The organism is Bacillus sp. EKM206B (genome assembly GCF_011066015.1).
Classification (GTDB): domain Bacteria; phylum Bacillota; class Bacilli; order Bacillales; family Bacillaceae; genus Bacillus; species Bacillus velezensis.
Genome location: NZ_JAAMNL010000002.1, coordinates 345,726 through 403,396, shown reverse-complemented (window position 1 = coordinate 403,396; position 57,671 = coordinate 345,726). Strand labels below are relative to the sequence as shown.

Here is a 57,671-nt window from a genome sequence, read left to right as displayed (position 1 = left end):
ACGCACATGCGGCGGAATGGAGGCTTTGATCCTCTGTATACTGTGAAACATATCTTCAGCTGAGCTGCCCCTATCCTCACATATACCGCACCCTTCTGTAAACACGGTGTCACCGGTAAAAAGATGATCAGATAGCAAATAGCACATTCCCCCGGCCGTATGTCCCGGGGTCAGTATACTTCTGATGATAAACCCTCCGGCCGCAAAGGTTTGGCCGTCTTCAAGCGCTATTAAGTTTCTGCACCGGAATTGATAGAAATCGATTTCCGCCGACGACATGTATATATCAGAATGATAGATTTGCTGAAGCGGCTCCGCCAAATTTACATGGTCATAATGCGAATGTGTTAATAAAATAGCGGATAAATCAACATCCAATTCATGCAGTTTATCGGTTATTTTATCGATTTCCCAGGACGGATCCACCGCTATCGCAGATTTTTTTGAGCGGTCTGCGATAATATAACAATAGTTGGACCACATCTGGTGATAAGTTTTGATTTGATGCACTTCATATGTATGATCCATTGTCACCATTCCCATTTAAAAGATCCGGGCAGACTGCTGCCGCCGCCCAGCCGACTGTAACCACTTTACCAGATGACACCACGTTTTTCCATGGATTTTCCGGTAAAGTTAAAAAAACTTTCTGCTCCCGCCAAAAGCACCAGTCTGGACCTTTTTTACAGATTGCTATGCTGATATATAAGGAAATCAGAATATTAATTTAGATGAATTCTTTAGGGAATTTTATTCAGAAAATGAAGGATGAATATGGGTTTCGGATAAAAAGAAAACAAATTGAGCTTTTGTTTTGAAAAGCAATGCCGAAGGGGATAATCAGTTTTTAGAAATGACCCGCAATCAAGATTATTATTTCAATCCTTTTCTTCAAGATAAACTAAACCATACGGGCTCTCGAAATATATCAGAATACCTTAGTTCTTACACCGAATTCAACGTTATGTTGACATTAACATAATTGAACTTAGAAAAGTACGGCGTAATTTACACTCTTTTCAAATCAGCCCTAGCTGCAACAATTCACGAAAGCGTCGCGCAGCTTTTTACTGTGCAAAAACAAAACTAACATAAAATCATTAAGTGTAAAAAGTAAATATTAATCATTAGACAAATAGACTATGTTATATGGGTCGGAGTTTACTGCTCAAGGTAAATTGACCTGGGATGCAAAAGCACTAAGAGCAGATTGGGATGCAATACCTGCTAAAGTTAAAGCTGCTATGGGTGGAATCGGCGTTTTGAAATAATTCTTAATACGATCGACAATTTTACTGGTGCAGTTGAAGATGCGTGCTATGCGGGTGCTCTAAAAGAACTGGCAACCCAACAGCCGCTTGGCGGATTACTAAAACTCTTAGGCTTTTCATTTAAACGGGGCTATTGTTGGTGTTTAACAAATTTATCCTGTGTTAAGCTTTAAAGTGATTATTTTCTAACGTGTTAAGATCGGAGGTAACTATGGAAGATAAAAGTAACGCTGAACCGAGCCCAAAAGCTATAAGAATTCTAACTTACATCATTCCTATAGTTTTAATAGGACTTATCCTTGTTCTTAAGAATATTAATACCGCAACAGCAGAAATTTCATTTTATATCGTTGCTGTCGGTGTGGTTCTCTTAGTGGTTTTCAGTTTGATCAAAAATAGAAAAAACCGCAGGAAGAACTAAAAGGGGGGCTAATTACTAGTCCCCCTTGACTAACTTGCGGATAGTATAACCAGCCAAATTCCAATTTTATTTAAATTCTTCACAAATAACATGAGATTTTTCAGGAACCGTTTTCTCCAATTATTTCACTATTAATGCAGTCAATGGACGATATAGACGGTTACACCAATCACAGGATACTACATCGCCAACCCCAAATACTCTCCAAAAACAATTTTTATATGACAGAAAAGCAGCTGGATGTTAAACAAATCATTTTCATGATTGACGGCATACCGATGCAACAATTATGCCAGAAATTAAAAAACTCAAAAGTTATCTCTGAAAGGCTGGGTCATTCAAACTAGTAAGGCTGCTTGTGGGCAAATAACGGTTTAGTCTCACATAAACGTTGTGATTACATCACACGCTTAAACATCTTCTCCATCTCATACGTACTGTGGTGGATAATGATCGGCCGGCCGTGCGGGCATGTGAACGGGTCTGTCGTTCGGCGCAGGTCGTCCAAGAGCGCTTTGATTTCGTCGTTTCGCAAATGGCGGTTCGCTTTGATTGAGCCTTTGCAGCTCATCATAATGGCCGCTTCCTCCCGCAGTTTTTTAATATCGATCTGTTTGGCGTCAAGCACCTGCTGAATGATTTCTTCAATCAGTTCAGCTTCTTCCCCTTTTGGAAACCAGGCCGGATGGCAGCGGACGATGTAGCTGTTCGTGCCGAATGCTTCTAAAAATACTCCGACGCTTTCAAGCTCATGCTGATGCTGGTCAATAATCAGCGCTTCATTTGCCGCGTAATGAAAGGTGAGCGGCACGATCATATCCTGCACTTCAGGCTCGACCTGCCCGACTTTCTCTCGGAAATATTCGTATTTAATCCGTTCTTGGGCCGCATGCTGGTCAATGATATACAAGCCGTTTTCGTTTTGGGCTAAAATATATGTCCCGTGCATTTGGCCGATCGGATACATCACTGGAACTCTTTCTTCCCGTATTTCTTCAGCGACAGCTTCCGGTTCCGGAGTATCGGAAACAGGCGCTTCCGGTTCCGGCATGCCGATCTTCGGCGGCACATCGTGATCCGCTTCATTCAGGAGGATCTCTTCTTCTATTATTACCGGCTCAGGCTCTTTTACGACCGAACTCAGCTTCATTGGTGAGTAAGACGGCTCCGACGTTTTTTCAGGAAGTTTCCGCTCAGGCGCGCTTTCCTCGAATGTCATAAATTGCTGTTCGTTTTTGGCCGGCGCCGGCGCTGATTTTTTCGGGAGCTGGGCGCTCGGAATAAGCCGCTGCTTTTGAAACACTTCCTTTATCCCGTCACGGATCAGCTCATGCAGCTCCGTCTCTTTGCTGAGGCGGACTTCAAGCTTCGAAGGATGGACATTGACATCGACCAAAATCGGGTCCATCGTAATTTCGATAAACGTAATCGGATGGCGGCCGATCGGCAGAAGTGTGTGATAGCCCTCATGCACCGCTTTTACAAGCGGGAAATTCTTAATGTATCTTCCGTTAATGACAGATGACATGTAGTTTCTGGATGCACGCGTGATTTCCGGAAGCGCAATGTAGCCCTTGACTTCAAAATCAAGCGAGCTGACATGGAGCGGTATCATTTTTTTCGCAACCGCCGTCCCGTAAATTGCGGCCAGCACATGGCGCACGTCCCCGTTACCGTTTGTCTGCAGCAGATTTTTCCCCTGATGGCGGAGACGGATCGATACTTCCGGATGCGCGAGAGCGATCCGGTTGACAACATCCGTAATATTGCCGAGCTCCGTATGCACGGTTTTCATATATTTCAATCTGGCGGGTGTATTGAAAAACAGGTTGGTAACGATAATCTCCGTTCCTTTTCTGCTGGAGGATTTCTGTTCAGAAATGATATTCCCGCCCTGAAGAATGAGATGGGTTCCCGCTCCCTCGCCGATGCTCGTTTTGATTTCCAGATGAGAAACAGACGCGATACTTGGCAAAGCTTCTCCGCGGAAACCGAGTGTTCTCACCCGGAACAGGTCGTTTTCATCTTTGATTTTACTGGTCGCGTGGCGGCGGAAAGCCCGCTTGCAATCATCGGTTTCCATCCCTTCGCCGTTATCGAGCACCCGAATCGCCGAAAGCCCCGCTTCCTCTATGTCGATTTCAATGACTGTGCTGTTTGCGTCGATGGCGTTTTCCACCAATTCTTTAACGACTGAGGCAGGCCGTTCGACCACCTCGCCGGCCGCTATTTTATTTGAAAGTTCATCTGACAGCTGGATGACTTTTGCCAAGTCCGTCACCTCTTTCTATTTTAATTTTTTTTGCAGCTTGTACATTTCATTCATCGCCTCAAGCGGCGTCATATCGAGAATATTGATTGACTTAAAAGCTTCAAGCACTTGTTTTTCTTTATTAGAAACAGCCGGTGCCTTCTGTTCTTTTTCACCGTCAGCAAAAAAGGACAGCTGTGCCGGTTCTTCTCTGACGGCGGACTTTTTCTCAGATACCGCCGGAAGCTCCGGTTTATCTCCCGTCTGCTCAAGCTGTTTCAAAATCTCCTGCGCGCGGCTGATCAGATCGTCCGGGAGCTCGGCAAGCTGGGCGACATGAATGCCGTAACTTTTATCTGCGGCTCCTTCTTTGATTTGATGGAGAAACACGACCGTTCCGTTATATTCCTCTGCGCGCACATGAACGTTTTTCAGCTGAGGAAGCTTATCTTCAAGCACCGTCAGCTCATGATAATGCGTGCTGAACAGTGTTTTAGCGCCGATATGATCATGGACATACTCAATAATCGCCTGTGCCAGCGCCATTCCGTCGTACGTTGATGTCCCGCGGCCGATTTCATCAAACAGGATCAGGCTGTCTTTTGTGGCGTTCACAATCGCGTTTTTCGCTTCCAGCATTTCCACCATAAAGGTGCTTTGTCCGGAAATCAAATCATCCGCTGCCCCGATTCTCGTGAAGATTTGATCAAAAATCGGCAGAACCGCTTCTTTTGCGGGCACAAAACAGCCGATCTGAGCCATGATCGATAGAAGTGCGATCTGTCTCATATACGTGCTTTTACCTGACATATTCGGACCCGTAATCAGGAGCATTTCCCGCGAATCGCCCATCAGGCAGTTGTTCGGCACGTATTCTTGACTGTCCATCACCTTTTCAACGACGGGGTGTCTCCCTTCAATGACTTTTACTTCATTATCAGAAAAAACGGGCTTTGTGTAATGCCTGTTTTCACTGATCGTAGCAAAGCATTGCAGTGCGTCCAGCTCACTCATTTGTTTGGCAAGACGCTGCAAGCGCGGAATAAATTGTTTCACCTTTTCACGCAGTCCGGCAAAAAGCTCATATTCCAGCTCGCAGATGTTGTTTTCCGCTTCTAAAATAAGCGCTTCTTTTTCCTTCAATTCCGGCGTAATGTACCGTTCGGCGTTTGTGAGGGTCTGCTTCCGCTCATACCGTCCGTCCTCAAGCAGATGAAGGTTTGCTTTTGTGACTTCAATATAATAGCCGAACACTTTATTGAAACCGACCTTTAATGAACGGATGCCCGTATAAGCGCGTTCCTGCTGCTCCAGTCTGGCAATCCAGTCTTTACCGTTTTTGCTGGCGTCACGGTACTCATCGAGCTTCTGATGATAGCCGTCTTTAATTAAATTGCCTTCTTTTAACGATAACGGCGGGTTTTCATGAAGGGCTTCTTCTAACAGGTCAAGCAAATCTCCGCACGGATCAATCAGGCCGGCGCGTTCTTTTGCTTTTTTATGGTTAAGAGACCCTACAAGCTCTTTGATGCTCGGCACTTGTTTTAAAGATTCTTTCAGCTGGATTAAATCCCTTGCGTTGACGTTTCCGAATGCGACCCGGCCCGCCAGACGTTCTAAATCGTATACTTCCTTCAGGCGCTCGCGCAGATCTTCACGCTCAAACAGATGATTAATCAGCGTCTCGACCATTTCCTGGCGTTCTTCGATTTGGGATGCCCTGATCAGCGGGCGGTCAATCCATTGTTTGAGAAGCCGGCCGCCCATCGCTGTTTTCGTCTCGTCTAAAAGCCAAAGCAATGACCCTTTTTTGCTTTTCGAACGGATCGTTTCCGTCAGCTCAAGATTCCGTTTTGAATACAGGTCAATTTTCATCGCTTCTTCCAATTCATATACTTGAACCGGCTGCAGGTGATCCAGGCTCCGTTTTTGCGTTTTCTGCAAATACGTATATAAACGCATAAACGTCTCTGTCAGCTCTTCGCCCGGCAAGTGCTTTGCGATTTCAATGCGCTCTGTTATTTCCCCGTCTTCGATGGAAATCGTGGCGCCGCACCGTTCTTTCAGCTGAGCAGCTGTATGTTCGTTAAACTTGCTTGATACGACAATTTCCTTTGCGCCGACTGAGTAAATTTCTGACATGACATCTTCAATTCGCTCAATAAATACGGCCAGGTTTTCTCCAGTCGTTAAGTCCGATAAAGCGAGACCGTATCCGTCACGGAATTCGGAAACGGAAGCGATAAAGTTGTTTTCCGACTCGTGGATGCCTTTTCCATCCATCACGGTTCCCGGTGTGATCAGCTGGACGACTTCTCTTTTTACAACGCCTTTAGCCGCCTTCGGATCTTCCGTCTGCTCACAGATCGCCACTTTATAGCCCTTTTTAATCAGCTGTTCAATATAAGCCGCCGCGGAATGATACGGCACGCCGCACATCGGAATTTTATCAGCCGAACCTCCGTCTCTGCTTGTCAGTGTAATTTCAAGCTCTTGTGACGCTTTTTTTGCATCTTCAAAAAACATTTCATAAAAGTCACCAAGCCGAAAAAATAAAAAGGCATCTTGGTGCTCTGCCTTTATCTTCAAGTATTGCTGTATCATAGGCGTGTAACTAGCCATCATTTAATCCCTCACTATGTATCTTCTCTTATCCGAATCCCATTATAACATAAACAAAAGAGTGATATCTTTATATATAAAAAAGAGACTTGGGGTGTTAAACTCCCCTAGCCTCAACTTATTCTTCAGGATCTCCGACTAAAAATTCAGGGTTAATGTCCTCTAATTCTTCATCAAGATCGTCTTCCCAATCATCATCATCGTCTTCTTCCCAGTCAGGATTGACTTCGACGACGACTTTCGTTTCACCGACCACTTCTGCTAAAAATTCTCTCTCTGCCTGAACCACGATTTTATTTCCGTTAGGAGAAATGGTGACTTCAAGACAATTCGGCTGCTGCAACACTTTGGCAATGACTTCGTGTTCGTCATCTAAGTAATTTGTGTCTCTGTATCTGAGTTTAATCACATCGACATACTTTACTCTCTCGGTTACAACTTCCGTTTTTGTATTATCGGCGTAAGAGTACCAGACGTTTATATCATAATACCCTTCAATTTCTACAGTCTTCCCGATCTTTTCGGCATCGTACTTGTGGTTGATAATCCAGCCGCCCAATATACTTGACGGTTTTTCTCCAGGTGAGATCGTGTTGGTGCATTGGGTGAATTTTCTTCCTTTCGCAACTACCGCTTTCGTAATAATTTCCCTGTATTCAGACATTCCGGCAGGCCTCCTTGTTCTTCTTCGTGTTATCTTATGCTGGGCATTTGTCTCATGTGCATTTTTATAATAAAAATATAAAAATACAAAGTTTCTGTTTCATTGTATGCAGCCCTGCCCAGAAACTTTACTTTTAAGTATGATAAAACTTTCCAGTAAAATGGGACAAAACGGTGAGTCAATGAAAATTTAGTACATATTACAATTAGTTCTCAAATAACAAAAAAACACGGGCCGATGAAGGCCCCGTGTTTAAATAGAACAGCTGTTATTCGAATGTTTTACTTTTGAACCGGTTTCTCCCGTCAGCAGGTTGCCTCCGGTAGATGTAATGATTTCGTTTGTCACCTGATTTGAGATCGTATGTGCGACAAGCTGAAGAAGGTCATTGACCTCAATCTGGGAATCTCTGAATTCCTGAATGATCGGAATCCCTTCAAGTTCTTCCTGCAGGGCGTCAATTTTACTTTCCACTTGTTTCAGCGCTTCAAGCTTTTCGTAGTGCTTCAGGTTAACGGCTTGCTTTTGCAGGGTTTTAATCTGATTAATAATCGCAGAGACTTTTTCATTTTCGTTAATCTGCGCCTCGGCGCGTTTGAAAAAATCAACTTCTTCTGTTTCAGAAATCATTTTCGCAAGGTTCCTAGCCTGCTGTACAATGTCTTTCTTTGAGTAAAGCGTCATTATTATTTCACCTCGATTGCTTCTCCTGCCATCACACCGTCAAGCGACCATGTTTTCGCCTGTTCGATTTTGACGCGTACAATCTTGCCGATGGCGTCTTTCGGCCCTTTGAAGTTGACGAGCTTGCTTTTTTCCGTATAGCCGGCAAGAATGTCAGGGTTATTTTTGCTTTCTCCCTCAACTAATACTTCGACGGTCCTGCCTTCATATTCCTTCATTTTTTTGGCTGAAATTTCTTTCACCAAATCATTGAGGCGCTGAAGACGTTCTTTCTTGACCCTCATCGGAACATTGTCTTTCATCTTCGCTGCCGGCGTGCCTTCACGAGGAGAGTAAATAAACGTATATGCGCTGTCAAATTCCACTTCGCGATATAACGAAAGCGTTTCTTCAAATTGTTCATCGGTTTCATTCGGAAAACCGACAATAATATCAGTCGTCAGTGAAGCGTTCGGCATCGCCGCTTTAATTTTCCCGACAAGCTCCAGATAGCGTTCTCTGTCATATTTGCGCGCCATCATTTTTAACATCGCTGAGCTTCCTGATTGAACCGGAAGATGGATATGGTCAAGAAGGTTGCCGCCTTTGGCGAGCACTTCGATCAGATGATCATCAAAGTCACGCGGATGACTCGTCGTGAATCGGATTCTCGGAATATCAATTTTGCGCAGTTCGTCCATTAAATCACCGAGACCGTACGTCATATCCTCAAAATCTTTTCCGTACGCATTCACGTTTTGACCGAGCAGTGTGATTTCTTTATAGCCTTCGCTTGCAAGTCTTCTGACTTCCTGGATAATTTCCTCAGGACGGCGGCTTCGTTCTTTTCCGCGGGTATACGGTACGATGCAGTATGTGCAGAACTTGTCACAGCCGTACATAATGTTGACCCAGCCTTTAATTTTTCCGTTGCGGACTTTCGGAAGGTTTTCAATGACATCCCCTTCCTTCGACCACACTTCAATGACCATCTCTTTTGATAAATATGCCTCTGATAACAGTTCCGGCAGACGGTGAATGTTGTGCGTGCCGAAAATCATATCGACAAACGGGTGCTTCTTAAGGATGCGGTTTACGACTGATTCTTCCTGTGACATGCAGCCGCAGACGCCGAGAATCAAGTCCGGGTTATTTTTTTTGAGCGCCTTTAAATGGCCGAGCTCGCCGAACACTTTGTTTTCAGCATTTTCCCGGATAGCGCAAGTGTTTAATAAAATAACGTTCGCGTCATCAACCGAATTTGTCGCTTCATAACCGAGCGCCATAAAAATACCCGCCATGACTTCCGTATCATGCTCGTTCATTTGGCATCCGTACGTGCGGATATAAAATTTCCTGCCTTCACCGAGGCCTTTAAATTCTTCTGAGATTTTAAAATCGTTATGATATTGAACGGATTCTTTGCCCCGTTTTTTCGCATCTTTTAAAGAAGGCGGAATATATACGGCTTCAAAATACTTGCTGTAATCCTTTTCGGATGTTTTGTCCGCCGGATTCACTTGTCCGCTTTCCTGCTTTTGCTTTTCATTCATGTTCGAATGTCTCCTTTCAACCGAAACTTCCACCCTCAAGTATACTGGTTAAAAGCGTTTGGCACAACCGCCAGCCTATTATTGTACACCTTATTGAGAATAAGAATCAATAAGAAATAAAAAAGAGGGAATCATTTCCCCCCTTACACAAGCTGCAGCTCTTTTGCGGCTGAACGGATTACTTCCAGGGCCCGGTCAAGCTCCTCTTTTGTATGCTCCGCCGTAATAATGGTGCGGATTCTCGCTTTTCCTTGGGCGACCGTCGGATACACGATGCTTTGTGCAAAGACGCCGCGGGTCAATAAAAGGTCTGATAATGCCTGGGCTTTTTCTTCCTCCCCTATTAATATCGGCACGATCGGTGTTTCGCTTTTTGTGAGGGTCAGCCCCATTTGAACCAGTTTGTCTTTGAAATACGCCGTGTTCTCCCATAGCTTTTCCATATGCTCCGGCTCTTCCAGCAGGACGTCAATGGCTTCTATGCATGCGGCCGTTACCGCAGGCGGATGAGAAGTGCTGAATAAGAAAGGACGCCCTTTATGGCGCAGGTAATCGATCAGAACCTGCGACCCTGCGGCGTAACCGCCAAGCACTCCGATGGCTTTGCTTAATGTGCCCACCTGTATGTGGACTCTTCCGTCAAGCCCGAAGTGATTAACCGTTCCCCTTCCGTTTTTTCCGAGTACGCCGGAAGCATGCGCGTCGTCGACCATCACAAAGGCATCGTACGCCTCTGCAAGTTTGACGATGTCAGGCAAAGGAGCGATGTTGCCGTCCATTGAGAATACGCCGTCGGTGACGATCAGGCGCATGCGGTAATTCATTGATTTTTTCAGCACCCTTTCCAAATCGTCCATATCAACATGGCGGTACACCTTTTTATCTGCTTTCGTCAGCCTGATCCCGTCAATAATGGAAGCATGGTTCAGTTCGTCAGAGATCACGATATCCTCTTTTGTAAGAATGCTTGATAAGACGCCCTGATTCGTTGTGAACCCCGATTGAAAAACAAGTGCCGCTTCTGTTTTTTTAAAGTTTGCCAATTTTTTCTCCAGCTCATTGTGCATTGTGAATGTTCCGGCGATTGTCCGGACGGACCCCGTACCCGCTCCGAATTCTTCCGCGGCGCGTTTGGCCGCTTCGACAAGCCTTGGATGCGACGTCAAACCGAGATAATTGTTCGATGAAAGCTGTATCACGTTTTCCCCTTTGACTTCCACCGACGGACCCTGCTTCGTTTCAATTTGTTTCATTTGCTGCCACGTTTTATTTTCTTTCATTTTATCAAGCTCTGCTTTTAGAAATTCAAATTCTTTCATTATAGAACCCTCCCCTTATGGAATCAAAATGACTTTGCCGCACTGGCCCTTTCTCATCAGGTCAAACCCTTTTTCAAAGTCTTCAAGCGGAAACTGATGCGTGATCACCGGCGTCAGATCAACAAGGCCGGATTCAAGCAGGTGCGATACCTGCCGCCATGTTTCAAACATTTTTCTGCCTGTGATGCCTTGGACGGTAAGTCCTTTAAACACCACGTCATTTGTCAGGTCAACCGTCACCGGACGTTCCGGCAGACTCAGCATATGGAACCTTCCCCCGTTGGCCGCCATCTTTAATCCTTGTGCTATAGCTGCCGGGTGGCCTGACATTTCGCAGACAAGGTCGATCCCTTCTCCGCCTGTTAAGGTGTCGATCACCTCAAGCGGATCTTCCTTATCAGCTGAAATGGTGATCGTGGCTCCCAATTTCTTCGCAAGAGCCAGCCTATAATCATTTTTATCAATGGCCGCAATACGGGATGCACCGGCCGCTTTAGCCACTGCCACCGCCATCAGCCCGATCGGTCCGCAGCCGATAATTGCAGCGGAACCGCCCGCAAGCTGGCTGCTTTCCAGCACCGTATGCACCGCGTTGCCAAGCGGCTCTTGAACAGAAGCGACGGCTGGGTCCATATCAGCGGGATTTTTCCAAACATTTCGAGCCGGCACTTTGACATATTCAGCGAAGGAGCCGGCTGTATCTACGCCGAGGATCTTTGTATGGGTGCACACATGATGTTTTCCTGTTAAACAAGGGACACAAGTACCGCAGACGAAGTGGGTTTCAGCCGAAACGTAGTCACCTATTCTGACATTTGTGACGTGCTTGCCCGTTTCCGCTACGATACCGCTGAATTCATGTCCGAATACTTGAGGTGTTTTGATTCGTTTCTGAGCCCATTGATCCCAATTATAAATATGCACATCTGTACCGCATATAGATGCGGCCTGTACTTTAATGAGAACTTCATTCTCATTAATGGAAGGTATGGGAATTTCTTTCAGAGTTGCTCCGAAAGCGTTTTCATTTTTGACGATAGCTTTCATCTTTCCTCCCAACATGTACACTCCTCCTCGAAAAAACACTGTAATAACTGGATTGTAACATGATATAAAAAGGAGGTAAACACCAGTGTCCACTCCGAGAAAACAACTGCTTCCGTCCGGAAAAATGGGCGGGATTTTTTTTGAATATTATATGAATAAAGCCATTTATCATCTCTTCGTACTATCAATATAATATTGTGAGAAAATATGACAACAATAAAAACAACCCGCTCGCCTTACGCAAGCAGGTTGAGAATGTCATGTTTTTGTTTTTAACGGGGTTCGACGATTAACTTAATCGCCGTTCTTTCTTCTCCGTCAATCTGTATATCTGTAAAAGCCGGAATACAAATCAAATCTACGCCGCTTGGCGCGACAAAGCCTCTGGCAATCGCAACCGCTTTAACAGCCTGGTTTAAGGCACCCGCCCCAATTGCTTGAATTTCGGCGGCTCCGCGTTCCCTCAATACACCGGCAAGCGCGCCTGCTACTGAATTTGGACTTGATTTTGCTGAAACTTTTAAGATTTCCATTTCTGCTCCCCCTTAGTTTTACAATGGATAAGTGAGTGTTCATTAGAACAATCATTATTAGATGTTGCTATCCAAAAAGCCATCCCCACAATGCTTTTCAAAAATAGCGGGCTACCTTCCATTTCTACTATATTCACTAAGAAGTTGCTATATTCCTGCTTTTCCTTTTAATATTTTTATAAAATAAACACATGATCACCTATTCAAAGAACATATGGTCATCATTGATTAATATCCGTTCGATATTTACGGCCTTTTTCGTTTGATCGTCGATGTCAATGAGCACTCCGCTCAGCGTAGTTTTACCTTCCGCCACCGTAAACCGGACGGGAAGATTGGTTTTAAACCGCTTGATGACCGTTTCTCTGTCCATACCGAGAATCCCGTCGTACGGACCCGTCATGCCTACATCAGTAATATATGCCGTTCCTTTCGGCAAAATACGGTTATCTGCCGTTTGCACGTGTGTATGGGTGCCTACCACGGCAGAGGCTCTTCCGTCTGTGTACCAGCCGATCGCAATTTTTTCGCTTGTCGCTTCGGCGTGAAAATCAATAAAAATGTACGGCGTGCGCTTTTTCGCTTCTTCTATTAATTCATCCGCTTTAGCAAACGGATCATCAAGCGGTGGAAGAAACGTCCGCCCCTGTAAATTAATGACGGCAAGCTCTTTTCCGTTCGATTTAATATAGGTAATGCCTTTGCCCGGCGTACCTTCCGGGAAGTTCGCCGGCCGGACAAGATGCGGCACATCATCAATAAAGTCGAAGATCTCTCTTTTATCCCACGTATGGTTTCCCATTGTAATGGCATCTGCTCCCGCTTCCATCAGGCTGTGGTAGATCTTTTCTGTCAGTCCTTTTCCGTGTGCTGCATTTTCTCCGTTAATAATTGTAAAATGCGGTTTATGTTTCGCTTTCAGTTTCGGGACATATTCTTTTACCATGTCGCGGCCCGGGGAACCGACAACATCTCCGATAAATAAAATTCTCATACATTCCATTCCTTCCTTTTCAGGGACTCAAAAAAATAAAGTGATGCGCTAAGCATCACTTTATTTTGCATACTCTACGGCTCGAGTTTCTCTGATTACGGTCACTTTAATGTGGCCCGGATAATCAAGCTCGTCCTCAATTCGTTTACGGATATCACGTGCCAAACGATGGGCTTCTAAATCATTAATGGAGTCCGGCTTCACCATGATGCGAACTTCACGGCCGGCCTGAATCGCAAATGATTTTTCAACACCTTCGTAAGACTCGGAGATTTCTTCAAGCTTTTCAAGTCTGCGGATATAGTTTTCGAGCGTTTCACTTCTCGCGCCCGGTCTTGCGGCTGACAGTGCATCAGCGGCAGCGACCAGAACGGCGATAATGGAAGTCGGCTCTTCGTCTCCGTGGTGTGACGCAATACTGTTAATGACGACTGGATGCTCTTTATATTTGGTCGCAAGCTCCACTCCGATTTCCACGTGGCTTCCTTCCACTTCATGGTCAATTGCTTTTCCGATGTCATGCAGAAGACCGGCCCGCTTGGCAAGCTTTGCATCTTCTCCAAGCTCGGAAGCCATTAAACCTGCTAAAAACGCAACTTCCATAGAATGTTTCAGTACGTTCTGCCCGTAGCTTGTACGGAATTTCAACCGGCCGAGGATCTTGATCAGATCCGGGTGGAGTCCGTGAACGCCGACTTCAAACGTCGTCTGCTCACCCATTTCCCGGATATAGTCATCTACCTCACGGCGGGATTTTTCAACCATTTCTTCAATGCGCGCCGGGTGAATACGGCCATCCTGAACGAGTTTATCAAGAGCGATTCTTGCCGTCTCCCGTCTGATCGGATCAAATCCGGAAAGAATGACTGCTTCAGGTGTGTCATCAATAATCAGGTCAATACCTGTAAGCGTTTCAAGCGTACGAATGTTACGCCCTTCACGGCCGATGATACGTCCTTTCATCTCATCATTCGGAAGATTGACGACCGATACCGTCGTTTCGGCAACATGATCTGCTGCACAGCGCTGCAAAGCAAGCGACAGAATGTTTTTCGCCTTTTTATCTGCCTCTTCTTTCGCACGGTTTTCGGTTTCTTTTGTCATGATGGCGATGTCATGTGAAAGCTCATTTTCAACCCGGTCAAGAATGATTTGTTTCGCTTCATCCCGTGTCAGGCTCGAAATGCGTTCGAGTTCTGACTGCTGCATACGAATCATCTCATCCACTTTGCTTTCCATCTCTTCAATATGTTGTTGTCGTTCATTCAGAGAATGATCTTTCTTCTCCAACATCGCTTCCCGTTTATCAATTCCTTCATGTTTACGGTCAAGATTTTCTTCTTTTTGAAGTAAACGGTTTTCTTGTTTTTGAAGCTCATTTCGTCTTTCACGAACTTCCTGTTCAGCATCTATTCGAAGTGTATGGATTTCGTCCTTTGCTTCAAGCAGAGCTTCTTTTTTCAGTGCTTCAGCATCACGCTTTGCATCTTCAAGGATTTGCTCGGCAGCACCGCGTGCGCCCGCAATCTTTGCTTCGGCAATGGTTTTACGAACATAGTAGCCAACAACTAAACCGAGCAGAGTCAGCAAAATGGAGATGAGAACCGTCATTGGGGTCATACTTTCACCTCCTCTTGCTATGAACTTGGTTTTTGCTTAAATAAGTGCCGGCATGTACATTGTCTGATTTTCTCAACATACAGAACCTTCACAGGGAATGAGTCTCTCATGCCCTTGTCAAGTTTAAATGGTTTAACAATCATGTTAAAAAAACAAATGTTACAACTTCATTGTAATTGTGTCGGAAATACTTGTCAAGCTTGCCAGCTTAACGATTCGCCTTCAGCTCGGATCTTCGCCCATGTATATATCATACCATACCTAGATCCGCTTTTCGTGAATGACGGCTCTGTTAGTCCGGCTGGTTAAGCAATTGGTAAATTCTATTGTTTACCTGTCCTAATTTGGCGTTATTCTGAATGTTTGACAGTAATATGACATATTTGCTTGCCGAATGGCTGAAGCTGTTCAAAATGTTGTAACCGGGCATAACACCGTGATTGGAATAGCTTCCCGGATCAATGTAAAACCCCATGCCGTAAGCGGCACTGCTTCCTGCTGTAAACATTTTTGTGAAGCTTTCTTTTGAAAGGAGCGTGCCGTTTACGATCGCTTTATCAAATTTATAGAGATCTTCAGCGCTCATATACATATCGCCCGCCCCGTACAGCTGCGATAAGTCCAAAAGATGCGGCGTTACAAGACTGCCGCTCTCATCGACTTTGTAGCCGACGGCAGGATATTTGGCTTTGGCAAATGTTTTGTAAAATCCGGCATGCTTCATTCCGGCCGGTTTGAACACGTGTTCTTTTATATATTGTTCATAAGACTCCCCGCTGACCTGGGATACGATATAAGCAAGCACTGAATAGTTGGAATCCCTGTAATCCCAAACCCCGGGCTGCCGTTTAATTCCGCGGTATTCTATATCCTTGATTAAATCAATTGGAGAAATCGGTCCCTGTCCCTCAATATGCCCGTTTATGCCGGACGTATGATTGAGCAGGTTTTTCAATGTAATGCGCGTGCCGTTAGGAAAATTCGGCAAGTATGTACTGACGGGGTCACTCGTCTGCAGCAGCCCTTTTTCTTCAAGCTGCAGGACAGCCGTCGCGATTAACGCTTTTTGTGAAGAACCGATATAATATGATGTCTCCGGATTGTTTTTAATTTTTTGTTTTCGGTCCGCATAGCCAAAGCCTTTTTTCAGCACAACTTTTCCATCTTTTACGATCATTGCCGTGCCGCTGAACCCGATCTGTTGCAAGTAATTGCTGATCTGTTTATTGTGATCGATTGATTTAGGTGTTTTCTCTTTTTGCGTCTTTTCTTTTTTCTGTTGAGTCTGGTCTTTTGAAGTATCAGATTGAGCGGCGGGAGCGTTTTTAACGGATTCCTTCTCCCGGTGATGCGCCGTGACGGTCCAGATCATAATAAAAACAGTGACAAGCAGCAGAAAAAGAAACAGCCCTCCCGTTTTCATCAGCTTCTTCTTTCTTTTTTTATTTATTCTTGTGCGGCGGGGGCTCGTCATCTTTTTTCCTCCTCAGATATAATTTCAACTTTCGCCATGATGTTAGACGAGTGAAGAGTGAAAAAAGTTGTAACATTCCAGATAAAATTTTCCGAAACAGCCAGTGTTTTTTTGAAACACACAAAAAAAGAGCGGAAATTGCTTATTCCGCTCTTTTGATCGTGTTTTTATTCTTCTAATTCCATCTCTTCCTGAACTTCTTCCGCTTTGTCCGTTACACCGTTATTGTCTAAACCGTAATATTCACGGATTTGTTCCTGAATCATCAGCATGATGTCTTTATTTTCTTTTAAGAACTGCTTGGCGTTTTCACGGCCCTGACCGAGGCGTTCTTCTTCATAAGAATACCACGAACCGCTTTTTTGCACGATATCCAGTTCAGTTCCAAGGTCGATGATTTCCCCTTCTTTGGAGATTCCTTCACCGTACATAATGTCCACTTCAGCCGTACGGAACGGAGGAGCGACTTTGTTTTTTACGACTTTAATTCTCGTTTTATTCCCCATGACGTCGTTGCCATGCTTTAATTGCTCGGCACGGCGCACTTCAAGGCGCACGGAAGAATAGAATTTCAGCGCGCGGCCGCCCGGTGTCGTCTCCGGATTTCCGAACATAACGCCGACTTTTTCACGAATCTGGTTAATAAAGATTGCGATTGTTTTAGATTTATTGATGGCGCCGGAAAGCTTACGGAGCGCCTGAGACATGAGACGCGCCTGTAAACCGACGTGTGAATCACCCATGTCACCTTCAATTTCAGCTTTTGGAACAAGCGCCGCAACAGAGTCAACGACTACGATATCAACAGCTCCGCTTCGCACCAGCGCTTCAGCAATCTCTAGCGCCTGCTCTCCCGTATCCGGCTGAGAAAGCAGAAGCTCTTCGATATTGACACCGAGCTTTTGCGCGTAAACAGGATCAAGAGCATGCTCAGCATCAATAAATGCTGCCTGTCCGCCTTTTTCCTGAACCTCAGCGATTGCGTGAAGCGCTACAGTCGTTTTACCTGAGCTTTCAGGTCCGTATACTTCAATAATCCGTCCGCGCGGGTATCCGCCTATTCCGAGAGCGGTATCAAGTGCAAGGGAACCGCTTGGCACCGTTGAAATTCTTGTATCCGTTTTTTCTCCGAGCTTCATGATGGAACCTTTGCCGAATTGTTTTTCTATTTGCTTAAGAGCCATATCTAAGGCTGCCTGACGATCACTCATTTATTTTTTCCTCCTTTATCTTGCCACTACATATACTATACCTTGTTTACTGGCATTTGCCAAGAAAAAAGCGAACGCATATTCGGATTTTTTCCGCGTTCGCTTTTCTGCAAAAGAGCATAATTTCCCTTGAAAAACTTAAAAATCAGAGAAAACGGCTCTTTAAAACTTTATTTTTGATCCAGCATTTTCAAAATGAGATGGCAGCCGTATTTAGCGGCGCGCTTTCTGATTCCGGTTCTTGAGCCGGCAAAGTTAAATTCGTGGACCTCTTCTTTTCCTTCCGCCGAAATGCCGATAAAGACGCGGCCCGGCGCATGCCCTTCCTGCGGGTCGGGACCTGCCACCCCGGTAAAGCTGATGCCGATATCGCTTCCGGTCAGCTTTCTCACACCGGCTGCAAGCTCTTTCGCACACTCTTTGCTGACCGCTCCGCTTTCTGCGAGCGTCTCAGCTTTCACGCCGAGCACATGCTGTTTCACGCTGTCGGAATAACAGACAACGCCCCCTGCAAATAGTTGAGACGCACCGCTTAAATCAGTCACCCACTCTGAAAACAGGCCGCCTGTAAAGCTTTCGGCAGAAGAAATCATAATTCCGTTTTGTCTGCATGCTTTTGAAAGCTCCTTCACCAGAGACGTATCATCATATCCGTAGAAAAATTCACCGACACGTTCTAAAATGGCAGCTTCCGTTTCTTTTAAAAGCCGTTCTGTTTCTTTTTCGTCGGCATGTTTCGCCGTTAAACGCAGCGTGACCTCTCCGTCAGCAGCGAGCGGCGCAATCGTCGGGTTCGTCTGAGCATCAATGATATCTTCTAAATCAGCTTCAAGCTGGGATTCACCGATTCCGAAAAACCGCAGCACGGTTGAAACGATTTTCTCATTAGAACCAAGCTTTTTAAGAAGAAGCGGCTTCGCTTCATTTTCAAACATCGGACGCAGCTCGCTCGGCGGCCCGGGAAGCAGCATATAAAGCCTTGAGCCGTGCTCTGCAAGCATTCCCGGCGCCATGCCGAAATGATTCGCCAAAACGTCTGAGCCCTCAATGACGAGCGCCTGTTTGCGGTTATTCGGCGACATGGTCCGTTTTGTTTTCGCGAAATATTCTTCGATCGACCGGAATGCTTCGTCATTCAGAACGAGCGGGCGCCCCAGTGTGTTTGCAATGGTTTCTTTCGTCAAATCGTCCTTGGTCGGTCCGAGGCCGCCTGAAAAAATAATCAGGTCTGAGCGCTCTTCGGCAATGCGGATGACTTGCTTAAGCCGCTCCGGATTGTCACCGACAGCGGTATGATAAAACACGTTTACACCGATTTCCGCCAGCTCTTTACTGATAAACTGCGCGTTCGTATTGGCGATCTGGCCGAGCAGAAGCTCCGAGCCGACTGCAATGATTTCTGCTTTTTTTGCTATTTCCATCTTTAAGTCCTTCTTTCTTAGTTAGATGTTTTTAACGCATCCCAGTTCTTCGCAAAATAATCCCAGCCGGAAATGACTGTGAAAAGCACGGCCACCCATAAAGCGATATCGCCGAACGGGAAAGAAACGAGCTCAAACGGAAGATTATGCAGCAAAAGCGCAGCAACAGCGATGATCTGAGCCCATGTTTTAATTTTCCCCAGCATATTGGCGGCTACAACTTCCCCCGTTCCCGCCAGCACAAGTCTTAATCCCGTTACGGCAAATTCGCGGCTGATGATGATGATGACCATCCACGCCGGCGCAAGGTCAAACTGCACAAGCGTAATTAATGCCGCGGACACCAGCAGTTTGTCAGCCAGCGGATCTAAAAATTTCCCGAAGTTTGTCACGAGGTTCAGTTTTCTGGCATAGTAGCCATCCACCCAGTCAGTCGTTGATGCGATAATGAACAAAACAGCTCCTGTAAGATGCGCGACCGGAATCGATTCATCCCCTATATGAACGCTGCCCCACTGAAAAGGAACAAGCATGATAATCATAAATACAGGAATTAAAGCGATTCTTGCCAGTGTGATTTTATTCGGTAAGTTAAACATAAAGCCCCTCCAATATATGTACTCGGACGTGAAGAAAAAGTCATCTTAATCGTTCAGATGACTTTTCCCCTTTTATTTTTTCATCTTGATTGTGATGGTCTGCGCCATCACATCATGCGGATTGAGTTCATAGGACAGAACCTCTCCGTTGATTTTAATTTTAAGGTTAGGGGCATAGCCCGTGCGGATTTCAATCTGCTTTTGATCCGTGACGTCTTTTTTAAAGGTTTCGCCTTTTTGCAGTGTTCCTTCTTTTAAAGAACCGCCGCTGTCATCACGGACGCGAATCCATGCGCTGTCAGAAGCAATCAGTTCAAGCTTATACTTATCTGCCCCGGAGACGTTGTATGAAGAAGCCGAGCCTTCCGTTCCGGCCGCTTTGATCTCCGTCTTTTCACTGCTTTTTTCTTTCTTCTGCTCTGACGCTTTTGTGTCCTTTTTGTCTTTTTTGCTGTCAGATTGCGCTTCGTCATTTGTATTGCCGTCGTTTTTCAGCGCAGAATCCTTAGGAATTTCATACTTGCTCTCACTTTGGGTGACTGCCTTATCTCCGTCTGTCTGCCCGGATTTGCTCATTCCGAGCTGAATAATCGCATAAATGATCGCGATGACGATAATGACACCGATGACGACAAGGACGGTCGGAAGCCATTCCGCCGCCTTTGAAGCGGACTTAGGAAGCTCCCTTTGCATGGCGAGACCGGAGATTTTTTCCGACACATCGTCATGGTACGTGTTAGGGATGTCTTTTTTATATTCTTCAAATAACTGATCTGAATCAAGCCCGACAGCTTCAGCGTATTGCTTGATAAACGCCCGCACATAAAAATTGCCGGGAATGACGTCATAATTGCCTTCTTCCAGAGCGGTTAAGTATCTTTTCTGAATTTTCGTCGCCGCCTGGAGTTCATCCAATGACATCCCTTTTTCCTCTCTGGCTTCTTTAAGCCGGATTGCTAATTCTGTCACAACAAACACCTTCCAATATTAAAAATCAAAGCTTGAAAAACCGGTCTGATCAAATATTTGCGGTTCTTCTGCATGTTCATATGTAATAACTTCGTCAGGATCATTTCTGAGTTCGATAATATAATCGAAATCATCGAGCGTATACTCCGAATTTTGAACAAAAATATCGGGGTGCTCCACGACCTTTGTCGCCGGAAGCCGCATAATTTCACTGACGAGCTGAAGATGGCGCTCAGATCCCCGTCTTGTCGAAACGATGCCGTCGAGGATAAACACGTTTTCCGTGCTGTATTCATCGGCAACCAGCTGGCTCCGGATCGTTTGTTTTAGCAGCGTTGATGATACGAAAAGCCATCTTTTGCTGGCACAGACGCTTGACGCAACGATGGACTCCGTTTTTCCGACCCTCGGCATTCCCCGGATTCCGATCAGTTTGTGTCCTTCTTTTTTAAACAGCTCGGCCATAAAGTCAACCAGAAGACCGAGCTCGTCCCTTTCAAAACGGAAGGTTTTTTTGTCATCGGCATCACGCTGAATGTATCTTCCGTGGCGCACTGCGAGACGGTCGCGAAGCCTCGGTTCTCTCAGCTTCGTTACTTTAATGGTCTCCATTGTTTTTAAAATTGATTCCAATCGTTTAATTTGATCTATATGCCGGCATCTGAGCAGCATTCCCCTTCTGGAAAGGTCGACACCGTTAATTGTGACAATATTAATTGACAGCATCCCGAGAAGAGATGAAATATCCCCGAGCAGGCCGGGGCGGTTCACTTGAATTTCATATTCAAAATACCATTCGAGCTTTGCCAAATGATATACCCCCTCCATTGTGGCAAATTTTTACCTTCCTTTATCATAAAACATTTTTCTCTAATTAGAAAGAAGAATGTTGCTCTATAGAGGAAAACATAAAAAAAGAGAGGAGAAATCCCCCCTCTTAATGAGTGCTGTTATTTTCAACAAGCTTCACCATCATATTTGCGATGGCGCGCTGTTCATCTTCAGAAGCAACGCTCCAAAGATCAGCAAGCACTTTTTCCTGATGGTTTTTCGAGTCGACTTCGTTCGCAAGGTAACCGCCGATTTCTGTAGCGAGGTCAGTGATCGTTTCATCACTCATCCCTTTTTCCTGCGCATAGTTCAATCTGTCACCAAGGAAATTCTTCCAATTATCCCAGTTTTCTAATACTGACATGTTGGGTTCCTCCATTTCATCTGTTGTTACAAAATTATTTTGTCCGTACAGATGCAAACTATACACACATTTTTTTCAGCAGTGCCAGCCGCCGTTTACGGATAATATATGCCCCGTAATATAGGAAGCCTTGTCCGATAATAAAAAGGCCGCCGCTTCGGCGATTTCCTCCGGCTTTGCCAGCCGGCCCGCGGGAATTTCCTCTGCCAACGCTTCTTTTTCATCAGACGTGAACTGATCAAGCATATTTGTGTCAACGGCACCCGGCGAGACTGCATTCACGCGGACGCCGCTCGGAGCAAGCTCTTTGGCAAGCGCTTTGACGAACGAATGCTGCGCTCCCTTGACCATGCTGTATAATACCTCGCACGATGCGCCTGTTTCTCCCCAGACGGAACCGATCGCGACGATGCCCCCGCTTTTTTTCCGGACCATGCCGGGCATCAGATTACGCGCCAAAAGAAACGGACTCGTTACATGCAGCTGCACCATCTCCCGCGCCGTGTCATCCGTAACGTCCGTAATCAGGCCGAAATGACTTTTGCCGCTGTTTAATATCAGAGCATCCACAGGCTGCTTAACAGAACGGCTGAGTGTCTCCGCGCCATCCGGTGAGGACAGATCCGCCTGAATAACGGAGGCTTTTACGCCGAATGATGCGCTCAGCCTTTCCGCAAGCCTTTGTGCGGCTTCCTTATTAGAATGATAATGCAAGAGGACGTCATATCCGTTTTTTGCGAGGACTTCACTTATACTTTGTCCGATTCCGCCGCTTGCTCCGGTTACGAGCGCTGTCTGTTTCATCAATCAATACTCCTTCTTTCCCCAGAAAAACATCCCTCAGGGCGTGAGGGATGTTTTTGTTATGATTTTGGCACGACTTTGCAGACTGTCAGCCTGTCTTCTGATATTTCTTCTTTAATGACCCGCTTTACGTCATCCAGCGTAATCTGCTCCAGTACGGTTACGACATCAAACAGACTCATATCTAAAAAGGCGTAGCGTGTGAATTGGTTGGCGATATATTCAGGCGAATTGAGCGCTTTTAAGAATGACCCGATCTTCTTTTTTCTCGCAAGATCAAGTTTTTCCGCAGTCACGGCTGATTTTGCATCAAGCAGCATGTGTTTTAATTCGTCAGCGAGCTTATCCGGCTCCGGTGTATCTCCTCCGACAGAGGCAAAACCGAATCCGTATTCAGCCGTGTAATCAAAGCTGAAAGTTTCATCAATGTAGCCTTTGTCGTACAAGTCACCATAATGCGGTGAGCTTTTTCCGAAGAGACATTCAAGCATGAGGTTCATGCTGAGCTCGTGCTTCAACAGCTCCTGCCCCGTTTTATAAGGGTCTTTCGCCTTTAAACCGACAAGACATTTTGATCCTTGCACGTTCATTTTTAATTCCTGCTCCCGGCGGAAAACCGCTTCCTGCTCCTGAACTTCTTCACGTTTGATTTCAGGCTGGTCTGTAAACGGCTTTTTCTCCTGGTTTTCCCGCACCTGGCTGATGACCGCTTCAGGATCTACGGGACCGACGATAAAGAGCAGCATATTGCTCGGGTGATAAAACGTTTCATAGCACTCATACAGCAGATCTTTCGTAATATGTGAGATGCTCTCCACCGTTCCGGCAATGTCAATTTTCACGGGGTGGTCTTTATACATATTTTCGATAAGGCCGAAAAACAGCCGCCAATCCGGATTATCATCATACATATTGATTTCCTGTCCGATGATGCCTTTTTCTTTTTCAACTGATTTTTCCGTGAAATACGGGTCCTGAACAAAATCTACGAGTGTTTCCAGGTTTTTCTCCACATTAGAAGTGCTGGAGAACAGATAAGCGGTTCGTGTAAATGATGTAAAGGCATTTGCCGACGCCCCCTGCTTACTGAAGTCCTGAAACACGTCGCCGTCCGCTTTTTCAAACAGTTTATGCTCCAGAAAATGCGCGATTCCGTCAGGGACGTGTACCATTTCTTCCTTATTTAAAGGAACGAATTGATTGTCAATGGAACCGTACTTTGTCGTAAACACAGCGTATGTTTTATTAAAGCCCTGTTTCGGCAGCACATAGACATCAAGGCCGTTTGCCATTTTTTCATGATACAGCGTTTCCTGAAGCTGTTCGAAGTTTATCGGTTTAGTCAAGATGCTCCCCCCGTCCCTTTTAAGAAATAAGTCGTATCCAGCTTAATGTTCTTTCCGACATTGATAATGTCCTCTTTTGTCACTTTCTCGATATTGTCAAGGAATCTTTCGATCGGTATCTCTACTTGGGCTGAGGCCTGCTGATACAGAAATTCCGCTAAACCGTATGCCGTATCAATGGTTTCTAATACTTGATTTTTAATAACGGCTTTCGTTTGGGCGATATCATCTTCTGAAAAGTCACCGTTTTGCATAGCCTGAAACTGTTCTTCAATGATGGTGACGGCCTGCTTGTAATTTTTCACCTCAATGCCCGACATGACCATCAAAAGCCCTTTGAAACTTTCCACCCTTGAGGCTGCATAATAGGCGAGGCTCGCTTTTTCACGGACATTTATAAACAGCTTTGAATGAGAGAAACCTCCGAACAGCCCGTTAAACACCTGCAATGCAGGATAATCCGGATCTGTATATGTCGTATTGGTCCGGAATCCGATATTCAGCTTGCCCTGCTTGACGTCCTCTTCATCAATGACTTCCTTCGGATCGGGCTGTTCATTCGCCGCGCTTCTTTCAAAAGGCTGAAGCTCCCGTTCTTCCGTTTTAAAATACGTATCAACGGCCGTTTTCACCTGATCTGTATCAACATCGCCGATGACGTACAGGTCCAGCTGATCTTCGCGTATGGCTTTTTGATAGGCTTCATACAAATCTTGCGGTGTAATGTGTTCAACATCATCGAACTCGCCGTTGACGTGAAGGGCATACGGTTCGCTTTTGCACATTTCCTGAACGAGACGCAGATTAGAATATCTCATCTTATCATCATATACGGCTTGAATCCGCTGTTTCAGCGTCCGTTTTTCCTGCGTGACATAAAGGGGCAGGAAGGCGCCGTTTTCCAAAGCGGGCGAAAAGACAAGCTCTGATAAAAGCTGAAGGCCTTTTTCCAATAACGGTGTGCGGTCCTTCAGATACTTTTCATTAGGAATCTCAAGCCTGAACGTAATGACATGACGTTCTCCCTTTTTTGTCAGATCAGCTGAAACGGATGTGCCGTACAGCTCATCAAAATAAGACCGCAGATCAGCGGTTTTCGGGCGGCTTTCTGTTCCGCGCAGAAGCACATGCGGAAACAGCGCCCTTTTTGTTACGAGCTCTTTCGTTAAAGGAGCCAGCATTTTAAACGTCAGCGAAACGGTTTTAAATTTCTCGGTCTTTACGATGTGGGCGGTGATCCCGCCGTGCTTTGACTTCATTTCATTTACGTAAGTCATGTGAAACCTCCTTCGTTCATTCTTTCATAGTATGTATTATGACCAAATTTCAGCATTCGCAAAAAAGAGTGCGCAGATGTAATTATATCAACTGGAGGATTTATAAGGAAACAAAAAACCTCTGCCCGAAAACAGGCAGAGGCATTGAACGTTATTTTTTCAAATTGAAAGGCCACCAGTTGGCTCTTCCGAATATTTTCACCATGACCGGTACAAAAAACGGAAGGACGACAATTGCGTACATGAGAAGGCCTGTTAATACCACGGTTGCAATTTGTAATAAGGAAAGAACGCCTGACGGCAGCATGGCCGCAAAGGTTCCCGCTAAAATAATCGCCGCAGAAATGATGACGGAACCCATATTTTTCATACTGCTGATCATTGCGGGTTCCGTTCCTTCTTTTTTAAGCTCATTAAAGCGGTCCATTAAAAAGATGGAATAATCCACGCCTAGAGCCATCAAAATGACAAAGCCGAAGAACGGCACGGCCCAGTTTACGCCCGGGTACCCGAAGAAGTGTGTAAAGATGTATTCCGTCACGCCGATGGATGCGAAATACGTCAGTACGAGCGACGCCACTAAATAAACAGGCATAATGAGGGAGCGCAGCATCACGATGAGAATCAGAAAAATTCCCGCCAGCATAAACATTGCCGTCCGTTTGAAGTCTGAATCCGATACTTCCTTCAGATCGGCATTCATGCTGGAGACTCCCGAAACGCCGAAGGAAGCATTCTTCAGATCCGTGTTCGGAATGGCCCTTTTTACGCTCGCTTTGATCGCTTGAATATCTTGAATGGCCATATTTGAGTAAGGATTGTTATCAAGAACGACAGTCAATTCTGTCGTTTTTCTGTCATCTGACATGTACGTATTAAACACGCTTGTGAAATCACTGTTTGTCAACGCGTCTTTCGGCACAAACCAGCCTGTCATTTCTTTGTCTGACGCCTTGTGAAGCTCACCCAGGTAATCATTCGCCCCCATCATGCCGCTTGATACTTTCTTAAGCCCTTTTACACTATCGTTAAGGCCTGAAGAAAGGTCGCTGAGCCGGGAAGAAAAATCACCGAGACCGCTCTTCATTTTTTTCTGGCCCTCCGCGAGCTGTCCTGCCGCCGATTCAAGGCGCGGCATTTGTCCAGCGAGAGCCCCCTGTCCGTCTGACACTTGCTGCAGACCGTTTTCAATACTGGTCAGACCATTGATCATTGCGTTAATTTGAGTGTCAATCTTCTTCTGAGCGGCTGCCAGTCGGGCAAATTGTTTTTCAGCTTGCTGCAGATGAGCCTTTTGACTGTCGACCTGATTAGAAAAAGCTTCTGCATCCGCGTTTGCCTTGGAAACGGCTGACTGTACACCCGTAAAGGCCGATTTGATTTCTTGGTAAGAGGGATCGGTTTTGACTGACGGTATTGACGCTTCCAATTTTGCAAACGGCAGCCGGGCAAGCTGCTTGTTCAAATCGGCAAGCTGTCTGCTGGCTTCATCTTTCATCGGCAGGACGGTTTTTACCAATTTTAAAGCGTTTTGCGTTTCTGAAGCGAGACCGCTGTTTTGTTTGAGCTGTGAAGTCAGCATTTGTTTTTGCTCTTCAATCTGCTTTCTCATCTGAGCGATGCCGGCTTTATTCTCGTTCACGCCAGCCTGCAGTTTATTCAGGTTTTCTCCTATATCAGAAAGCCCGGATTTCAGAGACAATGTTCCGTCAATAAGCTGATTGACGCTTTTGCCCGACTCTTCGATCTGCGGCTGTGAATCAGCTAACGACTTTGCGGCATGCCCTAATCCGTCCGTGATTTTTTCAAGTCCTGTATTGCCTTTATCAAGCCCTTCTTGAAGCTGCTTTGCCTGATTTGTGACAAATAATTGATTCAATCCGTTTCCAGCAGGGCGCGTGGCGCTTCTGACCGTTTTTACACCCTCTGTTTTTTCAAGTTCTCTGCTGATTTTTTCGATATCAATCAGGTGTTTTTCGGTATTTAATTGCTCATCATTTTTGATGACGACTGTGGCCGGAAGAAGTTCTCCCGGGCCGAATGCGTCTGAAATCGTATGAAACGCGCGGACGGATTCATATTTATCCCCGATTTCGTCAAGACTGTTGTAAGACAGCGACCCTTTGTAAAGAAGGATAGGTGGGACGGTGAATACCGCAACGATTGCAAGACTGATGAGCGGCCTTTTAAATGAAAACCGCCCTGACGTTTCCCATGCTTTGCTTTGAGGATGGGAAATATCGCCCTTAACAGGCCAAAACAGGCTTTTTCCTAAAACAGCCATAAAAAACGGCACGATCGTCATGAGCGCAAGCAGCAGCACCGCGACACCGACCGCAACGGCCGCTGCCGACTGATACAGCTTAAATGTCGCAAATCCGATGCAGGCAAATCCGATCAGCACCGCACCGCCGCTGTACAAAACCGTCTTTCCGGCCGTTTTGTAGGTGACGACGATCGCTTCTCTGATATCAGCGCCATGCGACAGTTCTTCTTTAAATCTGCTGAGAAGCAGAATGCAGTAGTCTGTGCCGATCCCGAACATAATCGCAACCATAAAAATCTGAGTAAAAGTTGAGAGCGGAAAATTCAGCTGATCGACTAAAAATGCGACAATCGACTGGCTGACTAAATAAGATATCAATACTGATAAAAGCGGCACGAACGGAGCGACCACTGACCGAAATACAAGGATCAGCACGATCAGGATAAAAGCGACCGTTATATATTCAGTCTTTTTCAAGCCGTCCTGTGAGCTTTTTAACACATCTTCGTCGATCAGCGATTGGCCTGTAATGCCGTATGATACGCCGTACGGTTTCAGCTCTTTATCAATTTTATTTTTTATTTCGATGATATCGTTTTTAGATGTATCAAGCTGCAGCTGAACGAGCATCGTTTGTCTGTCTTTTGACAGCAGCTGTTTTTTAATGTCGTCATTTTTCTCCCCGAAGTATGAGGTCACCGTTTTAATCTGAAGCGCTTTTTTGTGTTCAGACAAAGTGCTGACGGCTTTTTCCAGACGATTTTTTTTGTCTGTCATTAAGCCTTTTTCGTGAAATACGATGACGGCAGAAGAAGACGGTGCATCTGAATCAGACATTTCATCAAGCAATTCATGGGCGTAAGAAGAGGAATATCCGTCCGGTACGGAAATCTGCCCTTTCTCCCGTGTCAATTCAGCCATATCAGGCGCTGTAAGCATAAATATCACCGTTGCGGCGACCCACACCGCGGCGATGATCCAGCGGGCTCGGATAATGTTTTTCATTATGTCTGCTGATCCTCCTCAGTCATCATCAATCGATATAATTTTTCATATGTATTCACGAACATCTCCGCCTCGTCTTCATCAAAATACATAATATATGAACGGACAAGTTCCTCAATCCGCCGCTCAACACGATGAAATACTTCCTTCCCCTTTTCCGTGACATTTAAAAGTATGCTCCGGCGGTCGCTTTGGCTGCGCTCTCTATTGATGTAGCCTTTTTCATACAGGCGGTTCGTCATAGATGTAATGGCGCTTTTATTGACGTGGCACACTGCGGCCAGTTCAATTGATTTGCAATCCGGATTGAGCATAATATAGCGGAGGATGTAATATTGATCCAATGTCAGTTCTTTGTTCACTTTTTCAGCGATAATGCTGTCAATTTTTTTTAAGACGTGCAGGTATACATCGGAATAACGCTGAATCAGCTGCTTTACTTTTTCTTCATGCACCTTTTCCCCCTCCTTCCGATAGTTAATATGTTTAACTATTAAAAAGAATAACGACTTGACGGTATCATGTCAATCTTCAAAATAAAATAAAAAAAGACAGTGCAGATTACACCGTCTTTAATGATTCCTTTTTTTCTTTTGCTTGTGATGAGATATTTAACAGCGCTAAAAATACAGACACAATGCCGCAAAAAGCGGATAAAATAAAAATCAGCCAGCCTGCATTTGACATCAGGGCAGCAAAGATCGGCGGTCCCGCCGCTACTCCGATAAACCGCATGCTGTTATAAAATGAGGTGATGGTTCCCGATTCCTCGTTGTCTACGCCTTCTGTGATGACAGCGTCTAAAGCCGGCAATGCCATTCCGATACCGATACCGCTGACACACAAAAAGATAAATAATAAATAAAAACTGTGATTCCACCATAGGCCGATAAACGACAGTGTCACGGCACTCATTCCGAAAACGATGCAAAACTTCATTTTGCCTTGGTCTTTTCCGATTTTCCTGCCTGCTATATATGAACTGACGGATAGAAATAAAAGCGGGATTGCCAAAAGCGCTCCTTTAGCCACACCGTCAATGCCGTATTTCTTCTCCAGTGAGTCTGATAAATAAAAAAGAACCCCGAACAGCAAAAACATAATCACGCAGCCGATGATAAAAACCGTAAAGAGCCAGCGTCCGTCACGCTTAAATATGCGGCCGACATTTTTCACAAATTCGGATATAGAAGGCGCTTCTTTTTGTTCCTCCGGCTTTGCCACCAAAAACAATACGAGAAAAAAACTGATGAGCGAAAAAAACGGAATGAACCAAAATGGCATAAACCAAAACCATGCAGCCAAGAGCGAACCGAGAATCGGGCTTATTACTTTCCCGGCAGTGTTAGACGTCTCAATATCGCCGAGCCCCGCGGTAATCCGCTCATCATCCCCTTTGAATAAATCACCGATAAACGGCATCACTACAGGAGCCGCCCCTGCCGAACCGATTCCCTGCAGCACCCGCCCCGCCAAGATAATGGGATAAGGATGCTTGAACGCGGTGGAAGCTATCGCGGCAAGCGCTCCGCCCGCACCGGCTATGAGAAGACAAGGCAGAAGAACCTTTTTTCTTCCGAATTTATCGGACAGATATCCGGCAATCGGAATACAAATAATCGCCACAATCGAATAGACCGTTATAATTAACGATACTTGAAAAGACGATATGGACAGCTTCTTTTCAATCATCGGAAGCACAGGAATCAGCATGGAATTCCCGAGTGTCATCACGAGCGGTACAGAAGCCAGAGCAATGATATTTTTCGTTCCATTTTTCTTCTTACTCAACTTATTCACCCATTCACTATACTTGGTTGTTTCCTGTTTTATTGTGCCTTGCAGAAAACAAAGTATGTACTGAAACGGCAAATAAAAAAACAGACACATGACGCGTCTGTCTTAAAAACGTTTTCTTACAACATGAAAACTGAACTTATCAGCCCGGAAATAATTTAATGAATACAGCACAGGTTCATCATTCTGATTATAGTGGGTTTGCTTCAGCAATAAAAGCGCCGTCTCCGGCTCGCATTCCAAAACCGGTGAAATCGTATCGTGATATCCGATCGGTTCGATATCAGCAACGGCATAGCTGATCACAGACCCGGAGTTTTTTTCCAAAAGATCAAAAATAGACTCCTGTTCATGACAGAAAGAATTCGGCAGAATGTGCATCGGAATCGTATCTAAACAGTAAACGACCGGAGTGCCGCTTGCCGTTCTCACGCGTTCCAAATAAAAAAGCTCCTGCTCAGGCTCAAGCCGGAATCTAGCGATATCTTCATCAGACGGCGTGATGACCTGAGACGACAAAAAAATCGTACCCGGCACCATGTTCGCCTGCTGAATCGTTTTCGTCACGCTGTTGAGCTGTTCAATACCTGAAAGAAACAGCGGTTTTGTATGGACGAAAGTGCCCACACCGTGCCTTCTGATAATCACATGCTCCTCTTCAAGGATACGCAAAGCTTCACGCAGAGTTGCCCGGCTGACACCCATTGATTTTGAAAGCTCAAATTCAGAAGGAAGCTTTTCCTTTTCGGTGTAAATTCCGTTTTGTATATCCTCTTTGATTCGCTCAATCACTTTTAGATACAAGTGACGATTGTCAGCTTTTGTAGACATGTTTCCCCTCCGTAAACCACTTTCATAAATTATTGAACAATTGGGACAACTATATCATGTTTTAATAAAAAAATAAATAGGAATGATTTTGGTGATATCATTTTCAGTGAAAACTCTCTCCTTTTTAAGAAGAGAGCTCATCATATTGTTCCTTAGATAATAGTACTTCCCTCGGTTTGCTTCCTTCATACGGCCCGACGACGCCCCGTTCTTCCATTGCGTCAATCAGACGGGCAGCCCTCGTATATCCGATTCTGAACCGCCTTTGAAGCATGGAGACTGATGCCGTCTGCATGCCGATAATCAAATCGACCGCTTCGTCATAGAGATCATCCGTTACTTCACTGTGTGTTTCCGAAACTTCTTCCGGAATCATCTCTTCTTGATACTGCGCTTTTTGCTGCGTAATGACATGATCGACGACATGCTCAACCTCTTCATCGGATAAGAATGCCCCTTGCACACGCACCGGCTTATTTGCGCCTACAGGCAGAAACAGCATGTCTCCGCGCCCCAGAAGCTTTTCAGCGCCGCCCATGTCTAAAATTGTCCGTGAATCGGTCTGAGATGAGACACTGAAGGCGATTCTTGACGGGATGTTGGCTTTAATAACACCGGTAATAACGTCGACTGAAGGCCTCTGTGTCGCGATAATCAAATGAATGCCCGCCGCCCGCGCCATCTGTGAAAGTCTCGTAATTGAATCTTCCACGTCGGAAGAAGCGACCATCATCAGATCGGCAAGCTCGTCAACGATGACGACGATGTACGGCAGCTCAGGCTGCTTGACTTCTTCTTCGGCATTTGACCGCTTAATATGATCGTTATAGCCTTCTATATTTCTCGTACCCGTATGGGAGAACAGCTCATAGCGGCGCTCCATCTCATTGACGACCTTTTTCAAAGCCTGCGAGGCCTTTTTCGGATCTGTCACGACCGGCGCAAGCAGATGAGGAATGCCGTTATACACATTCAGCTCAACCATTTTCGGGTCAATCATCATCATCTTCACTTCATGCGGTTTGGCCCTCATCAGAATGCTCGTAATAATACCGTTGACACAGACGCTTTTTCCGCTTCCCGTTGCCCCCGCTACGAGCAGGTGGGGCATTTTGTTCAGTTCGGCAAGCACGGCTTCCCCGGAAATATTTCGTCCCAAGCCGATCAGAAGCTTCGCGTCCGGCTTGTCATTGAGCTTGGATTCAAGCACTTCTTTTAACGAAACCATCGCAACTTCAGCATTGGGCACCTCGATGCCGATTGCCGATTTACCCGGAATCGGCGCTTCGATCCGGATATCCTTCGCGGCAAGCGCGAGCGCGAGGTCATCGCTCAGATTCACGATTTTACTGACTTTGACCCCGACGTCCGGATACACCTCATATTTTGTGACCGCCGGACCGAGATGAACCTGCGTCACTTTCGCCTTTACGCCGAAGCTTTGAAAAGTCCGCTCGAGTTTTCTTGCATTCTCGTAAATGTTTTTCTTATCGGTCTGCTGGCCGGTATGTTTCGGGTCAGCCAGTATGTCCAATGAAGGCATTTGATAATCTTTATTTTCAAGCTCTGTAAACGTCATCGGCGGAGCCGCAGCCGTTTCGCCACTGTCTTGAGCGCCGCCGGAAGGCTCATCTTTTGCCGCTTGTGCAGCCTCCTGCGTTTTTTCCGGAATCAGCGGTTCGGCGGGCTCTTCCTGACGGTCTGAAAAGCTTGAAATAATCGGCTCAGAATGGATGATCGGCGAAATGATTTCCTCATCCTCTTCCTCCGGTTCAGGCTCTTCTTTTTTCTTTTGAACCCGTTTTTGTTTTTTGCCCGATTTTGTTTTTGTTTTCGGCGAAGACATGTTCGTTCTGACCGTTTTCATATCCTCAAGAAATGCCTGCCATTGACTGCGGATAAACCGGCCGACGGGGCTCGTCCACTTTTTGAGCGTTTCCTGCAGTGAACGGCCCGTTACAAGAATCAGCCCCATTAAGATCAGCACGATCGCCATGATCTGTGAACCCGTTGATGCAAATAAAAAGTGGGAAGCTGCAAACAGTACCGCGCCGATCATGCCGCCGCCCAAATCAGGGGAAGCAGCCTGCTGTTTCATGTCAATCATAAACAGCTCCCACGTGTTGCCGATGACACTTGCCGACCGAATCGACCCGTGATGAGACAGATTTTTAAAGAGCTGCACGTGAGACAGCAGCAATATACTGGCGATAATACAGTACAACCCTGCCTTTCTTCTCGTTAAAAGGCTTGGACTCTTCTTTTTCCAAAACAGCGAAATTCCGAGAAGGAAGAGCGCAATTAAGCATAAAATAAACCACTCTCCGGCAAAAAAACGGAACAAGTACACAAATGTCTGTCCCACAACGCCGAGCTGCAAAACAGCAATAATTGAGATTGCAACACAGAGCAGTCCGCTTAGTTCGTATTTTAGATTGAGCTTACTCTCTTGTTTCTTTTTAGATTTCCGTTTTTTCTTTGCCACACTCATCACCTTACTGCGTTAAAAAATGTAAAATCATACATCATGAAGAAAAGCAGCCTTTTGCCGGCTGCATTTTTCTGTAGGATTCCCCTATTATAGCATATTTTGCCCCCGAGAAACGGACTGAATGCCGGTTAGATTTTCAGCTTGATTTTTTGTCCCGGAGCGATGTCCGGATTCAAGAAATCCATCGGGTTCGTACTTAAAATCTGTACGACTTCAGCTTCATTTCCCTTCATCTCAACTAGCAGCGGCACGCCGGCGTAATCTACCTGTTCATGCACGCTTTGCTCTATATCCTGACCGTAAACGACTTCTTGGGGCATGACGGTATAAAGGATCATTGAATCATCCTTCCTTCCTCGCCCTTTCGTTCCTCAATCAGCTGATTCAGCTTTTTTATCGCCTGTCCGACGCCGCCCACGGCATCAATTAATCCGTAATCAGCCGCATCTTTTCCGACTACATTCGTTCCGATGTCCCTGGTTAAGTTTCCTTTTGAAAACATCAGCTCTTTGAATTTTTCTTCGGAAATATTTGAATGATGGGTCACAAAGTTGACGACCCGCTCCTGCATTTTGTCCAAGTATTCAAATGTTTGCGGAACCCCGATAACCAGACCTGTAAGCCGAACGGGGTGAATGGTCATAGTCGCTGTTTCCGCGATAAAACTATGATCACATGACACGGCGATCGGCACACCTATCGAGTGTCCCCCGCCGAGTACGATTGAGACGGTCGGTTTTGATAAGGATGCGAGCATTTCCGCAATCGCAAGCCCCGCTTCCACATCGCCTCCGACGGTGTTTAAGATGATCAGAAGTCCTTCGATTTTCGGATTTTGCTCAATGGCGACGATTTGCGGAATGACGTGTTCATATTTGGTTGTTTTATTTTGCGGCGGGAGTTGGACGTGCCCCTCAATTTGGCCGATGATCGTCAGGCAGTGAATATTGCTATCTTGGGACATTTGCGGCAGAGATGTCTCTCCCAGCTGCTGAATTTTGCTCATAATGCTGTCTTTCGCATCTGATTTTTCGGGCTGCTGTTCTTCGGTGTTTTCCATACGATGATCCATTTTATCTTTCACCCTTTCCGAATGTCTCTTTGTATTATGAACAAAGATGATGATTTCCATCCGGGACATGAACAAAAACAAAGCCGGAGCATCATGCGCTCCGGCTTTGTATACATTATACTTCCATAATGATCGGAATGATCATCGGCTTGCGTTTTGTTTTTTCATAAAGGAATTGATTCAGCGCATCACGCATGGCTTGTTTCAGCGTGGACCATTCTACGGCAGATGTTTCCGTCGCTTCAGTCACGATAGAGCGGACGAGCTCAGTAGCTTGTACAATTAAACCTTCTGATTCTCTGACATATACGAAACCGCGCGTAATGATCTCAGGACCTGATACGAGGTTCTTTTTCTGCTTATCGAGTGAAATCACGACGATGAGAATGCCGTCTTGTGACAATAAGCGGCGGTCTCTCAGCACGATGTTGCCGATGTCGCCGACTCCGAGGCCGTCAATCAACACGTTTCCGTACGTGACTTTATCCCCGATTTTCACATTCTGGCCGCGGAATTCAACGACGTCACCTTTTTCAATCAAGAAAATGTCGCTGCGTTTCATGCCGATCTCTTCTGCGATTTTGGAATGCGCTTTTTGCATTCTGAATTCACCGTTAACCGGAATTAAATATTTCGGTTTCAGCAAATTAAGCATGAGTTTCAATTCTTCCTGCGAACCGTGCCCGGACACATGCACGCGTTTTTGGGCGAAAATGACTTGAGCGCCGGCGCGGGCAAGCAAGTTGACGGTTTTGGAATATATCAATTCATGCCCCGGAATCGGTGTTGATGCAATGACAACGGTGTCTCCTTCTTCAATGTTAAGCTGCTTGTGCGCCTGCTTGGCCATCCGCGTAAGAGCGGCCAGCGGCTCACCATGGCTTCCGGCTGTAACAATTGCCACTTCCCGCTTCGGATATTTTTTCACATCCTGCACAGGAATAAACATTTCATCTTCGGCTTCAATATAGCCGAGCTTGCGCCCAAGCTGAAGCACGTTTTGCAGATTTTTTCCGGCGATTGCAAGTTTGCGGCCGTTCTGGACGGCAGCCTGTATCACTTGCTGGATCCGGTTGATATTAGACGCGAATACAGCAATGATGACACGGTTTTCTGAATTGTTCATCGCATCGGAAATTTCACCGCTTACATATGCTTCTGACGGAGTATACCCCGGGCGCTCCGCATTGGCGCTGTCAGAAAGCAGGGCGAGCACGCCGCTGTTTCCGATTTTGGCAATTTCGCCAATATCACATGATTGGTGATAAGCAGGCGTCTGGTCAAACTTGAAGTCTCCCGTGCATACAATAGAGCCAAGTGATGTTTTGAAGCTGACTCCCACTGAATCCGGGATGCTGTGAATCGTTTTAAAGAACGATACTTTCGTTGATTCAAATGTAATGACTGATTTAGAGTGAACTTCACGCAAATCAGCTTTTCGATTATGCCCGTACTGCTTGAGTTTTTCTCTCAGTAATGCAAGCGTAAGCTTCGTTCCGTATACCGGCACCGACAGCTTATTCAATAAATAAAAGACGCCCCCGATGTTTTCATCGTGCCCGTGTGTCAGAAAGATGGCCTTCACGCGGTCAGCACGTTCTACTAAGTAGGAAATATCCGGAATGACGACATCAATACCGAGCATTTCATTTTCAGGGTGCATCAGCCCTGCATCCACTACAAATATGTCTGAGTCAATTTCAATGACATATAGGTTCTTCCCAATTTCTCCGACGCCTCCAAGGGCGATAATTCTGACGTTTTCTGTATTTTTCTTTTTCAAAATCTGTATCCTCCTAGTCTCATACCCGTCCATCATCACTTGTTCCTATTATAACTGATATCAATTTTAGAAAACAAGAAGAAGCGGAAGGTTTAGGGAAAACCAATATGTATACAAAACGGTCAAACTCACGATAAAAATGAGAATGACCGCGTATTTTAACTGTATAAATTTTTTCTTACAGTTCGCTGATGACGCTGCTCAGGCTCAGACGTTCATCTTCATTCAGCGGGATAAGAGGAAGACGCACAGATCCGACATCAAGGCCTTTCAGCTGTAGCGCCGTTTTGACCGGAGCCGGATTAGGCGCTTTAAAGAGCTCCTTCATGATCGGCAGAAGCTTCTGATGAATCAGTGCCGCGGTTGCCGTCTGCCCGTTCGTATAGTTTTTAATCATCTGCTGCATGTCAGAACCTACGATATGGCTGGCCACTGACACGACTCCTCTTCCGCCGACTGCGAGAATAGGAAGCGTTAACCCGTCATCACCTGAATAGACGTAAAAATCTTCCGGTGTTTCGGCAATGATTTTCGTAATGGCATCAAGATCGCCGCTCGCTTCTTTAATCGCAGAGATATTCGGTATCTCCGCAAGTCTGATGGCCGTTTCCGGCGCAAGCGAAGCGACCGTTCTGCCCGGCACGTTGTAAAGCATCACAGGAAGAGACGTTTCTTCCGCAATGGCTTTAAAATGACGGTACATCCCCTCTTGGGAAGGCTTATTATAATACGGCGTGACAAGCATAACGCAATCGACGCCGGCTTCTTCAGCTTTTTTTGTCAGTTTAATGGAGTCTTTCGTATTGTTGCTTCCCGTACCCGCAATAACAGGCACGCGTCCGTTCACTTCTTTGACTGTAAATTCAAAGAGTGCAATTTTTTCTTCCGTTGAAAGTGTCGGAGATTCGCCGGTCGTGCCTGCGACGACTAAAGAATCCGTGCCGTTTTTCAACAAATAGTCGATTAATGTAGACAGTTTTTGAAAGTCTACATTCCCTTTACTGTCAAAGGGGGTAATCATCGCTGTAGATATATTTCCGACATTCATTTTTTTCACCTCATCATGATTCAATCACATTTACTTTGAAAGTTCAAACACTTCATGCAGCGCATTTACGGCCGTTACCATATCTTTTTCATGAACGAGCACCCAGATCGTCGTATGGCTGTCGGCAGATTGCAGAATCGGAATGCCTTTATCAGAAAGTGCGGAGACGATTTTTGACGTGACACCCGGAACACCCATTATTCCGGCGCCGACCGCTGACACTTTCGCACAGCTCTCCGTCACTGTCGGCTCATATCCTAATTCAGCCAAAATGCTGCGCGCGGCTTCCGTTTTACTGCCGGCTACGGTATATACGATTTCACTCGGCGTAATGTTAAAGAAATCTACGCTGATTCCGGCATTTGCCATTGCTTTAAAGACTTCAGTCTGAACGTTGTATTGCCCCATTTTGGCGGGGACCTTAAATTGCGTCACATCTTTCACATGGGCGATCCCCGTGATCAGCCGTTCGAATACATCGCTGCCGATGTTAGACGAATGATGGGACGTCACCAAAGTGCCTTTGTCTTTTGAATAAGTGGAGCGCACGCGGATCGGCACCTTTGCCTGCATGGCGATTTCCACCGCGCGCGGATGAATGACTTTCGCGCCTTGATAGGCAAGGTTGCAGATTTCCGTATATGTGACGTTCGGAAGCGGCTTAGCATTTTCCACGATTCTCGGATCGGCTGTCATAACGCCTTCCACGTCCGTAAAAATGTCGATAAACTCAGCATCAACCGCCGCGCCGAGCGCCGCTGCTGAAGTATCGCTTCCTCCTCTGCCGATTGTCGTCGTGTCGCCTTTTTCAGTCGCTCCCTGAAATCCTGCGACAACGACAGCGTCATGGCTGGCAAGTGCAGCGAAAAGCCGCTCTGTTTTCATTTCTATAATTTTGGCGTCAGTATGCTGGGCATTGGTTAAAAAGCCGGCCTGGGCTCCTGTTAAAGCTGCGGCTTTTATGCCGTTTTCCTTCAGCATGCTGGAAAAAACAACGGACGAAATCGTTTCTCCGCAAGACAGAAGCATATCCTGCTCTCTCGGAGAAATGTCGGACTGGCTGCCGTAAAGGAGCCCGATTAAAGAATCTGTCGCGTACGGGTCTCCTTTTCTTCCCATCGCCGATACGACAACAACAACTTTATAACCTTCACTGATGGCATCTTTAATGTGTGCTAGCGCAAGCTTGCGGCCTTTGTCATCTTTTACGGATGTTCCGCCGAATTTTTGAACAATGATCTTCACTATTTTCACTCCAAATTAGTCTGACGTAACAGAAGAGAGCAGGCAGAGCCTTACTCTCTTCTGTTCGCCTATAGAAAATACGTTTGTTTTATACGAGGTTCAGTTTTTGCAGGCTTTCCGCGATTTGGACTGAGTTCCAAGCGGCGCCTTTTAACAGGTTATCAGAAACAACCCACAAATGAAAACCGTTTGCTCTGTCCAAATCTTTCCGGATTCTTCCTACAAATACATCGCGTTTGCCGACGCAATCAGCAGGCATCGGGTAAAGCTGCTCCGCCGGATCATCCTGAAGCGTAACACCCGGAGCTTCTTTTAAAAGCTGTTTCATATCTTCAACGGTTGCGTCATCACGGTCAAGCTCAATGTAAACAGATTCTGAGTGCCCTGTTTCAATCGGCAGTCTGACACATGTCGCAGCCACTTCCAGATTCGGCATATGCATGATTTTTTTCGTTTCATTAATCATTTTCATTTCCTCAAACGTATAGCCGTTATCTTGGAATTTATCAATTTGCGGAATGGCGTTAAATGCGATTTGATAATGCTTTTTGTCGCCTTTAACCGGCATAATGGACGGTTCTGCGGGTTCATTGTTTAAAATCGCCTTTGTCTGGCTGTACAATTCCTTCGCCGCTTCATTGCCGGCCCCGGACACAGCTTGGTAAGTAGATACAATGACTTTTTTCAATCCGTACGCTTTGCGGATCGGTTCAAGCGCAGCCACCATCTGAATCGTTGAACAGTTAGGGTTGGCGATAATGCCGTTATGTTTGTGCAGATCACCTTCGTTCACCTCAGGCACCACGAGCGGTGTATTTTCGTCCATACGGAATGCGCTGGTATTGTCAATCACGATGGCTCCCCGTTTTACAGCCTCAGGCGCCAAGCTTTGTGATACGCTTCCGCCCGCGCTGAATAACGCGATATGAACGCCTTCGAAGCTTTCAGGAACAGCTTCCTGCACTGTATATTCTTCGCCTTTAAACGTTACTTTCGTACCAGCAGAACGCTTTGAGGATAGTAGTGTGAGTGTTTCGATTTCAAAGTTTCTGTCTTCCAGTGTTTTCAGCATTTGCTGTCCTACGGCTCCCGTCGCTCCGACAACTGCTACGTGTAATCCTCTTCCCATCTGTAAAACTCCTTCCGCCAATTAAGCATCATTTGTTGAATTGACTTTGCATTTTACGTTTTATTTTACCATAGAATAGTCACGGATTGATCGAATTTTTTTATTCCGGAATGATTTTCTGTCATCATGATTTTTTATTCTTGGTGGTGTACGAGCACCGGCTGAACCTGCTGGTGCAAAAGAGCTTTTTCTACCGTAATCGGAAGGAGATCCATTCTGGCGACGAGCGATGTCGGTTTTTTCACGTGGTCGTCCTGGCCGAACGGGATGAAATATATGTTTTTTGCGGACATCAGCCTCATTAAGTTCGTTCCGTTTAAACCGAGTCCGTCGTTTGTCGAAATTCCGAGCACGACCGGGCGGCCGTTGCGGATCGTGGCTTTCGCAGCCATAAGGACGGGGCTGTCAGTCATCGCATTTGCGAGTTTGCTCATTGAATTTCCGGTTAAAGGGGCGATGACCATGCAGTCGAGCGGAAGTTTCGGCCCGAGAGGCTCCGCTTTTACGATGGAATCAATCGCCTCAAAGCCTGTTGCTTCTTCAATTTTTCTGACCCAATCTCCCCCCTCCCCAAAGCGGGTATCGGTCGATTGAACGGTTGATGTCACGACCGGCCGGACTTCAGCTCCTTGACTGATAAGCGCCTCTATTTGCGGAAAAACTTCCTCATATGTGCAATGCGAGCCGGTTAATCCGAATCCGATTCTTTTCCCTTTCAGAGACATGGTTATTTCCCCTCTTTCTTTAAGTCTGCCAAAAGCTTGCTCAATACGTTCGCAATAATCTGTCCGGCTGTTTTCGGGGCCACAATTCCCGGAAGACCCGGAGCAAGCAGCGCTTTAATGCCTTGTTTTTCAGCATATTTGAAATCCGTTCCGCCCGGACGGGATGCTAAATCCAAAATCAAGGTCTTCGGCGTCATGCGCGATAAAACGCTTTGATTCAGAATCAAGCTCGGTACGGTGTTAATGCAGATATCAATATCATTTACATGTTCAGTAAGCTCTTCAAGTTGAAAAGGAGAAAGCCCCATTTCCGTTATACGGGCCAAATGAGCCGAACTCCGCGCGCCCACTTTTACCTTCGCTCCTAACGCCGCAAACGTCCGGGCGATCGTCATACCGGTGCGCCCCATGCCGAGAACGGCGACATTTGATCCGTGAATGGTATAATCCGTATGCTGAATCGCCATCATGATTGTTCCTTCAACAGTGGGAATCGAGTTGAATATCGCGATATCGTCCCGTTCAAATAATTTCACAAGTTTGCGGCCGGCTTCGCTGGCGATCCCCTCAAGATACGCGTTGGAGATGCCTGAATAAATGACGCAATGCTCCGGTGTCCGCTCAAGATAGCTCTGCTTTAATACCACTTCTTCATTTGAAAAAACCGTGGAAACAACGCCTTCTCCGGTCGTTGCCGATACGGGCAGGATGATACTGTCTATTTTTTGAAAGGGAATCTCATCAATTTTGCATTTGACGGTTCCTGTAAAACCGTCATCCAATTGGTCAAACCCTGCAAGATAAATATCGGCATGCTGTTCTGTCAGCTTTCTTATAATCTCAAGCTGTCTTGCGTCACCGCCAATGATCGCAATTGTCAATCCGGTTAACATCTGAAACGTTCACCTTCTTTACAGTTACTGGATCTTTTAAGTGTCATCCTCCTCTTCATCGTATGTGCAAAGAGAAAGGGCGGTGAATGTACAGCGTTCTTTTTCATGAAAAAAGCACCGGCTGTATGAGCCGGTGCTTGCAAAAAAAGAATAAGATCTACTCTTCGGGAGGCGTGATCTCCCCCGGAACGTCTAAAATGATCATGTCTGACCCGATTTTTTGGATATGGTTCCAGGGGACGCGGATGTCGTGGCCTTGTTTTCGCAATCCGAACCATTTTACCGTCGGTATCAACAGCGCGGTAATTTGTCCGTCCTGTTCATTAATTTCCAAATCGGTCTGGCCGAGCACGCCGAGCCGCTCTGCCCGTTTAATGTCTACAATTTCTTTACCTGACAGTTCACTGAGCCTCATGATAGCCACCCCCTTGTACTATATGACCCGGAGCAAAAAAAAATGCCTGCCCCGTATAGAGGCAGACTGCTTTTCCGATTAAGACGAGGCCGGCATATTGCCGGTCGGGCTGATGAGCGATAGTGCGTAATCATCCGTAAATAAGCGGCGGCTGAGGCCGTTGACGCTTTCCAGGCTGACCGCATTTAATTCAGTGATAATTTCATCCATGGTCTTATGCTTTCCGAGCAGGAGTTCGTTTTTCCCGTTCCGGCTCATTTTGCTGTTTGTGCTCTCTAAGCTGAGCATTAAGCTCCCCTTCATTTGCTCTTTGCTGTTTTCCAGCTCTTTCGGAGTGATACCCTCACGTTTTAGAACCGATAACGTTTCCTGAATGGTTTCAGACAGAAGTCCGAGCTGATTCGCGCCGGTGCCTCCGTAAATCGTCAGCATACCGCTGTCTTCATAGGAACTGTGATAACTGTATACAGAATAGGCCAGTCCTTTATCTTCGCGCACATCCTGGAAAAGACGGCTGCTCATGCTTCCGCCCAGCACGTTGTTTAAGACGATCAAATCGTAAATGTCCGGATCTCCGACTTTCAGGCCTTTGAAACCGAGACAGAGATGCGCCTGTTCGGTGTCTTTTTTTCTGGTCAGCTTTTCATAATGAAACTCAGGCTCGCTGATGCCGCTTGCTTTGCCCTTCGCTTCGTATGTACCGAACCATTTCTCCACGTCTTTAATGAATTGTTCCGTTACATTTCCGGCGACAGAAATGACGACGCGGTCCGGCGTGTAAAAGTCATCCATATGCTGTCTGAGAGAATCGCCGTTAAATGACGAAAGCGTTTCCTCCGTCCCGAGAATCGGGTAGCCGAGCGAATGATTGCCGTATGTCGCTTTGCTCAGCAGATCGTGGACAATGTCATCCGGCGCGTCTTCATACATTTTGATTTCTTCATATACGACGTTCTTTTCTTTTTTGAGCTCATCTTCGTCAAAAGCAGAATGAAAGAACATATCAGCCAGCACATCAAGTGCGTAGTTTGCATGCTCATCCAGCACTTTGGCGTAATAGCACGTATATTCTTTTGAAGTGAAGGCATTCACTTGGCCGCCTATCCGATCGAAGGATTCTGCGATTTCACGTGCGGACCTGGTATTTGTTCCTTTAAAAAACATATGCTCAAGAAAGTGCGAAATACCGTTTGTATCCGGCGTTTCATGACGTGATCCCGTCCCGATCCATACGCCGATTGCCACAGACCGCACCGTTGGATTATTTTCAAGCACAACTCTTACACCGTTTTGGCATGTATAGCGTTTTATCAAGTCTGTTCCTCCTATTCAAAGACAGGCAACTGCCGCCTGCTACTTCATCAGCCTGTTTTCATCCATTAAGTCAGACACTGAGCCGAGCGCGTAGCCTTTTTCTTTGATTTTTGCAATCAGTGTATCCAGGCTTTTCGCAGTCGGATCAGTCGGATGCATTAAAATCATGGCTCCATTATGTATTTTGCTCAACACCCTTGTTTGTAAAACAGCCGGAGACGGTTTTTGCCAGTCAATGGTGTCCACGGTCCACATGATGGTGCCCATTCCTTTTTCCGCCGCAAGATCGACCACGGCTTTTCTGAAGCTGCCGCTTGGCGGCGCAAACCATTTCGGCTTTATGCCGAGCGTCTCGCTGATTTGTGCATTGGTTTTGTCAAGCTGTTCGGAAATGCTTCCTGAAGTCAGTTTGCTCATATCAGGGTGATTGTATGAATGATTTCCGATTTCATGTCCGTCTGCCGCTATTTTTTTCCCCAGTTCCTGATTGTTTTTCAGCCATTTCCCTTCAAGAAAGAAAGTTGCTTTGACCTGGTGCTGCTTCAGAATAGGCAGCATTTGCTCCACGTATTCATTTCCCCAGGCGACATTTATCAGGAAAGCGACCATCGGTTTGTCGGGATTTCCTTTATAAATGGGTTCGGGCGCGAGAGAATCAAGATGGACTTTCGGTTTTACCTGCTCATAGACAAGGCCGTCTTCGTGAAATTCTCCGTCCTTTTTCATTTGTTTATAGGATTTTTCCACATTGACTTTTAAACCGTTATATCCCGGTATACTCTTCCATATTTTATCAATCCGCGCGTCTTGCGGCTTCACTTCATACTCTGACGCTTTTTGCAGTAATTCTTCATAGAGCGGATCTTTTGATGCTGACACAGTTACAGCGTCTTTTTTCATTGCGTCTATGTAATCAACTGTATACGGATTTTTTAACATTTCAAACGAAACAAAAAAAAGAAATAAAAAAACGGCAAACGGCACGAATTTTTTCAACATGTCCTTCCCCCCTCCTCACACATTATGTATGAGGAGGACAAGGTAGAACCCGTCTGTTGTCTTTCTCAAAATAAAGAAGCCGGGTCTCCCAGGCTCCTTGTTAGGTTTTCATTTAAGATTGTTGTTGTTCCTGTTCTTTTTCTTTCTCTTCGCGCAGCACTGCTTTACGCGACAGATTCACTCGTCCCTGTTTGTCAATTTCAGTTACCTTCACAAGGATTTCGTCACCGATTTTCACAACATCCTCAACCTTGCCGACCCGTTCGAGCGCTAGTTCAGAGATGTGAACGAGACCGTCTTTTCCGCTGAAGATTTCAACGAAAGCGCCGAATTTCTCAATCCGTTTGACTTTACCGAGGTAAAGCTGTCCGACTTCGACTTCTCTGACAAGATCTTCGATGATTTTTTTCGCTTTTTGGTTGCTGCTTTCATCAGTAGAAGAAATAAAGATGGTGCCGTCTTGTTCAATGTCAATTTTAACACCGGTATCTTCAATGATTTTGTTGATTTGTTTACCGCTCGGTCCGATAACGTCACGGATTTTATCCGGATTAATGTTCATCGTTAAAATTTTCGGCGCATATTGAGAAAGTTCTTTTCTTGATTCACCAAGCGTGCTGAGCATGCTGTTCAAGATTTCCATTCTTCCTTTTTTCGCCTGCTGAAGCGCTTCTTCAAGAATTTCTCTTGAAAGGCCTTCAATTTTAATGTCCATTTGCAGCGCTGTCACGCCTTTTTCCGTGCCGGCTACTTTAAAGTCCATGTCACCGAGGGCGTCTTCCATCCCTTGAATATCCGTTAATACCGTATAGTACTCGCCTGATTTCACAAGTCCCATCGCGATACCCGCAACAGGGGCTTTAATCGGAACACCTGCGTCCATCATGGCAAGCGTGCTCGCGCAAATGCTGGCCTGTGAAGTGGAACCGTTTGATTCAAGCACTTCGGATACGAGGCGGACCGTATACGGGAAGTCTTTTTCATTCGGAATGACCGGCTCAAGCGCACGCTCTCCAAGAGCACCGTGACCGATCTCACGGCGTCCCGGTCCGCGCATCGGGCCTGTCTCCCCTACGCTGAACTGCGGGAAGTTATAATGATGCATAAAGCGTTTTGATTCTTCCACGCCTAAACCGTCAAGAATCTGAACGTCCCCAAGGGCGCCTAATGTACATACGCTGAGCGCCTGCGTCTGTCCTCTCGTAAACAGCCCGGAGCCGTGCGTTCTCGGCAGAAGGCCGACTTCTGAAGAAAGCGGGCGGATCTGATCAACGCCGCGGCCGTCCGGACGGACTTTTTCTTCTGTGATCAAACGGCGCACTTCGTTTTTCACAAGTTTAGACAGTGTCTGTTTCACTTTTTTAATCGTATCTTCATCATGCTCTTCTTCTTCGAATTTCGCGACAACTGCATTTTTCACTTCATTAATCGCGTCTTCGCGAGCATGTTTTTCGTGAACCTGAATGGCGCTGAGAAGATCCGGCTCCGCAAGGCTTTTTACTTTTTCGCTGAGCTCTTCGTCAATTTCATACAGTTCGATTTCTGTTTTCTCTTTGCCGACTGCTGCGACGATTTCTTCTTGGAATGCGATCAGGCGCTTAATTTCTTCGTGACCGAACATAATCGCCTCAAGCATGATTTCTTCAGGTACTTCATCCGCTCCGGCTTCCACCATGTTGATGGCGTCTTTTGTGCCTGCAACGATGAGGTTGATATCACTTTTTTCAAGCTGGTCAACCGTCGGATTGATGACGAATTTCCCGTCAATGCGGCCTACCGTCACACCCGCGATCGGGCCTTCAAACGGGATATCGGAAACGCAAAGAGCGAGTGATGAACCGAACATTGCAGCCATTTCAGATGAGCAGTCCTGATCAACACTCATGACAATGCTGATGACCTGTACTTCGTTGCGGAATCCGTCTGCGAAAAGCGGGCGGATCGGACGGTCAATCAGACGGCTGGCTAAAACGGCCTTTTCACTTGGACGGCCTTCTCTTTTAATAAAACCGCCCGGAATTTTACCTACTGCATATAATCTTTCTTCATAGTTAACGGTAAGCGGGAAAAAATCTAGCGGTTTCGGTTCTTTTGATGCGGTTGCTGTGCTGAGCACTGCAGTATCGCCGTAGCGGACCATGACAGCACCGTTTGCCTGTTTGGCAAGCTGGCCGGCTTCTACTGTAAGCTGTCTGCCGGCCCAATCTATGGTAAAGACATGTTTCTCTTGTCCCATTCGATTACGAGCTCCTCTCTTAATGTGTGAAATAATCAATTACTCCTATTATGAACGAAATGAATTGAACATATCAATGTCAAAGTAGTATGTAAAAGGATTTCATTGTTTTTTTATCATTATTTTTTTCGCTTTAATACGATAAAAAAGCGGGAATCCTCCCGCTTTTTACGATTATCGACGTAAGCCTAGTTTGTTAATTAACTCACGGTAACGAGTTACGTCTTTATTACGCAGATACGTAAGAAGATTACGACGTTTACCTACCATTTTAAGAAGACCGCGACGTGAGTGGTGATCTTTCTTGTGAGTACGCAAATGCTCGTTCAAGTTGTTAATTGAGTCTGTTAGGATAGCGATCTGAACTTCTGGAGATCCAGTATCAGATTCGTGTGTTTTGAACTCACTGATGAGTTGATTTTTACGCTCTTGAGTAATTGCCATCCTGTTTCACCTCCATATCATAATTAGCCCCAGTTACCTAGCAACCGTCGGTGACTTCGGATTGCCAAGCAATGGTTTTAAGACTACGAAACATATGATACTAAAAATCGCGCCCATATGCAAATCATTTAGAAGAAAATTTGTGTACTTTTGATGTTTTTTCCGTTATTTGCTGAAAAAACGGATCGCTTCTTGTTTGTCTTTCCCGATCTGAGCCGTCAGTTCATCGATGCCGTTAAACTTCCGTTCGCTTCGGATTCGTTTGTACCACTCGATTTTAACGTCTTCTCCATATACATCCTGTTGAAAATTAAACAAATGAACTTCAATTGACGGCTGATCGGGACGCTTTTCATAAAAGGTCGGTTTGTAGCCGATGTTGCAGACGCCCTCATACACCTCGCCTTTTATTTCGGCTTTCACTGCATACACGCCTGTCGGCGGCACGATATAGCTGTTGTGCAGGCCGACATTCGCGGTCGGAAAACCGATGGTGCGGCCTCTTTTGTCTCCGTGAATCACAGTGCCCCGGATAAAATACGGCTGGCCGAGAAGAGTGTGCGCAAGTTCAACGTCACCATCCTGCAGCGCTGACCGGATATAAGTGGAGCTGATCTTTCTGTCCTGCTCGGTCTGTTTCTCGACAGTCGTGCATCCGGCCTTGCCGTTTAAATCGTCCGGCAGCGTCTCCATCGTGCCTTTTCCGTATTTTCCGTACGTAAAATCGAAGCCTCCCACAGCGTGCCGCGCGTTTAACCCTAAAATATACTCCTCGGTAAACTGTTTTGGAGACAGAGACGCAAACGCTTCATCAAACTTTACGACATACAGCACATCAGCGCCTAAACGCCCGATCTGGCTGATTTTATCTTCAAGCGGCGTAATCAGATCCTTTGGCTCTTTGTCCCTGCCCAACACATGGGAAGGGTGGGGATGAAACGTCATAACGGCCAGCGACAGGCCTTTTTCTTCGGCAATTTGTCTGGCTGTTCCGATTACTTTCCGGTGTCCCAAATGAACGCCGTCAAAGTAGCCGAGCGCCATGACAGACGCCGGCTGCTCTTCTTTTTGTAAATGATGCGGATGAGAAATATGTATCGTCTTCACAGAACGGTCACCTTTTTTCTTATTGTTCGCTTTTTTGCATGAGCACTTTAGCCGGTTTCAGCAGTCCTTTTTTTGAAGGGTGCGGCATATAAATGGCCACACATTCTCCGTCTTCAGTACAGACCGCTATACGGGCGTCAGCTGTCATTGCAGAAAATTCCGCCGGGATGTCAAACACTGACCCGTTTTCAGCTTTCTTAGCTAATGTATCACTTATGACCCATTTCGGCAAATGATTGAGCGCTCTTTCAATCGGCACGGCATGCTCTGCAACCGTGCCGTCTGAAACCTGCTGTTCAAGTTCCTCAAACGTGAAACACTCATCAAGACTGAAATCACCGGAAGCGGTGCGGATGAGATGCGACATATGCGCGGGATAGCCGAGTTTTTCACCGATTGTCACCGCCAATGTTCTGACGTAAGTGCCCTTTGAGCACGTGACTGTAAAGCGGAATGATGCTGTGTCTTCTTTATAAGTGACAGGGGAAGTGAGCGCGATATCTTCAATCGTGATATTCCGCTTCGGCCGCTCCACTTCAATACCGGCTCTGGCGTATTCATAGAGCTTTTTCCCGTTGACCTTTACAGCGGAATACATCGGCGGCACTTGCTCCTGCGGTCCCTTCAGTTCGTCTAAAACGGCTTTGATATCCGCTTCTTTCAGCGGCTCCTTGACAGGTTTTACGCTGACCGTTTCTCCAGTCTGGTCTTCGGTCGATGTGGAGAAGCCGAGAGTGATCTCAGCATCGTACGTTTTTGACTTGTCGGTGACGTACTCAACAATCTTTGTGGCCCGTCCGACACAGATCGGCAGTACGCCTGACACTTCCGGATCAAGCGTTCCCGTATGTCCGACTTTCTTTGTTTTTAACAGTTTTCTTATTTTCATTACACAGTCGTGAGAAGTCATGCCGACCGGTTTATGTAAAAGGAGAACTCCGTTAACCATCTGTCTTTCGCTCCTTTGTTATCAATTGTATCCCGTAAAACGCAGAAAAGAGGACAGACGACACTCGCCCATCCTCTTTCCTTGTTATTCAGACGGTTTATCTGAATGCAGTTCGTGAATCAATGTTTCAATACGGTTGCCGTACTCAATTGATTCATCAAATTCAAATTCAAGCTCAGGCGTTTTGCGGAGTCTGATTCGGCTGCCGATTTCGGAACGGATAAATCCTTTCGCTTTCTCAAGCCCTTTCAGCGCCTCCTCTTTCTTTTTCTCTCCGCCGAGAACGGAGATATACACCTTCGCTATTTGTAAATCACCTGAAACACGTACGTCTGTTACAGTGAGAAATCCGATTCTCGGGTCTTTCAGCTTTCGGCTGATAATATCCCCGAGCTCTTTTTTCATCTGCTCGCCGACACGGTTTGCTCTCATACTCAATTCAATCACCTCTAAGTTAAAACCACTCTGTTCTAGTGATCGTCCGTTCTATTTCGGGAAAGGAGTCAATAAACGCGAGTACGCGCTGGATCTCCTTTTCCGCCTGAACGTGAGAGGAGGAAACGACGGCGATTCCGAAGCTGGTCCGCTGCCAAGTGTCCTGATAGCCGATTTCTGCGGCCGACACGTTGAACTTATTCTGAACCCTCGTTATAATCCGCTTCAGAACGGCTCGTTTCTCCTTTAATGATCCCGCATCATAAATGATGCATTCACATTCCGCAAATCCGATCACTTTCTTTCGATTTCCTGCATGACATACGCTTCAAGGATGTCGCCTTCGCGAATGTCATTGTATTTCTTAATTGTAATACCACATTCATATCCTTGTGAAACTTCTTTCACATCATCTTTGAAGCGTTTCAGAACGTCTACTTCCCCTTCGAAGATGACCACGCCGTCACGGATCAGGCGGAGTCCGCTGTCACGTGTAATGTGGCCGTCTGTTACATATCCGCCGGCAATCGTGCCGATTTTCGACACTTTGAATGTTTGGCGCACTTCAACCTGGCCGATGACTTTTTCTTCGTATTCAGGATCAAGCATTCCTTTCATCGCCGCTTCAATTTCTTCGATGACTTTGTAAATGATACGGTGAAGACGGATATCTACATTTTCAGCTTCAGCCGTGCTCTTAGCATTTCCGTCTGGGCGCACATTAAACCCGATAACGATTGCATTTGAAGCAGATGCGAGAATGATGTCTGATTCCGTAATCGCACCGACGCCTGTGTGAATGATTTTCACTTTTACGCCTTCTACTTCAATTTTTTGAAGAGCGGCTGTTAACGCTTCGGCTGAACCTTGAACGTCAGCTTTTACGATTAAATTGATGTCTTTGACATCGCCTTGTTTAATTTGTTCAAACAGATCATCGAGGCTCAGCTTCGCTTTGTCGCTGCGCTGTTCTTCCAGTTGCTTGGAAGCGCGTGCTTCACCGACAGAACGGGCTGTTTTTTCGTCTTTAAAGACGAGGAATTGATCGCCAGCCTGCGGTACGTCGTTTAAGCCCGTAATTTCTACAGGTGTGGACGGTCCGGCTGTTTTCACGCGGCGGCCGAGATCATTGACCATGGCCCGCACGCGGCCGAATGTATTTCCGACAACGATCGGATCTCCGACATTCAATGTTCCCGTTTGAACGAGAAGTGTCGCGACAGATCCTCTTCCTTTATCGAGCTCAGCTTCAATAACCGTTCCTTTTGCCTGACGGTTCGGATTGGCTTTCAGCTCTTCCACTTCACTGACAAGCAGAATCATTTCGACAAGCTCGTCAATTCCCTTGCCTGTAAGAGCGGACAGAGGAACGAAAATCGTTTCTCCTCCCCATGCTTCAGGAACGAGTCCGTATTCAGTCAGCTCCTGCATGACACGGTCAGGGTTCGCGCTTTCTTTATCCACTTTATTCACGGCAACGATAATCGGAACCTCAGCCGCTTTCGCATGGTTGATGGCTTCGACTGTCTGCGGCATAACGCCGTCATCAGCCGCTACGACTAAAATGGTAATATCAGTTACTTCCGCACCGCGCGCACGCATTGTTGTGAACGCCGCGTGTCCCGGAGTATCTAAGAACGTGATTTTTTTGCCGTTTTCTTCGATCTGGTAAGCCCCGATATGCTGGGTGATTCCGCCGGCTTCACCTTCAACAACTTTTGTTTTTCTGATGCTGTCAAGGAGGGTCGTTTTCCCGTGGTCAACGTGGCCCATGATCGTCACGACAGGCGGACGGATTTGAAGATCTTCTTCTTTGTCAGCCTCTTCATATTTTTCAAGCTCAGTTTCTTCAAGCACAATCACTTCTTCTGTTTCTACACCGTATTCAGATGCGATCAGTTCGATTGTGTCTTTGTCAAGCTCCTGGTTAATGGTAGCCATTACGCCCAGAAGCATCAGTTTTTTAATGAGTTCAGACGGCTCTTTGCCTAGTTCCTCGGCTAAAGCTCCGACTGTTAAAGAGCCGGAAAACGTAATTTTCTCAGGAAGCTCTTTTTTCGGCTTCAGCGGTTTTTGCTGATACTGATTTTTGTTGTTATGATTGCGTTTGTTTTTGTTTTTGTTGTTGTTGTTATTCTTCTTGTTTTTGTTAAATTGATTATTCTGCACGTCATTCTTCTTTCCGTCTCGAATTTTGTTTGGTTGATTCCCAGCAGGCTGCTGATTAATCCCTTGCGGCTTGTTTTTGTTCGTTTCCGCAGGCTTCTGAGATGTAACACCGGCGCCGCCTTTTTTAAATTTCGCATCAAGCTGCTTAATGGTCTTTTCTTCAAGCATTGCCATATGGTTATTTACTACTATATCCATGTTTTTCAGCGCAGTCAAAATTTCCTTGCTTGAAACATTGATGGCTTTTGCATATTCGTAAACTCTCATTTTAGCCATTCGTTCACCCCCAAAAATATTAATCGAGCAAGCTGATCAGCTTATTCGCAAAACCTTGGTCAGTGACGGCGACAACGACACGTGATTCCTTGCCGATAGAGCGGCCGAGATCAGCGCGGCTTTCGACTTTTTTATAAGGCACTTTATAATAATTGCATTTATCGGATACTTTTTTTGCAGTATTCGCAGATGCATCTTCTGTCAGCAGAACAAGTTTTGCACGCGCATTTCTAATTTCTTTTATAACCAAGTCCTCGCCCGACACGACCTTACGAGCTCGATTGGCCAGACCCAGCAAGGGAAACCATTCCATTCCAGACATGTTATTTTTTCACCTTTTCCGCCAGTTCCAGCAATTCTTCGAAAATCTGGTCATCGATTTGTGATTGAAATTGATTTTGCAATGTGTTTTTCTTTTTCGCAGCTAAGATGCATTCTTTCTCAAGGGTGATATAGGCACCCCGCCCGTTCTTCTTTCCGGTCGGATCGACTGAAATCTCTCCTTCTTTAGAACGGACAATTCGGATCAGTTCCTTTTTAGGCTTCATTTCCCCCGTTACCACGCATTTGCGCAGAGGAATTTTTTTTCGCTTATTCACCTAAAGTCACCTCTTATTCATCCGATTCGGCTGTTTCAGGCTCCATAAAGAGCGGCTCTAAATCGTCATCTTCTTCATGCTCTCTCGGATAGATGCCAAGGTCTCTTGCATCCGTTTCACTTTTGATATCGATTTTCCAGCCTGTCAGTTTCGCAGCTAAGCGGGCGTTTTGCCCTCTTTTTCCGATTGCCAGAGAAAGCTGGTAATCAGGAACGATGACAGTCGTGGCTTTTTCTTCTTCGCTGACGATGACATCCAGCACTTTAGACGGGCTGAGCGCATTGGCAACAAATTCAACCGGATCATCAGACCAGTTGACGATATCAATTTTTTCGCCTTTCAGTTCATTGACGATCGCCTGCACGCGCTGGCCTTTAGGACCGACGCATGAACCGACCGGATCAACGTCAGGATCATCAGTGCGGACGGAGATTTTAGAGCGGTCGCCCGCTTCTCTGGCAACGGATTTCAGTTCGACCGTTCCGTCATAAATTTCCGGCACTTCGATTTCAAAAAGACGCTTCAACAGACCAGGATGCGTTCTTGATACATAGATCTGAGGCCCTTTTGTCGTTTTTTCGACTTTTGTGATAAATACTTTAATCCGATCGTGCGGTTTATAGCTCTCATTCGGCATTTGTTCATTGACGGGCAGCAGCGCTTCAATCTTGCCGAGAGACACGTAAATAAACTTGCTGTCTAAGCGCTGTACAATTCCCGTCATGATGTCTTCTTCACGATCGATAAATTCTGAGTAAATCACGCCGCGCTCAGCTTCACGGACACGCTGCGTCACCACTTGTTTCGCCGTCTGCGCAGCAATGCGGCCGAAGTCTTTCGGCGTTACTTCTATTTCAACGACATCTCCGACAAGGTAGTTCGGATGGATGTGCTGGGCGTCGTCAAGCGAGATTTCAAGTCTTGAATCGTATACCTCGTCTACGACATCCTTTCTTGCGAACACGCGGATCGTGCCCGTCTCACGGTTTAGATCGACCCGTACGTTTTGCGCCTGGTTAAAATTTCGCTTATACGCGGAAATTAAGGCAGCTTCAATTGCTTCGATGATAATGTCTTTACTGATGCCTTTTTCTTTTTCAAGAATAGTGAGAGCATCTAATAGTTCACTGCTCATGTTAGCGGTCTCCCCCCTTAAACACTAATACTTCATTCATTAAAATGTTACAGCTAATCTTGCGTTAGCTATTTTTTCATACGGAATATTGACCCGTTTCTTTCTTGTTTTGACCGTCATCTCTATTGTAACAGTTTGTCCATCGAATTCAGCCAATTTGCCTTCAAACACTTTTAAACCGTCAATCGGTTCGTACGTTTTCATGTACACATTTTTGCCCAGTGATTTTTCGAAGTCGGCTTTTTTCTTTAATGGACGCTCGGCTCCAGGAGAAGATACTTCAAGAAAGTAGTTCTGGGTGATCGGATCGGCCTCATCCAGCTTTTCGCTTAACGCTTCGCTGACTTTGGCGCACTCCTCAATATCAACACCGTTCTCGGAATCAATAAACACGCGAAGGAACCAGTTTTGACCCTCTTTGACAAATTCAATGTCTACGAGTTCAAGCTGAAGGTCATCCAGTATGGGCTGAGCCATTTCTTGAACGGTATCAGTCACTTTTTTGCTCATGTTTTTCCTCCTTGTGCTGTCGATATCATATCAGCCGTTCCTCTGCATAAAAACCCTGCTTCAAAAGAGCAGGGGCATTGAGAAAACGATGGACATGTCGAGGCAAAATTGCCTGTTCAATACAAAAGAGCGGGTTTCCCCACTCTTTGCCTCGGTAATCGTTAGCATTTCCAATAAAACTATACCATAACCATATATTTAATGCAAATCAAACTCCGCTCGGAGGCTGTGCACAAAGCTTAAAACAGAGACAGCTGATTTTGGTCCGGAAGCGACTCAAGACAGCCGTGACGGTCTAAATACTCTAAAATGGTTTTTGACACTTTTCCTCGTTTTTGAAGATCCTCTTTTGAAAGGAACTCCCCTTCTTTCCGCGCTTTCACAATATTGAGAGCGGCGTTGGTTCCGAGTCCCGGAATTGAGTTGAACGGCGGGATGAGACTGTTGCCGTCAATGATAAATTCCGAAGCGCTCGAACGGTATAGATCGACCTTCTGGAAGGAATAGCCGCGCTCACACATTTCAAGCGCAAGCTCTAACACGGTAAGGAGGTTTTTCTCCTTCGGCGAAGCATCAAGCCCTTTAGAGCTGATATCATCCATCACCGCTCTGATGGCAGTCGAGCCTTTAATCATTGTATCAATGTCAAAGTCATCTGCGCGGACGGTAAAATACGCAGCATAATATAAAAGCGCGTGATGCACTTTAAAGTATGCAATCCGCACCGCCATCAGCACGTATGCGGCGGCGTGGGCTTTCGGGAACATGTATTTGATTTTTTTGCATGAATCAATATACCAGTTCGGCACATTGTTCTTTTTCATTTCTTCTTCCCATTCCGGCGTCAGGCCTTTGCCTTTACGGACGAATTCCATGATTTTAAAGGCCAGTGAAGGCTCAAGGCCCTGATAGATCAAGTAAACCATAATGTCATCACGGCAGCCGATCACTTCGCTAAGTTCACACGTATTGTTGTGTATCAGTTCCTGCGCATTGCCGAGCCATACGTCCGTTCCGTGAGAAAGCCCGGAAATCTGGACAAGCTCGGAGAACGTCGTCGGCTTCGTATCCTCAAGCATCTGCCGCACAAATCGCGTCCCGAATTCAGGAATGCCGAGCGTCCCCGTTTTACAGCCGATCTGCTCTTCAGTGACGCCGAGCGATTCTGTGCCTTGGAAAATCTTCATAACTTCCGGATCATCTGTCGGAATCGTCTTCGGATCAATTCCGCTTAAATCCTGGAGCATCCGGATGACTGTCGGATCATCGTGCCCCAATATATCAAGCTTCAGCAGGTTGTCATGAATGGAGTGGAAGTCAAAATGAGTCGTTTTCCATTCAGACCCCGTCGCATCTGCCGGGAATTGTATCGGTGAAAAATCGTAAATATCCATGTAATCCGGGACAACGATAATCCCCCCCGGGTGCTGGCCGGTCGTTCTCTTAACGCCGGTGCAGCCTTGAACCAGACGGTCGATCTCCGCGCCGCGCATGTGTAGGTTGTGATCGCCCGCATAGCCTTTCACATATCCGTAAGCCGTCTTTTCCGCGACGGTGCCGATCGTTCCCGCGCGATACACGTTATCTTCACCGAACAATACTTTCGTGTAGTTATGGGCATGGGGCTGATACTCACCTGAGAAGTTCAAGTCGATATCGGGTACTTTGTCACCTTTAAAGCCTAAGAACGTTTCAAACGGGATATCATGTCCGTCCTTTTTCAAAGGTGTACCGCAAGACGGGCAGCTTTTATCCGGAAGGTCAAAACCGGAACCGACTGATCCGTCATTAAAGAATTCGGAATATCGGCAGCTCGGGCACACGTAGTGCGGAGCGAGCGGGTTCACTTCAGTGATTTCCGTTAAGGTCGCCACAAGCGATGAACCGACGGACCCCCGGGAGCCGACGAGATAACCGTCATCCAGAGACCGTTTTACAAGCTTATGAGAGATGAGATAAATAACGGCGAATCCATGACCGATGATACTTTTTAATTCTTTTTCTATTCTCGCTTCCACAATTTCGGGAAGCTCTTCACCGTAAATGCTTCTGGCGCGCTGATAGCTCATTTCACGGATTTCTTCATCAGCCCCGTCAATTTTCGGCGTGTACAGATCGTCTTTGATCGGTTTGATCTCATCAATCATCGAAGCGACTTTCTGCGTATTGTCAACCACGATTTCTTTCGCTTTTTCCGCACCGAGGAAGGAGAAAGCCTCCAGCATTTCATCTGTCGTTCTGAAGTGCACTTTAGGCAGTTCGTGTCTGTTTAACGGGTTGGCGCCGCCTTGGGAAGATATTAAGATCTTCCGGTAAATTTTATCCTCATCGTTTAAATAGTGGACATTTCCCGTAGCCACGACCGGCTTATTCAATTTTTCTCCGAGCTTTGTAATGTTGGCGATGATTTCTTTCAGCGCTTTTTCATCCCGGACGAGCTCAAGCTGCAGAAGGTGTCTGTATACTTCCGGCGGCTGCACTTCAAGATAATCATAGAAGGATGCGATATCTTCAACCTCTTCAGGAGATTTTTGCATCATGCCTTCAAAGACCTCTCCCCTGTCACAGGCAGAACCGATTAACAGACCTTCTCTGTATTTATTAAGCTGCGACCTCGGAATGCGCGGCACTCTGTAGAAATATTGAATATGAGAAATGGACACGAGCTTAAACAGATTTTTAAGGCCGGTCTCATTCACGGCAAGCAATGTAGCGTGATAAGGCCTTGATCTCTGATAAGCATTGGATTGTCCCATATTCTCATTCAGCTGATCATGATAAAAAATGTCTTTTTCAGCGGCATCTTTGAGCATTTTCAACAGCAGGTAGCCCGTTGCTTCAGCGTCAAAGACCGCTCGGTGATGCTGGGTTAATTCGATATCAAACTTCTTACATAACGTATTTAAGCGGTGATTTTTAAACTCAGGATACAGGAAACGCGCGAGTTCCAGCGTATCAATGACCGGATTTTTCGCTTTTTCCGTTTTCAAAAGACGCTTGTACGCCACATTTAAAAATCCCATATCAAAGCTGGCGTTATGAGCCACAAGCACGTCATCGCCGATCCATTCTTTAAAATCCCGTACGACGTCAACGACATCGGGAGCGTCGCGGACCATGTCATCCGTAATACCGGTAAGCTCGATCGTCGTTGCTGACAGCGGATGGTGCGGATTGGCGAACGCTTCGAATTTATCGATGATTTCTCCGCCTCTTATTTTGACTGCGGCAAGCTCAATGATGGTGTCATACACTGCGGACAGACCTGTCGTTTCAACGTCAAAGACAACGTATGTGTCTTCTTCCAGAAGACGGTGAGCTGGATTGTATGCGATCGGAACGCCGTCATCTACGATATTGGCTTCCATTCCGTAAATCATTTTAATGCCGTGTTTTTTCGCGGCGGAATAGGCATCTGGGAAAGACTGCACAACGGCATGATCAGTTAACGCAATCGCTTCATGTCCCCATTTTTTCGCCTGTTCGACAAGCTTTCCGATGCTCGTTACAGCATCCATTTGGCTCATCGGAGAATGCAGATGAA

At 46.0% G+C, this 57,671-nt stretch carries 50 protein-coding genes (2 of these 50 cut by a window edge); 1 reads left to right on the top strand and 49 read right to left on the bottom strand.

All coding sequences use genetic code 11. The features are described from left to right. Window positions 1–528 carry the 5' portion of an MBL fold metallo-hydrolase gene (locus G9F50_RS05115; protein WP_003154103.1) on the bottom strand. The gene continues 150 nt to the left of window position 1, outside the view, so only the first 528 of its 678 coding nucleotides appear in the window; its start codon is at window positions 526–528; its stop codon lies beyond the left edge, outside the window. Window positions 529–1,482: 954 nt separating this feature from the next. Between G9F50_RS05115 and G9F50_RS05110 the strand changes: the two genes are divergently transcribed. Then, window positions 1,483–1,692: a hypothetical protein gene (locus G9F50_RS05110; RefSeq protein WP_060561674.1), complete on the top strand. Its 210-nt coding sequence runs from the start codon at window positions 1,483–1,485 to the stop codon at window positions 1,690–1,692. Between the two features lie 397 nt (window positions 1,693–2,089). On the opposite strand, the gene mutL is transcribed toward G9F50_RS05110, so the two are convergent. From mutL to G9F50_RS04870, 48 genes are all read right to left on the bottom strand, one after another. After that, complete coding sequence (gene mutL, locus G9F50_RS05105; RefSeq protein ID WP_060561675.1) at window positions 2,090–3,964, bottom strand: DNA mismatch repair endonuclease MutL; 1,875 nt, start codon at window positions 3,962–3,964, stop codon at window positions 2,090–2,092. A 15-nt stretch (window positions 3,965–3,979) separates the two neighbouring features. Continuing rightward, window positions 3,980–6,565: a DNA mismatch repair protein MutS gene (gene mutS, locus G9F50_RS05100; RefSeq protein ID WP_007409829.1), complete on the bottom strand. Its 2,586-nt coding sequence runs from the start codon at window positions 6,563–6,565 to the stop codon at window positions 3,980–3,982. A 118-nt stretch (window positions 6,566–6,683) separates the two neighbouring features. Next, complete coding sequence (gene cotE / locus G9F50_RS05095; protein ID WP_003154111.1) at window positions 6,684–7,229, bottom strand: outer spore coat protein CotE; 546 nt, start codon at window positions 7,227–7,229, stop codon at window positions 6,684–6,686. A gap of 252 nt (window positions 7,230–7,481) precedes the next feature. Beyond that, the gene (gene ricA / locus G9F50_RS05090) at window positions 7,482–7,913 is read right to left on the bottom strand and encodes a regulatory iron-sulfur-containing complex subunit RicA (RefSeq protein ID WP_003154113.1); all 432 of its coding nucleotides are present in this window, start codon (window positions 7,911–7,913) and stop codon (window positions 7,482–7,484) included. A gap of 2 nt (window positions 7,914–7,915) precedes the next feature. Next, complete coding sequence (gene miaB, locus G9F50_RS05085) at window positions 7,916–9,445, bottom strand: tRNA (N6-isopentenyl adenosine(37)-C2)-methylthiotransferase MiaB (RefSeq protein ID WP_012117585.1); 1,530 nt, start codon at window positions 9,443–9,445, stop codon at window positions 7,916–7,918. A 143-nt stretch (window positions 9,446–9,588) separates the two neighbouring features. Then, window positions 9,589–10,767: a glycine C-acetyltransferase gene (locus G9F50_RS05080; RefSeq protein WP_029325912.1), complete on the bottom strand. Its 1,179-nt coding sequence runs from the start codon at window positions 10,765–10,767 to the stop codon at window positions 9,589–9,591. Between the two features lie 12 nt (window positions 10,768–10,779). Beyond that, window positions 10,780–11,826 carry an L-threonine 3-dehydrogenase gene (gene tdh, locus G9F50_RS05075; RefSeq protein WP_060561676.1) on the bottom strand — a complete coding sequence of 349 codons (1,047 nt, stop codon included), beginning with the start codon at window positions 11,824–11,826 and terminating at the stop codon, window positions 10,780–10,782. Between the two features lie 257 nt (window positions 11,827–12,083). Beyond that, complete coding sequence (gene spoVS / locus G9F50_RS05070; RefSeq protein WP_003154135.1) at window positions 12,084–12,344, bottom strand: stage V sporulation protein SpoVS; 261 nt, start codon at window positions 12,342–12,344, stop codon at window positions 12,084–12,086. 199 nt (window positions 12,345–12,543) lie between these two features. Continuing rightward, window positions 12,544–13,338: a TIGR00282 family metallophosphoesterase gene (locus G9F50_RS05065; RefSeq protein ID WP_003154137.1), complete on the bottom strand. Its 795-nt coding sequence runs from the start codon at window positions 13,336–13,338 to the stop codon at window positions 12,544–12,546. Between the two features lie 60 nt (window positions 13,339–13,398). Continuing rightward, window positions 13,399–14,958 (bottom strand): ribonuclease Y, encoded by a 1,560-nt coding sequence (gene rny / locus G9F50_RS05060; RefSeq protein WP_003154140.1) that lies wholly within the window; start codon window positions 14,956–14,958, stop codon window positions 13,399–13,401. A 292-nt stretch (window positions 14,959–15,250) separates the two neighbouring features. Beyond that, the gene (locus G9F50_RS05055) at window positions 15,251–16,432 is read right to left on the bottom strand and encodes a serine hydrolase domain-containing protein (protein WP_007409824.1); all 1,182 of its coding nucleotides are present in this window, start codon (window positions 16,430–16,432) and stop codon (window positions 15,251–15,253) included. 167 nt (window positions 16,433–16,599) lie between these two features. Further along, window positions 16,600–17,643 carry a recombinase RecA gene (gene recA, locus G9F50_RS05050; protein ID WP_060561677.1) on the bottom strand — a complete coding sequence of 348 codons (1,044 nt, stop codon included), beginning with the start codon at window positions 17,641–17,643 and terminating at the stop codon, window positions 16,600–16,602. Window positions 17,644–17,813: 170 nt separating this feature from the next. Continuing rightward, the gene (locus G9F50_RS05045; protein WP_165417692.1) at window positions 17,814–19,064 is read right to left on the bottom strand and encodes a competence/damage-inducible protein A; all 1,251 of its coding nucleotides are present in this window, start codon (window positions 19,062–19,064) and stop codon (window positions 17,814–17,816) included. A gap of 17 nt (window positions 19,065–19,081) precedes the next feature. Further along, window positions 19,082–19,663 (bottom strand): CDP-diacylglycerol--glycerol-3-phosphate 3-phosphatidyltransferase, encoded by a 582-nt coding sequence (gene pgsA, locus G9F50_RS05040; protein ID WP_007409821.1) that lies wholly within the window; start codon window positions 19,661–19,663, stop codon window positions 19,082–19,084. Window positions 19,664–19,735: 72 nt separating this feature from the next. Then, window positions 19,736–20,632, bottom strand: a complete 897-nt coding sequence (locus G9F50_RS05035) for a helix-turn-helix domain-containing protein (protein ID WP_007409820.1) — start codon at window positions 20,630–20,632, stop codon at window positions 19,736–19,738. Window positions 20,633–20,650: 18 nt separating this feature from the next. Further along, on the bottom strand, window positions 20,651–21,442 hold the full coding sequence (locus G9F50_RS05030; protein ID WP_007409819.1) for a DUF3388 domain-containing protein: 792 nt from the start codon (window positions 21,440–21,442) through the stop codon (window positions 20,651–20,653). A gap of 127 nt (window positions 21,443–21,569) precedes the next feature. Beyond that, complete coding sequence (locus G9F50_RS05025; RefSeq protein WP_003154150.1) at window positions 21,570–21,827, bottom strand: DUF3243 domain-containing protein; 258 nt, start codon at window positions 21,825–21,827, stop codon at window positions 21,570–21,572. Between the two features lie 75 nt (window positions 21,828–21,902). Beyond that, window positions 21,903–22,631 carry an elongation factor P 5-aminopentanone reductase gene (ymfI, locus tag G9F50_RS05020; RefSeq protein WP_060561678.1) on the bottom strand — a complete coding sequence of 243 codons (729 nt, stop codon included), beginning with the start codon at window positions 22,629–22,631 and terminating at the stop codon, window positions 21,903–21,905. A 59-nt stretch (window positions 22,632–22,690) separates the two neighbouring features. Then, window positions 22,691–23,977, bottom strand: a complete 1,287-nt coding sequence (yfmH, locus tag G9F50_RS05015; protein WP_060561679.1) for an EF-P 5-aminopentanol modification-associated protein YfmH — start codon at window positions 23,975–23,977, stop codon at window positions 22,691–22,693. After that, window positions 23,974–25,254 (bottom strand): EF-P 5-aminopentanol modification-associated protein YfmF, encoded by a 1,281-nt coding sequence (yfmF, locus tag G9F50_RS05010; protein WP_012117578.1) that lies wholly within the window; start codon window positions 25,252–25,254, stop codon window positions 23,974–23,976. Before yfmF ends, yfmH begins: the two co-directional genes overlap by 4 nt. Window positions 25,255–25,405: 151 nt before the next feature. Next, complete coding sequence (locus tag G9F50_RS05005; protein ID WP_060561680.1) at window positions 25,406–28,525, bottom strand: MMPL family transporter; 3,120 nt, start codon at window positions 28,523–28,525, stop codon at window positions 25,406–25,408. Then, window positions 28,525–28,980, bottom strand: coding sequence for a MarR family winged helix-turn-helix transcriptional regulator (locus tag G9F50_RS05000; protein WP_060561681.1), 456 nt, complete (start codon window positions 28,978–28,980; stop codon window positions 28,525–28,527). Before G9F50_RS05000 ends, G9F50_RS05005 begins: the two co-directional genes overlap by 1 nt. Window positions 28,981–29,086: 106 nt before the next feature. Further along, window positions 29,087–30,316, bottom strand: a complete 1,230-nt coding sequence (gene bcbE, locus G9F50_RS04995; RefSeq protein ID WP_007409814.1) for a bacillibactin exporter BcbE — start codon at window positions 30,314–30,316, stop codon at window positions 29,087–29,089. Between the two features lie 111 nt (window positions 30,317–30,427). Continuing rightward, entirely contained in the window at window positions 30,428–31,153 is a 726-nt protein-coding gene (locus G9F50_RS04990) for a GntR family transcriptional regulator (RefSeq protein WP_007409813.1), read from the bottom strand. 124 nt (window positions 31,154–31,277) lie between these two features. Further along, complete coding sequence (locus G9F50_RS04985; protein WP_038463873.1) at window positions 31,278–33,638, bottom strand: FtsK/SpoIIIE family DNA translocase; 2,361 nt, start codon at window positions 33,636–33,638, stop codon at window positions 31,278–31,280. A gap of 134 nt (window positions 33,639–33,772) precedes the next feature. Beyond that, the gene (locus tag G9F50_RS04980) at window positions 33,773–33,982 is read right to left on the bottom strand and encodes a YlzJ-like family protein (protein ID WP_003154161.1); all 210 of its coding nucleotides are present in this window, start codon (window positions 33,980–33,982) and stop codon (window positions 33,773–33,775) included. Next, on the bottom strand, window positions 33,979–34,716 hold the full coding sequence (locus tag G9F50_RS04975; RefSeq protein ID WP_040238970.1) for a ClpP family protease: 738 nt from the start codon (window positions 34,714–34,716) through the stop codon (window positions 33,979–33,981). Before G9F50_RS04975 ends, G9F50_RS04980 begins: the two co-directional genes overlap by 4 nt. A gap of 115 nt (window positions 34,717–34,831) precedes the next feature. After that, window positions 34,832–36,499: a ribonuclease J2 gene (rnjB, locus tag G9F50_RS04970; RefSeq protein WP_007409811.1), complete on the bottom strand. Its 1,668-nt coding sequence runs from the start codon at window positions 36,497–36,499 to the stop codon at window positions 34,832–34,834. 178 nt (window positions 36,500–36,677) lie between these two features. Beyond that, the gene (dapA, locus tag G9F50_RS04965; protein WP_003154166.1) at window positions 36,678–37,547 is read right to left on the bottom strand and encodes a 4-hydroxy-tetrahydrodipicolinate synthase; all 870 of its coding nucleotides are present in this window, start codon (window positions 37,545–37,547) and stop codon (window positions 36,678–36,680) included. Window positions 37,548–37,577: 30 nt separating this feature from the next. Beyond that, the gene (gene dapG / locus G9F50_RS04960) at window positions 37,578–38,792 is read right to left on the bottom strand and encodes an aspartate kinase (RefSeq protein ID WP_003154168.1); all 1,215 of its coding nucleotides are present in this window, start codon (window positions 38,790–38,792) and stop codon (window positions 37,578–37,580) included. Between the two features lie 88 nt (window positions 38,793–38,880). Further along, window positions 38,881–39,921: an aspartate-semialdehyde dehydrogenase gene (gene asd, locus G9F50_RS04955; protein WP_012117572.1), complete on the bottom strand. Its 1,041-nt coding sequence runs from the start codon at window positions 39,919–39,921 to the stop codon at window positions 38,881–38,883. Window positions 39,922–40,055: 134 nt separating this feature from the next. Next, complete coding sequence (gene dpaB, locus G9F50_RS04950) at window positions 40,056–40,646, bottom strand: dipicolinate synthase subunit B (protein WP_015239869.1); 591 nt, start codon at window positions 40,644–40,646, stop codon at window positions 40,056–40,058. A gap of 2 nt (window positions 40,647–40,648) precedes the next feature. Continuing rightward, entirely contained in the window at window positions 40,649–41,539 is an 891-nt protein-coding gene (gene dpaA / locus G9F50_RS04945; RefSeq protein WP_007409808.1) for a dipicolinic acid synthetase subunit A, read from the bottom strand. Window positions 41,540–41,696: 157 nt separating this feature from the next. Next, window positions 41,697–41,954, bottom strand: a complete 258-nt coding sequence (locus G9F50_RS04940; protein ID WP_003154176.1) for a YlmC/YmxH family sporulation protein — start codon at window positions 41,952–41,954, stop codon at window positions 41,697–41,699. Between the two features lie 78 nt (window positions 41,955–42,032). Further along, a complete protein-coding gene (locus G9F50_RS04935) occupies window positions 42,033–43,268 on the bottom strand; it encodes a M16 family metallopeptidase (protein ID WP_007409807.1) in 1,236 nt (411 codons plus the stop codon). Window positions 43,269–43,307: 39 nt separating this feature from the next. Next, window positions 43,308–44,267: a polysaccharide deacetylase family protein gene (locus G9F50_RS04930; protein ID WP_012117569.1), complete on the bottom strand. Its 960-nt coding sequence runs from the start codon at window positions 44,265–44,267 to the stop codon at window positions 43,308–43,310. 112 nt (window positions 44,268–44,379) lie between these two features. Beyond that, window positions 44,380–46,503, bottom strand: coding sequence for a polyribonucleotide nucleotidyltransferase (pnp, locus tag G9F50_RS04925; RefSeq protein ID WP_007611468.1), 2,124 nt, complete (start codon window positions 46,501–46,503; stop codon window positions 44,380–44,382). Window positions 46,504–46,677: 174 nt separating this feature from the next. Next, complete coding sequence (rpsO, locus tag G9F50_RS04920) at window positions 46,678–46,947, bottom strand: 30S ribosomal protein S15 (protein ID WP_003154182.1); 270 nt, start codon at window positions 46,945–46,947, stop codon at window positions 46,678–46,680. Window positions 46,948–47,112: 165 nt separating this feature from the next. Further along, a complete protein-coding gene (gene ribF / locus G9F50_RS04915) occupies window positions 47,113–48,054 on the bottom strand; it encodes a bifunctional riboflavin kinase/FAD synthetase (protein WP_060561682.1) in 942 nt (313 codons plus the stop codon). A 19-nt stretch (window positions 48,055–48,073) separates the two neighbouring features. Further along, a complete protein-coding gene (truB, locus tag G9F50_RS04910) occupies window positions 48,074–49,003 on the bottom strand; it encodes a tRNA pseudouridine(55) synthase TruB (RefSeq protein ID WP_017417788.1) in 930 nt (309 codons plus the stop codon). Window positions 49,004–49,087: 84 nt separating this feature from the next. Further along, the gene (gene rbfA / locus G9F50_RS04905) at window positions 49,088–49,441 is read right to left on the bottom strand and encodes a 30S ribosome-binding factor RbfA (protein WP_003154185.1); all 354 of its coding nucleotides are present in this window, start codon (window positions 49,439–49,441) and stop codon (window positions 49,088–49,090) included. A 16-nt stretch (window positions 49,442–49,457) separates the two neighbouring features. Beyond that, complete coding sequence (locus tag G9F50_RS04900; protein WP_003154188.1) at window positions 49,458–49,736, bottom strand: DUF503 domain-containing protein; 279 nt, start codon at window positions 49,734–49,736, stop codon at window positions 49,458–49,460. After that, window positions 49,733–51,883: a translation initiation factor IF-2 gene (infB, locus tag G9F50_RS04895; RefSeq protein WP_015417484.1), complete on the bottom strand. Its 2,151-nt coding sequence runs from the start codon at window positions 51,881–51,883 to the stop codon at window positions 49,733–49,735. Before infB ends, G9F50_RS04900 begins: the two co-directional genes overlap by 4 nt. 19 nt (window positions 51,884–51,902) lie before the next feature. Continuing rightward, window positions 51,903–52,205 carry a YlxQ family RNA-binding protein gene (locus G9F50_RS04890; RefSeq protein WP_003154192.1) on the bottom strand — a complete coding sequence of 101 codons (303 nt, stop codon included), beginning with the start codon at window positions 52,203–52,205 and terminating at the stop codon, window positions 51,903–51,905. A gap of 1 nt (window position 52,206) precedes the next feature. After that, window positions 52,207–52,482, bottom strand: coding sequence for a glucose-induced regulator RulR (rulR, locus tag G9F50_RS04885; RefSeq protein ID WP_003154193.1), 276 nt, complete (start codon window positions 52,480–52,482; stop codon window positions 52,207–52,209). A gap of 13 nt (window positions 52,483–52,495) precedes the next feature. Beyond that, window positions 52,496–53,617 carry a transcription termination factor NusA gene (nusA, locus tag G9F50_RS04880; RefSeq protein ID WP_003154195.1) on the bottom strand — a complete coding sequence of 374 codons (1,122 nt, stop codon included), beginning with the start codon at window positions 53,615–53,617 and terminating at the stop codon, window positions 52,496–52,498. Window positions 53,618–53,656: 39 nt separating this feature from the next. After that, window positions 53,657–54,127 carry a ribosome maturation factor RimP gene (rimP, locus tag G9F50_RS04875; protein WP_007409801.1) on the bottom strand — a complete coding sequence of 157 codons (471 nt, stop codon included), beginning with the start codon at window positions 54,125–54,127 and terminating at the stop codon, window positions 53,657–53,659. Window positions 54,128–54,366: 239 nt separating this feature from the next. Continuing rightward, window positions 54,367–57,671, bottom strand: the 3' portion of a protein-coding gene (locus tag G9F50_RS04870) for a PolC-type DNA polymerase III (RefSeq protein WP_132106025.1). 1,009 nt of this gene lie beyond the right edge of the window; only the last 3,305 of its 4,314 coding nucleotides appear in the window; its start codon lies beyond the right edge, outside the window — the gene reads right to left on this strand; the stop codon is at window positions 54,367–54,369.

Bases quoted from the DNA above. Each gene is read 5' to 3' on its own strand.
- pgsA (WP_007409821.1), bottom strand. From the start codon at position 19,663: ATGTTTAACTTACCGAATAAAATCACACTGGCAAGAATCGCTTTAATT.
- G9F50_RS04890 (WP_003154192.1), bottom strand. From the start codon at position 52,205: ATGTCTGGAATGGAATGGTTTCCCTTGCTGGGTCTGGCCAATCGAGCT.
- tdh (WP_060561676.1), bottom strand. From the start codon at position 11,826: ATGTTGGGAGGAAAGATGAAAGCTATCGTCAAAAATGAAAACGCTTTC.
- G9F50_RS04975 (WP_040238970.1), bottom strand. From the start codon at position 34,716: ATGGATCATCGTATGGAAAACACCGAAGAACAGCAGCCCGAAAAATCA.
- G9F50_RS05045 (WP_165417692.1), bottom strand. From the start codon at position 19,064: ATGGAAATAGCAAAAAAAGCAGAAATCATTGCAGTCGGCTCGGAGCTT.
- yfmF (WP_012117578.1), bottom strand. From the start codon at position 25,254: ATGACTTACGTAAATGAAATGAAGTCAAAGCACGGCGGGATCACCGCC.
- dapA (WP_003154166.1), bottom strand. From the start codon at position 37,547: ATGAATGTCGGAAATATATCTACAGCGATGATTACCCCCTTTGACAGT.
- rpsO (WP_003154182.1), bottom strand. From the start codon at position 46,947: ATGGCAATTACTCAAGAGCGTAAAAATCAACTCATCAGTGAGTTCAAA.
- G9F50_RS05005 (WP_060561680.1), bottom strand. From the start codon at position 28,525: ATGAAAAACATTATCCGAGCCCGCTGGATCATCGCCGCGGTGTGGGTC.
- G9F50_RS05025 (WP_003154150.1), bottom strand. From the start codon at position 21,827: ATGTCAGTATTAGAAAACTGGGATAATTGGAAGAATTTCCTTGGTGAC.
- nusA (WP_003154195.1), bottom strand. From the start codon at position 53,617: ATGAGCAGTGAACTATTAGATGCTCTCACTATTCTTGAAAAAGAAAAA.
- ricA (WP_003154113.1), bottom strand. From the start codon at position 7,913: ATGACGCTTTACTCAAAGAAAGACATTGTACAGCAGGCTAGGAACCTT.
- G9F50_RS04940 (WP_003154176.1), bottom strand. From the start codon at position 41,954: ATGAGGCTCAGTGAACTGTCAGGTAAAGAAATTGTAGACATTAAACGG.
- recA (WP_060561677.1), bottom strand. From the start codon at position 17,643: ATGAGTGATCGTCAGGCAGCCTTAGATATGGCTCTTAAGCAAATAGAA.
- G9F50_RS05055 (WP_007409824.1), bottom strand. From the start codon at position 16,432: ATGACGAGCCCCCGCCGCACAAGAATAAATAAAAAAAGAAAGAAGAAG.
- G9F50_RS05065 (WP_003154137.1), bottom strand. From the start codon at position 13,338: ATGAGAATTTTATTTATCGGAGATGTTGTCGGTTCCCCGGGCCGCGAC.
- truB (WP_017417788.1), bottom strand. From the start codon at position 49,003: ATGGTTAACGGAGTTCTCCTTTTACATAAACCGGTCGGCATGACTTCT.
- dpaB (WP_015239869.1), bottom strand. From the start codon at position 40,646: ATGTCTCTGAAAGGGAAAAGAATCGGATTCGGATTAACCGGCTCGCAT.
- asd (WP_012117572.1), bottom strand. From the start codon at position 39,921: ATGGGAAGAGGATTACACGTAGCAGTTGTCGGAGCGACGGGAGCCGTA.
- rimP (WP_007409801.1), bottom strand. From the start codon at position 54,127: ATGAGCAAAAAAGTGACTGATACCGTTCAAGAAATGGCTCAGCCCATA.
- G9F50_RS04990 (WP_007409813.1), bottom strand. From the start codon at position 31,153: ATGTCTACAAAAGCTGACAATCGTCACTTGTATCTAAAAGTGATTGAG.
- ymfI (WP_060561678.1), bottom strand. From the start codon at position 22,631: ATGAAACAGACAGCGCTCGTAACCGGAGCAAGCGGCGGAATCGGACAA.
- dpaA (WP_007409808.1), bottom strand. From the start codon at position 41,539: ATGTTAACCGGATTGACAATTGCGATCATTGGCGGTGACGCAAGACAG.
- mutS (WP_007409829.1), bottom strand. From the start codon at position 6,565: ATGGCTAGTTACACGCCTATGATACAGCAATACTTGAAGATAAAGGCA.
- miaB (WP_012117585.1), bottom strand. From the start codon at position 9,445: ATGAATGAAAAGCAAAAGCAGGAAAGCGGACAAGTGAATCCGGCGGAC.
- G9F50_RS04980 (WP_003154161.1), bottom strand. From the start codon at position 33,982: ATGATCCTTTATACCGTCATGCCCCAAGAAGTCGTTTACGGTCAGGAT.
- cotE (WP_003154111.1), bottom strand. From the start codon at position 7,229: ATGTCTGAATACAGGGAAATTATTACGAAAGCGGTAGTTGCGAAAGGA.
- infB (WP_015417484.1), bottom strand. From the start codon at position 51,883: ATGGCTAAAATGAGAGTTTACGAATATGCAAAAGCCATCAATGTTTCA.
- rny (WP_003154140.1), bottom strand. From the start codon at position 14,958: ATGACCCCAATGACGGTTCTCATCTCCATTTTGCTGACTCTGCTCGGT.
- G9F50_RS05110 (WP_060561674.1), top strand. From the start codon at position 1,483: ATGGAAGATAAAAGTAACGCTGAACCGAGCCCAAAAGCTATAAGAATT.
- pnp (WP_007611468.1), bottom strand. From the start codon at position 46,503: ATGGGACAAGAGAAACATGTCTTTACCATAGATTGGGCCGGCAGACAG.
- spoVS (WP_003154135.1), bottom strand. From the start codon at position 12,344: ATGGAAATCTTAAAAGTTTCAGCAAAATCAAGTCCAAATTCAGTAGCA.
- G9F50_RS04930 (WP_012117569.1), bottom strand. From the start codon at position 44,267: ATGTTGAAAAAATTCGTGCCGTTTGCCGTTTTTTTATTTCTTTTTTTT.